Source organism: Thauera sp. JM12B12, assembly GCF_039614725.1.
Lineage (GTDB): Bacteria > Pseudomonadota > Gammaproteobacteria > Burkholderiales > Rhodocyclaceae > Thauera.
Genome location: NZ_CP154859.1, coordinates 171,367 through 225,765, shown reverse-complemented (window position 1 = coordinate 225,765; position 54,399 = coordinate 171,367). Strand labels below are relative to the sequence as shown.

Sequence of the window (54,399 nt, the reverse complement as noted above, 5' to 3'; positions counted from 1 at the left end):
GGCAGGAACTCATTAGCCGTGAGGCTTCCACTGGAAACCAGCTTGTCGAGTTCCTGCGTTGTGAGGCCCATCGAATTCGCGGCGATCTGGAACGCGCCCGGCAGGCGTTCGCCAAGTTGCCCGCGCAGTTCTTCCAAGCTCACGGTGCCTTTGCTCACCATCTGCGACACGGCAAGCAATGCGCCTTCGGTTTCCGCGCTCGAACGTCCGAGCGTGCTCATTGCCTTGGCGACCGACTCGAAGATGTCGCGGGTCGCTTGGCCCTCCAGGGCGGTGCCCTTCGTTGCAGCGGTCAGGCTCACATAGGCGTCCGCGGCTTCGAAGAGGTTCAAGCCGAGCACGTTCGCCACGTTGCTGATGTACTGGAACTCCTTGGCGGCCTCGGCTGAAGTGCCCTTCAGTTGCGTCATGGCAAGCTCGAACTTCTGCGCTTGCGTGTTCGCTTCGATGAACTCAGCCACGACGATGGACGCGGCCAGGGCCTGCATTGCGCTCGCCACCGACGCGAGGCCGGCGCCACGCCCGCCGATGCTGTCGAGCTCGTTGTCGAGTTGATCCACGCCCGCGGCGGCGCCCTTGGCGTTCGATTCAACTCCGTCCAGGCCGGACTCGATGCCGCGCAGGGCTGCGCCGGTCTGGTTGTCACCAGTGAAGATGATCGAGACCGTTTTCTGCAGATCGGCCATCGGGGTTACTCCTTGTTTTCGAGCGCGTCGATACGGCGCTCGATTTCGTCAGTGCGGACCGCCTCCAGCAGCGTGCGCAGCAGGAAGCCGGACGCCTTCGCGGTCTCCAGATCGATCGCCCCGCGGCGCAGTTCGAGATAGACCGCGGCCAGCTCGCGCCGGATGCCGCGCGCAGTGCCCAGGGCGGGGCGGCGCTTGAAGCCCCCCGGCCCTGCGACTACCGGCGCAGCGTCAATCACTTCCGGGAGGTTTTCCGGCGCTTTGCGGGCCATGCGAAAGCCCCGATCAGCTCGCCGTCACGCGCTCGGCGACCGGCATGCGATCGCCCTCATACGCCTTGATCAGCAGGGCGTCATGCGCGACCAGCTCCAGAAGCTCACCGATGCGAGCACGCGCCGGGAAGTCGATTTCCGCGCGCAGTTCACGGTGTGCGGGCGAGTTCAGCGCGCCGGCCAGCTCGGCGGCGCGTTCGGTGCCGCGATCGAGCATGTAATGCACTGCGTCCGCCATGTCGGCGGCGGCCCAGATCGAGCGCAGGGCCTCGGGGTAGTTGAGCACGGCATGACCCACGCGCAGTCGCTTGTGATGCTCCGCACTGATGCCCGATGCGATGCCATCAGCGCGCAGGACGGCATTCACGGCGGGATGCTCGGGGTTCTCGAACTGCAGGAACTGAAGGTGCCGCGCGCGTTGCGTGGTGTCGGCAAGCTCGCCCGCGAACAGACCGCGCACGACGGCACGATATTCGCCATCAAGCACCGCGCCCGCAAGATTGTCTTTCGCCATCGGGCCGGGCGTGGTGTAAATCGTCAATTCCTTCTCGATCGCCCGCAGATTCTCCCGTAGCGGCTTCATCGCCCAGCGCGCGGACCGCTCCCAGTCTGCGAAGAAACCCGCGCGGCGTTCGGCGCGGCCGGTGTCGCTGAATCGAGAATCCACGCCGACCGCGCGCACCGCCTGGTCAACCCCGCGCAGCGTCTTCGCCAGGCTCTCGAACGAGGTCATCAAGCCGGTTTTTGCCTCCTTGGCGGCGGCGAGGTCGTAGCCCTGCGGCGTGTGGGCGTTCAGGCGAACAGGCAGCGCCAGGCGGGCGCCCTGCAGATCGAGCGCGTCCACATCGATGTCGCGCCCACGAAGCGGCAGGCGGGCGAGTTCATCGCCAGTGAATCCAAGCGAGCGCGCCACGCTGGTGGCGGTCATGATGGTCGGGAATCCGGTGAATGCGGCCATGGTGCGGGGTCTCCAATGAGGTTATGCCCTCACCCTACGCCCCCGAGTTTTCATAGCGTGAAAACTTCCGGCCAAAAGTTTGCATCTTGTGAAAACTTTCGGGCCTTTTGGCTGCAATATGCGGTCCGAAGTCTGCGCGATGCGATTAATACGCGTATCGGGTCACGCATGCGCAGCGCGTAATGCTCACTCGTCACCGCGCCAGGCGTAGATGATCATGTCCTGCAGCGGTGCCGCCCTGGTCGCGGCGCGCGCCTCGAACGCTTCCAGCTCGGGCGCAAGGCGCCACACGCCCCCGCTGTCGTCCTCGAATGCCCGAATGGTGGCCTTGGTATGTCTGCGCCCCGTCGCGCGGCGTGTGGGGCGTTCTGCTGCGTCTGGCATGGCTTCAGCTCTCCATCATCGGCACGGCGGCCAGGGCGGCGCGGTGCTCACTCAGCACGCGAACGAGGTCGACGGGCACCTGGTAGCGGCGCACCACGTCGCCATTGATGAAGCTCACCAGCCAGGTGCGGGCGAGGATGCGCGCGAGACCGTCGCCACCGTCGCCGACCGTCGCCGGGGTCGTGTGGCGGCTCATGCGTCCGCCTCCACAGGTGCGCCAACTTCACCCGCCTCCACCCCCTCGGGCGGCGTGTCGGCGGGCGTGCGCGTACCCCTCGTGCGCCGAGTTGCGCGCGCGCGCTCTCCCCCCATACCCCCCTGCGCAGTTGGCGCACTTGGCGCGCCACTTGCGCCGGGTGCGCTTTCTTCAGGTTGGCGCGCAGTTGGCGCACTTGGCGCAATGCCAGCGGCAGACCGGCCGGCCGGGGTCACGCTCCACCGCTCGCGCTCCTTGCGGTCGCCGGTCCGGTAGAGTTCGCGGACAAGGTGCCCCGCGCGCTCGGCATCGCGCAGCAGTCGCCAGAACTCGGCGCGCTGCGTACGGGGCGGAAAGCTCCGCTCCCCCTGCAGGGTCTTGAATGCGTTCCCCGGGGCGTTCACGGACGTGGGGATGTACTCGCCTCGGTCGTAGAACTCCGCAAGCAGCCTCAGGACCGAATCGCGGTGTGCGGTGGCAATTAGCCCGGAGCAGTCCGGCATGGAACCGGCCGGCACGATTACGCCATGCGCGCCCCAGGTCAGCCGGATCGGCTCGGCGCGCGGACCTACGTTGCATTTCTCGTGCTTCAGTTCGAGGTCCTTCGTCTGCGCATCGGTCACCAGGAAAAGGCGACTGCGCGCGCTGTTGTGCCATGCCGTGCTTCCCGAGTACCCCCCATCGTTCCCGACGTTCCCGCGGGCCGATGCACGGTCGATATGCACAAGCAGCAGCACGCCCCCGCCCTGCGGACGGGTCAGGCGAGCGAGCGCACGAACGAACTTGCGCACCTCGGCGCGCCTGATCTCGTCACCATCGAAAGTGTCTGAAGCGTTATCGATGATGAACACATCGGCGGCGCGGTTCTCCGCCAGGCGCAGCAGCTCGGTATAGGCGCGCGTCACGTCGCCATCGCGGGTGTATAGCGCCGGGTCGCCTTCGGTCGCGTCCAGCACCATCAGGTTGCCCGATAGGTCCGCGGGGTCGACGTCGAGGTGCCGGCAGATATTCGCCAAGCGCCAGCGCAGCAGGGGCGCGGGGTCCTCGCCACTGTAGAACGCCACGCGCGCCGGCTTCGTCGCCTTGCCCATGAACGGCAGGCCCTGCGCCATGCACACCGCAGCAATCAGCGCGAGCATGGATTTGCCGGTGCCACCGTGCGCCCCCAGAAGCGTTACCACGCCGGCCGGCATCAGTTGCTCGATCCAGTATTCAGGCGCCGGGGGCGGCGATGCGAACACATCCGCGACTTCCACGAGTTGCAGAGTCGGCGGCGGCGCTTCGAGGATCTTCGCGGCCTCTTGGTCGAGAAACGATGTCCCGCGATCGAACTCAGCCATTGAGCACCCCCGCATACTTTGCGGCCGCGCGGATGCGCCCGACCGCCAGCGCGAGCCGTTCGCGGTCCGCTTCGCTGAATGGTTTGCTATCGAGAAGCGCGGCGCCGGCCGTCATCACGACAAGCACCTCGAAGCCGATCGCCCGGAGCACATCGGCAGCGGGGAACGGGCGGCGCTCGCGCGGGTAGTGGTGCGAGGTCTCGCGCGGCGGGAACAGGTCGGTAATCTGCAGCCCGACCGCGCCGACGATCTGGTGGACGTCACAGCCAGCGAAGCAATGCACGAGCACGCGGCCGTCATCGAGTTCACGAACGGACAGGGATGGCCCCTTGTCGTCGTGCGCGGGGCAGCGTGCCGCCCATCCGTTCGGCGTCTTCTTCACACGCTCCAGGCGGTCTAGCAAGGCGTCGGCGCTCATTTCCGTACCTCCAGCGCCTGCAGCTCGCGCACAAGCCACTCCAGCGGCTCGCGGGCTTCGGCGTAGCGGTGCGCGGTCATCGCCCCAAAGGCGCCCCAAAGCGCCTGCACAAGCCGGTCGTGCTGCGTTGCACGCACAGCCTCAGGCGCGCGAGCCTTCCAGCCGGGGCAGACCTTGCCCGCGGTCGTGGCGTGCGGCCAGTCCGGGCGATGGCACCGGCCGAAGTACGTCGACTTCGAGGTCGGCGCGGCAGGCGGCGATAGCTCGAAGTGCCGGCAGTTCCGGCACTTCTTCCGGGTCGAGGTCTGAATCATCCCGCCACCCCCACGCGCAGGTGATAACGCCCCATCCGATGCAGGCGCCCGCACTCGGTCGGCTCAAGGCTCCACACGGTATCGATGCGCAGGCCGATCGCCCGCAGCTCCAGCACGCGCATTGCCGGGTGCATCACATCCAACCAGCGGCGGGCCTCCACGGTCGATAGCGGGCCTTCCTGCAGGGCGGCCAGGACGCGATCGCGCTGGCGCTCCACATCGTTGCCGGGATGGTCGGCGGCGATGGTTTTCAAGCGGGCGATGCGGGTAGAATCGGCGGCAGACGTATTGCTTTGCGCCCTGGTCATCGCCGGGGCGTTTTCTTTTGCGAGGGTCATGATCGGCGCCCCCTCACTGCATGGCTGCAGCGCGGCCGGCGCTCAGACGGGCGGAAAAGTCCGGTGCCTCGGCAGCGCGCGCACCAGACGCCACGGCTTCCACCTCGTCGGCGGGCCACAGCAGGCGCCCATTGGGCAGGCGGGCGGGCTTGATGCCGAGATAGTGCCCGTGTCGCCACAGGCCGGAATTCAGGGTCGCAGGCTTGACGCCGAGCACGACGGCAGCGGCGGCGGTGCTCAGGTTTCGCGGGTTGGAGCTAGGTTTCATGGCTTCACCTCGTTTGGAAGTGAAGCGAATTTCTTAGAAACCGCTCTACGGGGTCAGGGACAAACCAGAGGGCGATTTGTCCCTTGCCTAGCCCGGATTTTGCGGCAGAAGGGCGGGAACATCGGCGCCCGCATCGCGGCGGCGCCTGATCTCGCGCGCAATGGCCTTGTGCATCGCCGTGGGCGTCTTCCCGAAGCGTGCGGCGGTCTGCTGCAATGCCTGGTCGCGCTCCACAGGCGGGAAGTGTGCGCCGGCCTCAGGGTCGAAATACCCACTCAGGCGGCGCTCGTAATCGCCCAGGAATGCCGCGCGATCATCCCGCCTTCGCCCGGTGATCCCGATCGCACGCACGGCCGCGCGGGCTTGTGCGTCGGCGCCCTTGGTGCGCGGATCGTTGAAGGCTTCGAGCGCAGCAGAGACCAGCCCGACAAACTCGCCGGCCTCGCGCTCTGCGCCCTCCAGGCGGCGCAGCACATCAGGCAGTGCCACGGCATCGGCCAGCATGCGCAGGACCACGCCAGGCGGCAGCAGCACGCCGTCGACGCGGTCCTCCAGCAGCGCACACCACTTGGCGCGGCCCCCGTCGGTCTGCAGCTCGCGCAGGATCGCGCGGGCGTAGTCCTCGGGGCGGGCCTCAGCCGGATAGGCGCCCTGCCCAGGCTTGCCGGCCAGATAGGCGCGGGCGAGCTCGAGCAAGGCGCGGGAGACCGCCTCGGCGTGATCCATGCCGGGCGGCCTGGTCACTTCTGCGCCACCGCGGCGGCCTTGCGCGGCCGGCGCTTCGCTGCGGCGACGAATTGCCGGAACTGCTGATCCTGCCCCGCGAACGCTGCCCGGTTGATCAGCATCGGCGCCGTGCGCGTGAGTGTCATCAGGCGCAGCAAGGCGCCCTCCACCTCCTTGACGGTCTCGGGGCTGTAGCGGTACTGGTCGGACTCGTCGCACAGGTTGAACGTGCGGCAGATCGCCGAGAATGCCGCCTGAAACTGCTGCTCTGCGCGCTCGCGTGCGCGGCGCTCCAGCTCGCGGTCGTAGTCGCTGCGGATCGGGTCGAAGGTTGTCATGGCGCGCACCTCAGGGGTTCAGGGTGCCGATCACACCGCGGACGATCTGCGCCGCGGTGCCGCTCATGTGCCGGATGTTGGTGAAGACGCCTTCAGGGTCTTCCTCGCGCTCGGCGCGGGCGTCCAGTCCGTCGAGGATGGCAAGCGCCCGGAAAAGCTCGCTCACGCGGTCGCCGTCGGTCGCGGCGGTGGTAAGGTTCTCGATAGCCATGATGTGAAGCTCCTTTCACGTTGTGGTCAGAGCCGGTGGCGGTGGTCCAGACCGTCGCCGGCTCGCCTGAATCCCTCAGGCAAGGGTGATGCTACTCGCGCCCCGCATAGGTATGTCCATGTCAGGCGCTTTTTTCACTCGCCACCGCGCGCAGCGGCGCGGCCTCTTCCTGCTGCGGCTGTTCGATGCCGGCCTCGGCCAGAATCCAGGCTTCGAGTTCGGCATGCCACTTGCGCAGCAGGTCCAGCGGGCGAACGCGGTAATGCTTCTCTGCCGTCGCGCTCGGCTTGTGGCCCATGATCTGCGCGACCACGCCCACCGGCATATCGGCCCACTCCGCCAGGCTGCCGAAGGATCGCCGAAGGTCGTGCAGGGTCAGGTGAGGCAGCCCCGCGGCCGATAGCGCGGCGTCGTGCGCGTGATTCGGTCGCGTGATGCGGCCAGAGCCACCGCGGCCGGAGAAAACCCACTCGGACGGCTTCCAGTGCTTCAGGTCGTTTGCGATGCGCTTCCCGCGGACGATGCGATACACGCCGGGCGGGGTCTGGTTGCGGCGCTGCAGATCGCGCAGCAGGGCGGCGACGTAGGGCGTAAGCGGAATGGTGCGCTCGCCTTCAACCTTGTCCCGGATGCGCAGGCTACACCAGCGAAAGTCCACATCCGCCCACCGCAGGCCGGCAAGCTCTCCCCGACGTGCGCCGGTCAATAGCAGGGCCTGCAGATAGGCGGCCTGCGTCGGGGCCTCCTTGCGCACGGCCTCGAACCACGCGGCCAACTGTTCGCGCTGCAGGCTGCCGTCCTTCGCCTTCGACTTCGGCACCGCCTTCGTGACCTTCTTCGCTGCGAAGATGCCAGGATCGAAGAGGCCGGCGTAGTCCTCCGACTCGGCGCACCAGTTACCGAAGGCGCGCAACTTGCGGAACGCACCAGCGGCGGCGGTCGGTCGCTTCGCTTTCTCCTTGGCGAGCCATGCGGCGACCTTCTCGGCGGTGAATTCCCCCAGGCGCATGCCGACGAAGCCCGCCAGCGGTTGCGGGGTCGGCTTGGCTTGGATCGCATAGACGTGGTGTTCGCGGTACTTCTCGCCCCACTCGCCCCCGCGGGCCTCGATGTAGGCTCGCCACGCCTCGCCAAAGGTCACGGCCGCGCGCTTGCTCTCGGCTCGCTTGGCCTCGCTGGCGGCGATGCGCTCGCGCTTCTCTTCGCGCGGGTCAATGCCCTGGTCAATCAGGGTTTGCAGGCGGCGAGCCTCGGCGCGGGCGTCGTCAATCGTCCATGCGTCAGTGCTGCCGATCGTTACCCGGACGGTGCGCCGGTCTAGCTTGCTCTCGAAGATGAAGGACTTCGCGCCCGCGGTCGCACGCACCGCCAGGCGCGGCGCTTCGGTGTCCCAAAGAAACGCCTGTTTCGCGCCCTCGGGGCAGGCAAAGCGGGTGATGCGGGAAAGGGTCAGGCGGTCGCGTTGCATGGCATCGGCTCGGGGTCTGGTTGGCTACACAGCGGGTCCGTGTAGCCACAGTGTAGCCAATTTCAGCCGATACACCTAGATTTTTGTCTATGCGTTTTGTCAGGCTCATACGCCTAGAAGCCAGTAACGGCGGGCTTTTTGTGCAAACAAGGCGATTCTTGTCTATGCCCCGAAAAGCCCACACTTTACAGCTTCCCAAGCTGATGACGAGGGTTCGATTCCCTTCACCCGCTCCAACTCAATTTCGCAGAAAGGCCAGCCTCCACCGGGTTGGCCTTTCTGCTTTTGGGCGCCTGCGCGAATGCGGGACGCCCGCGCGCCCCAAACGTTCCGCAGAGCGGAACGAATCGATGTCAGGCAGAATTTCTCGAGATTTCGATTAAATTACTAAAATCCACAACAAGCAGGGTTAATCGAAGGAGACAGAAATGAAGGTACGCCTCGCGTCGCTGCTGGTGTCGCTGGCCGCGCTCGGCCCCGGCATCCACGCCGCCCATGCCGCCCCGCCCGCCCAGCAGGAGCGCCCCAACATCCTGCTCATCATGGCCGACGACCTCGGCTACACCGATCTCGGCAGCTACGGCAGCGAGATCGCCACCCCCAACCTCGACACCCTGGCAGACACCGGGGTCAAGATGACCCAGTTCTACGCCTCGCCGTTCTGCTCGCCGACGTGGGCGATGCTGATGTCGGGCACGGACAACCACCTCAGCGGCTTTGGCGACATGGCCGAGCTGATACTGCCCGAGCAGCGCGGCAAGCCAGGCTACGAGGGCAATCTCAACCAGCGCGTGGTGCCCATGGCGCAGGTGCTCAAGGATGCCGGCTACCGCACGCTGATCACCGGCAAGTGGCACCTTGGCGTGCCGGAGGAGCACAGCCCCGCCAGCCGCGGCTTCGACCAGTCCTACGTGCTGGTGCAGGGCGGCTCCAGCCACTGGAGCGACTAGGCCGGCATCGTCGCGGTCGATCCGGCCAAGCCCCCCAAGGCCATCTATCGCGAGAACGGCAAGGCGGTCGACGTGCCGAAGGACTTCTTCTCGTCCGATTTCTTCACCAACCGGCTGATCGACTACATCGAGTCCGGCAAGGACTCGGGCAAGCCCTTCTTCGCCTACCTCGCCTTCACCGCGCCGCACTGGCCGCTGCATGCGCACGACGCCGACATCGCCAAGTACGAGCAGCGCTACAAGGACGGCTACGACGCGCTGCGTCGCGAGCGCCTCGAGCGCATGAAGAAGCTCGGCCTCGTCGCCCCGGACACGAAGGTCTTCGAGGGCCATCCGTTCTGGCCCAAATGGGACAGCCTGAGCGCCGCCGAGAAGGCCTCCGAGGCCAAGCGCATGGCGGTGTACGCGGCGATGGTCGACAACATGGACCAGAACATCGGCCGCATGCTCGACTACCTCAAGAAGACCGGCCAGCTCGACAACACCTTCATCTTCTTCCTGTCCGACAACGGCGCCGACGGCAACTCGGTCTATGACGTTGCCCGCACCCGCGAGTGGATCCACAAGGAGATGGACAACAGCATCGCCCACATCGGCAAGTCGGGGTCGTATGCCGAGTACGGGCCGGGCTGGGCGCAGGTGGGGTCGACGCCGTTCCGCATGTACAAGTCCTTCATGTACGAGGGCGGCATCACGGTGCCGGCGATCGCCTGGGGGCCGGGCGTCAAGCGCGGCGAGGTCAAGGGCGCCATGGCCCATGTGACCGACATTGCCCCGACGCTCTTTGATCTGGCCCGCACCCGCCACCCGGGCACCGAGTACCAGGGCAAGCCGGTGCTGCCGCTGCGCGGCAAGTCGATGCTGCCCTACCTCCAGGGCCAGGCCAAAGCGGTACGTGGCGAGACCGACACCGTGGGCTGGGAACTCGGCGGCCGCAAGGCGCTGCGCAAGGGCGACTGGAAGATCGTGTTCTCCAACGCACCCTGGGGCACCAACGACTGGGAGCTGTACAACGTCGCCGACGACCGCAGCGAGAGCCGCAACCTCGCCGCTTCGAACCCGCAGAAGCTGGGCGAGATGCTGGTGGCCTGGCGCGACTACGTGCGCGAGACCGGCACGCTGGAGATCCCCGATCTCGCCAACCGCCCCGGCTACAGCAACGGCGCCAAGTACTACGAGGACCTGAAGTACGAGGCCACGCTCGAGCCGCGCGCCGCGCGCTGAAGCGGACGATGCGCCTGCCCGCCTGCCTGGCTGCCCTGTGCCTGACGGCGTCGGTGGCCTTCGCCACCCCGCCGCAGGCGGAGGCACGACCTGGCGCCGACCCGAGCGCCCGTAAGCTTGCCGACCACGTCCCCGATGGCGAATGCCTGGCCTGCCACGCCGACCAGGCGCGGCTGTGGACGGGCTCCAAGCACCAGCGGGCGATGCAGCCGGCCACGCCGGACAGCGTCCTCGGCGATTTCGCCGACGCGCGCTTCACCGGCAAGGGCGAGGCGGCGCAGTTCCTGCGCCGCGGCGACGCCTTCCACGTCGCCACCGCGGGCGCCGACGGACAAGGCGCGGAGTTCCCCGTCACCCACACCTTCGGCATCCGGCCGCTGCAGCAGGTGCTGCTGCCGCAGCCGGGTGGCCGCCTGCAGGCGTTCACGATCGCCTGGGATACCGAGCGCAAGACCTGGTTCTCGCTCTACCCCGAGGGCGCCAACCCTCCTGGCAGCACCCTGCATTGGAGCGGCCGCTACCAGACCTGGAACCTGATGTGCGGCGAGTGTCACACCACCGCCTACCGCAAGGGCTACGACGACGCCACCGACAGCTATCGCACCACCTGGGCCGAGGCGAACGTCGGCTGCCAGGCCTGCCATGGCGGCGGCCGTGCCCATACCGAGAGTGCGCGGGCGGTCGCCGCCGCCGGCCAGGGCACGCCCACGCTGACCGCGAACCGCGCGCTCGCCGGTGCCCACGCCCAGGTCGACCAGTGCGCGGCCTGCCACGCGCGCCGCACCCGCCTGGTCGAGGACGCCGTCGCCGGCGCCCCGCTGCTCGACCAGTTCATGCCCGACAATCTGCGCGCCGACCTCTACCACGCCGACGGCCAGCAGCGCGAGGAGGTGTTCGAGTACGGCTCCTACCGCCAGAGCCGCATGTACCAGGCTGGCGTCGCGTGCACCGACTGCCACGACCCGCACAGCGGCGAGCGCCGCGCCGAAGGCAACGCCCTGTGCACCGCCTGCCACAACGACGCACCCGACCGCGCGCGCTTCCCCGGCCTGCGGGCGAAGAACTACGACGGCGCTGAGCACCACTTCCACAGCGCAGGCCAGGCCGGCAGCCATTGCGTGGACTGCCACATGCCCAGCCGCAACTACATGGTCGTCCACGGCCGCCGCGACCACGCGATCCGCATCCCGCGCCCCGACCTGAGCGCGAAGCTGGGCACCCCGAACGCCTGCCAGGACTGTCACGCCGACCGTTCCGCCGAGTGGGCGGCCCAGGCGATCAGCCGCCACTTCGGCACCCGCTCGCATCGGCCGCACTACGGCGAGATCCTCGCCACCGCGCGCCGCGGCGAAGCGCGCGCCGCGCAGCCCCTGCACGGCCTCACCACCGACCTGGGGCAAGCGGCCATCGTGCGCGCGACCGCGGTCGAGGCGCTGGCCGCGCTCGGCAGCGTGGCGCCCGCGGCGCTGCGGGACCCCGACCCGGTGTTACGCGCCACCGCCGCCGCCACCTTCGCCGCGCGACCGGCGGAAGAACGCCTCGCCCATCTGCCCGCCCTGCTGTCCGACCCGCTGCGCGCGGTGCGCATCGCGGCCGCGCGCGGGCTGGCCAACATCGACGAGGGACGCCTCACCGCCGAGCAGCGCACCAGATTGCACGCCGGCCTTGCCGCCTTCGTCGCCGCCCAGCAGACCATGGCCGACATGCCGAGCGCCCAGCTCAATCTCGCCAGCCTCGCCAGCACCCGTCACGATCCGGCCGGCGCAGAACGCCACTACCGCCGCGCGCTCGCCCAGGCCCCGCAGGTGCAGGCGGCGCGCCTCGGTCTCGCCACCCTGCTCGCCGGCAGCGCGCGCGAGGACGAGGCCGAACGCGTGCTGCGCGAAGGCCTCGCGCACTCGGCACAGCCGGGCGAGCTGCACTTCGCCCTCGGCCTGCTGGCCGGCCAGCGCCAAGACTGGGCAAAGGCCGCCCACGAGCTGCGCGCCGCCGCCGCGCTGATGCCGGATCACCCGCGCGTGCGCCGCAACCTCGACGCCGTCGAGCGCTACCTGCAGCAGCGGCGCTGACCGCCCTCGCGCCGGCGCTCAGCCCGCCTGCGCGGCGTCGAAGGCCTGTCCGATCGCCTCGGCCGTGGCGATCAACTCGTGAAGGTTGGCCTCGACCACCTTGGCGCGCAGGTCATAGCGTCGCGGCCACACCAGGTTGATCGCCGCATGCACGCCGGTGGCGGTCGGCACCGGCACCGCGATCGCGTCGAGACCGTCGTCGAACTCGCTCATCGCCGCCTCGGAGCCGCCGAAGATCGCGTCGCGCACCGCGTAGCCCTGACGCCGGGTCTGTTCCAGGATGGCGTCCAACTCGTTCACGAAAACCGCCGCGCTGCGCGGGTTCGCCGGCGGCTGGGCACGGAAATGCGCCATCACCTGTGCGCGCTCGGCCTCGCTGCAGAAGGCCAGCCAGGCTCGCCCCGGCGCGGACAGGAACAGGTCGACCCGGTAACCGACGTGGTAGCGCGGGTTCATCGCCAGGCCGGACAGGCGGCGCGAGCTCTCCGCCAGCACCATCGCGAAGTCCCGATACACGAGCAGGTCGGACGGCCACAGCACGCGGCGCTGCAAGGCCACCAGCTTCGGTGCGGCAATCTCGGCAAGCTGCTCGTCGGCGACGGTCGTGGTGTGTGGCGGCGCCCATACCGCCGCACGCCGCCAATGGCCATCGAACATCGAGCGCCGCGCCAGGCCGCCGCGCTCGAGGGTGTGCAGGATGCGCAGCAGCGTGGGCTTGGGCAGCCCGGTGGCGGCGTGCAGCGCGCGCAATTCCGTGCCCTCGTGGGTGCGCAGCAGCCGCAGCACCTCGATGCCGCGCTCGAGCGCCCGGATCGACGGGCTGCCATCGCTGCTCATGTTCTCGCTCGCTCCATCTCAAGTGTCACCGCCAATTGGCACGCCACCGATGGTGGTCGCCCGCTCCGTTAGAATGCCGGCCTTGCGCGCTCGTCCCGAGCCCCTCACTGACGCTGTTCCGAATGCCCGCCTCCACTTCGCCCCGTCGCCCCGAACTGCTCGCCCCCGCCGGTACCCTCGACATGATGCGCACCGCCTTCGCCTTTGGCGCGGACGCAGTGTACGCCGGCCAGCCGCGCTATTCGCTGCGCGTGCGCAACAACAGCTTCGGCCAGCTCGACACCCTCGCCGCCGGCATCACCGAGGCGCACGCCGCCGGCAAGCTGTTCTACCTGGTCGCCAACATCTATCCGCACAACGCCAAGCTGCGCACCTTCGAGGACGACATGGCGCCGGTCATCGCCATGAAGCCGGACGCGCTGATCATGGCCGACCCCGGGCTGATCATGATGGTGCGCGAGCGCTGGCCCGAGGTGGACATCCACCTGTCGGTGCAGGCCAACACCACCAACCATGCGTCGGTGCGCTTCTGGCAGTCGGTGGGGGTCAAGCGCATCATCCTGTCGCGCGAGCTGTCGCTCGACGAGGTGGCCGAGATCCGCGACGCCTGCCCGGACATGGAGCTCGAGGTCTTCGTCCATGGCGCGCTGTGCATCGCGTATTCCGGGCGCTGCCTGCTGTCGGGCTACTTCAACCACCGCGACCCCAACCAGGGCAGCTGCACCAACTCCTGCCGCTGGGACTACAAGCTGCACGAGGCCGGTGAAGACGCCGCCGGCGACGTGCAGGCCTGCGGCGCCACGCCGATCGGCAACCCGAAGGGCGCCGGCGCAGTCGGCACCGCCACCCGCAGCACGCTCGACACCGTGCAGGGCCTGGCGCTCGGCGGCGGCCCGCGCCACATCGGCGGCAGCAAGGTGTGGCTGCTGGAAGAAGGCACCCGCCCCGGCGAGCTGATGCCGATCGAGGAGGACGAGCACGGCACCTACATCCTCAACTCCAGGGACCTGCGCGCCATCGAGCACGTGCAGCGGCTGGTGGACATCGGCGTCGATTCGCTGAAGATCGAAGGCCGCACCAAGAGCCCCTACTACGTCGCCCGCGCCGCTCAGGGCTACCGGCGCGCGATCGAGGACGCGGTCGCCGGCCGGCCCTTCGATGCGCGCCTGCTCGGCGAGCTCGAGGGCCTCGCGAGCCGCGGCTACACCGACGGCTTCTACCAGCGCCATTCCACCCCGGACCACCAGAACTACCTGCGCGGCCACTCCGAATCCGGCCGCAGCCTGCTGGTGGGCGAGATGGTGGGCTTCGACGCCGCGCGCGGCCTGGCCGAGGTCGAGGTCAAGAACGGCTTCGGCGTCGGCGACCGGCTGGAGTTCGTGCAGCCCGGCGCTAACCACGAATGCCGGCTCGACCGCCTCTTCGCCGCCGACGGCAGCGCCATCGAGCGCGTCCCCGGCAGCGGCCGCCGCGTCTGGCTGCCGCTGCCACCCGCCGCCGACCCCGTCCAGCCCTGCTTCATCGCCCGTTTCCTTTCAATGGGGTCAGACCCCATTGATCCTCATTGCGCCTTGCCCAAGTGATGCCACCCATGACCCTCGACATCGACCTCGTTTCCGACTTCGTCTGCCCCTGGTGCTTCCTCGGCAAGGTGCGCCTGGACCGCGCGCTGGCCGAGCTGAAGGCGTCGCGCCCCGACCTCGCGGTACGCGTCAACTGGCTGCCCTTCTTCCTCAACCCGGACACGCCGGCCGCGGGCGAGCCCTACCGCGCATTCCTCGAGGCCAAGTTCGGCGGCCCGATCAAGGCCGAGGCGGTGCTCGACAAGGTGCGTGCCGTGGCCGCGGACGACGGCCTGGTCTACGCTTTCGAGCGCATCCAGACCCGGCCCAACACCCTCGCCGCCCACCGCCTGATGTACCGCGCCCAGGCCCACGGCCAGAAGCCGGAGCGCATCCAGGCCCTGGCGCAGGCCCTGTTCGCCGCGCATTTCCAGGAAGGCCGCGACATCGGCGACCTCGACACGCTGGCCGACATCGCCGCCGCCAACGGTGAGCGCCGCGAGGCGGTGCGCGAATGGCTCGCGGGCCGCGGCGAGGAAGACAAGGTGAAGCGGATGGCCGAGGGCGTGCGCCGGCAGGGCATCGAGGGCGTGCCCTTCTTCATCCTCAACCGCAAGATGGCGCTGTCGGGCGCGCAGTCGGCTGCGGTGCTGGGCGCGGCGATCCTGCAGTCGCTCGAGACCGGCAAGCCGTCCTGAGCGCACGAGGCCCTGCGGGAGGCGAGCGCACGCACAACGCCCTGTGGGAGCAACTGCCTGTGGGAGCGGGCTTGCCCGCGAACGTCGCAAGACCAGGCGCCTCATTCGCGGCCAAGGCCGCTCCCACGAAACCCTCGGGAACGCGCGGCGCCGCGGCAACGTCTCAGCGAACGTGACGCACGCTACCGACTGGAGCCCCACCACCATGACCCAGCCGATCTTCCTCGCCGACGCCGACCTGCGCGCGCTGGCCGAAGCGCGCACGCTCCTCGAACGCCCCAGCCTGGCCGCGCGGCTGTCGAGCTTCATCGGCAGCCCACTCGAGAAGGGCATGGCCCGGCTGCCACAAAGCTGGCGCGGCAAGGTCGGCGCGCTGGCGCACGATGCGCTGCTGAAGGCGATGGACACCGCGGCGCGGACGCTGCAGCCCGCCCCGCGCGAAGCCTCGCCGCGCCTGCACAAGCTGCTCGGGTCGGTAAGCGGCGCAGGCGGCGGCGCCTTCGGCCTGGCCGGGCTGACGGTCGAAATCCCGTTGTCGACGGTGTTGATCATGCGCGCGATCCTCGACATCGCGCGCGGCGAAGGCGAGGACATCTCCGACGCGCAGGCGCGGCTGGCGGCGCTCGAGGTGTTCGCGCTCGGCGGCAACGCGAAGAGTGACGACGCCACCGAATCGGGCTACTACGCGGTGCGCGCCGCGCTCGCCAGCACGGTGTCGGAGGCCGCGCGCCATTTCGCGCAGCGCGGCCTGAGCAGCGAGGGCGCGCCGGCGCTGGCGCGGCTGATCACGATGGTCGCCGCGCGCTACAAGGTGCAGCTCACGCAGAAGGCCGCCGGCATGCTGGTGCCCGGCATCGGCGCCGCGGCCGGCGCGACCATCAACCTGATGTTCATGACCCACTTCCAGGACGTGAGCCGCGGCCACTTCACCGTGCGCCGGCTCGAGCGCCACTACGGCCCGCAGGCCGTGCGCGACGCCTGGCGGGCGCTGGACGCCGGCGACGCGCGCGTACGCGAGGCCACGCGCGCCTTCCACAACGACGCCGCACGCTGAGCGAGCACGGATCAATGGGGTCGGATCAATGGGGTCTGACCCCATTGATCGCCGTGGGAGCGGGCTTGCTCGCGAATGTCGCTAGAGCAGGCGCCGCTTTCGCGGGCAAGCCCGCTCCCACAGGCAGGTGCTCCCACGGACAGTTGCTCCCACGAAAGCGCTCGCGCTCAGGCGCGCGGGCCGTAGTCCGCGACGAAGTCCTCCCACGGCAGCGGCCGGCTGAAGTGGAAGCCCTGGGCGATGTCGCAGCCTTCGCTCTGCAGCACCTTCAGATGCCCCGGCGTCTCGACGCCCTCGGCCACGACGCGCAGCCCGAGGCTGTGGCCGAGCGAGATGATCGCCGACACCAGGGCCGCGTCGCGCACGTTGCGGTCGATGCCACGCACGAACAGGCGGTCGATCTTGAGTTCGTCGATCGGGAAGCGCTTGAGGTAGGCGAGCGATGAGTGGCCGGTGCCGAAGTCGTCGATCGCCAGGCCGACGCCGAGCGCGCGCAGCTGCGCGAGGCGGGCGATCGCGCGCTCGGTGCCGTCCATCAGCATGCTCTCGGTCAGCTCCAGGGTCAGGCACTCGGGTGGCATCGCGGTTGCCGCGAGCACGCCGCCGACCATCGCCGCGAAGCCCTCGTCGCGGAACTGGCGTGCGGAGATGTTCACCATCATGCGCAGCGGCCCGCCCCCAGCCTCGCGCCACTCGCGGTGGCGTTCGCACGCGCTGCGCAGCACCCATTCGCCGATCGGCACGATCAGCCCGGTGTCCTCGGCGAGCGGGATGAAGTCCGCCGGCGACACCAGGTCGAGATCGGGGTGCTGCCAGCGCAGCAAGGCCTCGACCGCGACCAGCGAAGCGTCTTCGGCATTCACCAGCGGCTGGAAGTGCAGCAGCAGCTCGTTGCGCGGCAGCGCGCGGTGCAGTGCGGTCTCCAGCGCCAGGTGCTCCAGGCTGCGCGCGTTCATCGCCGGCTCGAAGAGCTGGAAGCTGTTGCGGCCCTCGTCCTTGGCGCGGTACATCGCCACGTCGGCGTGCTTGACGAGGGTGTTGGCGTCCTGCGAGTCGTCCGGATAGATGCTGATGCCCAGGCTGGTCGTGACCACCAGCTCGCGGCCTTCGATGTGCACCGGGCGCCGCAGCGCGCCCACCAGCCGGCGCGCCATCATGGCTGCCTCGTCGGGCCCGGCGAGGTTGTTGAGGATGACCAGGAATTCGTCGCCGCCCATGCGCGCGACGGTGTCGTCCTCGCGCAGGTTTGCGCGCAGGCGATGGGCGATCTCGACCAGCAGCTTGTCGCCGACCTCGTGGCCCAGGCTGTCGTTGATGCGTTTGAAACGGTCGAGGTCCACGAACATCACCGCCAGCCGGCAGCGCAGGCGTGCGGCATGGGCGAGCTCGACCTGCAGACGGTCCTCGAGCAGGCGGCGATTGGGCAGGCCGGTGAGCGGGTCGTAGTAGGCGAGGTCGCGGATGCGTGCCTCGGTCTCCTTGAGCCGGCTGATGTCGGTAAACAGCGCCGCGTAGTGGGTCAGCGCGCCGTCGCGGTCGCGGATCGCGGTGATGTGCAGCAGCTGCGGGTACAGCTCGCCGGTCTTGCGCCGGTTCCACACCTCGCCCTGCCATTGGCCGTCCTGCAGCAGGCTCTCCCACATGCGGGCGTAGAAGGCCGGGCTCTGGCGCCCGGAGTTGAGCAGCGAGGGATTGAGCCCGATCACCTCCTCGGCGCTGTAGCCGGTCATGCGCGTGAAGGCCGGATTCACCGACAGGATGCGGGCATGGGCGTCGGTGACCATGATGCCCTCGAGCGAGCTCTCGATGACCTTCTCGGCGAGGTAGAGGCTGCGCTGCGAGGAGCTCAGCGCCTGGTCGCGCGCGCGCAGGGCGTGCTGGAGCTCGTGCACGTACGCCAGCTCCATGCCGCTGAGGATGTCCTTGAAGCTGATCAGGTCGACCAGCTCGCCGTCGGCATCGAGTACGCCGATGTGGCGGATGCGTCGTTCGGTGAGTCGGGTGCGCACGCGGTACAGGCTGTCGTCCGCAGCGCACACCACCAGCGGCCGGGTGGCGAGCTCGCCCAGCGGACGGTCGCCGGCGCGGTTTGCCACCAGGCGGGTGACGTCGCGCTCGGTGACGATGCCGAAACGGCCCTCGGCCGTGGCGGCGGCTTCGCGACCGAAGTCCACCACCACCGAATCCAGCCCGCCCTCGCGCATGCAGCGCGCCGCCTCGCCGATGCGGGCCGTGGCCGGCAGCGCATGCAGGCCGTCCTTGACCAGCGAATCCACCTTGCGCAGCTTGAGGTAATGCTCGATGCCCTGGTTCAGCACCACATCCGATTGCGACACGATGCCGAGCCGCCGTCCGTCCTCATCCACCACCAGCAGGTGGCGCAGATGCTCCTCGCGAAAACGCACGGTGAGCTCGTTCAGCGGCGTGGAGGCCGGCACCGTGCGCACCGGCGCACTCATCGCCTCGCGCACGGCGAGCGCGAAATTGGCGGGGTTGTCGAAGTCGACCGCGAGGGCGTCGCGCTCGGTCCAGATGCCGAGCACGGTGTCGTCCTCGACGACGAGGATGGAGCTCACGCGGCGCTCGCTCATGCGGCGCGCAGCCTCGTGCAGCGGCACCCCGGGCCCACACTCGAGCAGGTCGCGGCCGATGATTGTGCCGACGCAGACCTCGTCGGCAGGCGAGCGGGGCAGCGCGAGGTCGTCGAGCAGCGGGGGAGGGTCGCGATAGTTCATGGGCACGGGCAGGGAACTCGATATCGGGCGTTAACGGCCGCGATCGCGATCGCCTGAGTGAAAAAGATACGCATTGTCGCACCCAAGCCTGCCGGCCTGGGTCGGTCGCCCCGGCAACCTTGCCTTCACCGTGCAGTAACACACACCCCGCATGCTCGATCCATGATCCGCGTGCTGATGGTGTCCGACGTCTACTTTCCACGTGTGAACGGGGTCTCGACCTCGATCGCCACCTTCCGCCGTGCGCTCGCTGCCCAGGATGTCGCGGTGCGCCTGGTGGCGCCGCGCTATGGCGACGAGGCGGACGCCGCCGACGTCGTCCGCGTGCCCGGCCGCCGCCTGCCCTTCGACCCCGAGGACCGCCTGGTGCACGCGCAGGCGATGCGCGCAGCGGTCCTGCGCGAGGCCGAAAGGTGCGACCTGGTTCACATCCAGACCCCCTTCCTCGCCCACCGCTACGGGCTGCGGGCCGGGCGCGCCCAGCGGCGGCCGGTGCTGCTGACCTACCACACCTTCTTCGAGGAATACCTCCACCACTACGCACCCTTCCTGCCCGCCACCGCATTGCGCGCGCTCGCCCGGCAGGTGTCGCGTGCGCAGTGCAACGCGGTCGATGCGGTGGTCGTACCCTCGACCGCAATGCGCGACCGCCTCGCCGGCTACGGGGTGCATACGCCGATGGAGATCCTGCCCACCGGCATCCCGGTGCGCGACTTCGCCGCCGGCGACGGCGCGCACTTCCGGCGCCTGTACGACATCCCCGAGCACGCGCCGATGGCGCTCTACATCGGTCGCGTGGCGCACGAGAAGAACATCGGCTTCCTGCTCGAGGTGGCCGCGCGGCTGCGCGCACAGCGCCCCGACTTCGTGCTCGTGGTCGCCGGCGAGGGCCCGGCCACGCCCGCGCTGCAGCGCCAGGCGCTGCAGGCGGGGCTGGCCGGCACGGTGCGCTTCGTCGGCTACCTCGAGCGTCGCAAGCGCCTGCCCGACTGCTACGCCGCAGCCGACGTGTTCGTGTTCGCCTCGCGCACCGAGACCCAGGGCCTGGTCCTGCTCGAGGCCATGGCCGCCGGCCTGCCGGTCGTCGCGCTCGCCGCCATGGGCACCACCGACATCCTCGCGCCCGAGCGCGGGGCGCGCATCGCCCCCGACGCGCCCGCCGGCTTCGCCGCAGTGGTCGAGAACGTGCTCGCCGATGACCGCCTGCGCAAGCAGCTCGCCACCGAGGCGCGCTGCTACGCGCACGAATGGGCCGACACCCTGATGGCCGATCGCCTCGCCGCGCTCTACCGGCGCCAGCTCGAAGTGCGCGCCTGAGCACCCGCGGACGCTGCAGGAGCCGGCTGTGGGAGGGCTGTGGGAGGGCTGTGGGAGGGCTGTGGGAGGGCTGTGGGAGGGCTGTGGGAGGGCTGTGGGAGGGCTGTGGGAGGGCTGTGGGAGGGCTGTGGGAGCGGACTTGCCCGCGAATGCAGCGCCCGATCTTCGCGGGCAAGCCCGCTCCCACGAAAACCGCTCCCACGACAGGCTCCGCCGGCGGTCTGACGGCTGCCTTGCAGCCACGCCGCGCTGCCGCCAAGATGCGTGCATCCCCTTCCGGAGCACGCGATGAACACCACCACCCTCACCATCACCGGCATGCGCGACGAGCACTGCCTGCGCCTCGTCACCAACGCCATTCAGGACCTGCCCGGCATCGGCCACCTCGAGATCTCGCTCGAGACCGGGGCCGCGACCATCGAGCACGGCGCCTTCGTCTCCGCTGCCGACATCTACCAGGCGATCGAGGACGCCGGCTTCGGCGCGCGCTGAACGAGCGCTTCCGCCCCCGAGCCTTGAACGCCTTCCCCCGCTACCTCCCCGGCGGTCTCGCCTTCGTCGACATCGAGACCACCGGCGGTCCCGCTCAACGCGAATCGATCACCGAGATCGGCATCGTCCAGGTCGACGAGGACGGCGTGCGCGAGTGGTCGACGCTGGTGCGCCCGGAATCGCGCATCCCCGAATACATCCAGCGCCTCACCGGCATCGACGACGACATGGTCGCCGACGCGCCGCGCTTCAGGGACATCGCCGACGCGGTCTTCGACCGTCTCGATGGCCGCCTCTTCATCGCCCACAACGCGCGCTTCGACCACGGCCACCTGCGCGCCGCCTTCCGCCGCGCCGGGCTCGACATCCGGCCGCAGGTGCTGTGCACCGTCAAGCTGTCGCGCCGGCTGTTCCCCGACCACCGCCGCCACAGCCTCGACCACCTCATCGAGCGCCACGGCCTGGTGGTGGCCGACCGCCACCGTGCGCTCGGCGACGCCCATCTGCTGTGGCAGTTCTGGCAGAAGCTCCACGAGCGCTTTCCGCCCGGCCACCTCGCGGCGGTGGTGCGCGAGCTCATCGGCCACCCCAGCCTGCCCCCCCACCTCGACCCCGAACAGATCGCCGACCTCCCCGACACACCCGGCGTGTATCTGTTCTACGGCGAGCGCGGCAACGCCGACGGCGGCGGCGAACTGCCGCTCTACATCGGCAAGAGCACCCGCCTGCGCAGCCGCGTGCTGTCGCACTTCGCCGCCGACCACCAGAGCGACCGCGAACTGAGCCTCTCCCAGCAGGTGCGCCACATCGATTGGATCGAGACCACCGGAGAGATCGGCGCGCTGCTGAAGGAGGCCGAGCTCGTCAAGCGCCTGCAGCCCACTCACAACCGCCAGCTGCGCCGCAACCGCGAGCTGTGCACCTGGCGGCTCGCAACCGACATCGTCGGCGACTGGCGGCTCGAGCTGGTGCACGCCGCCGACCTCGACTTCGGCCGCCGCGACGACCTCTACGGCTTCTTCCGCACCCGCCGCGAGGCCACCAACCGCCTGCGCGCGCTCGCCCGCGACCACGCGCTGTGCCCGCCGCTGCTCGGCCTGGAGAAGCCCCCCCAGGGCGCGCGCTGCTTCGACTTCCAGCTCAAGCGCTGCCGCGGCGCCTGCCATGGCGGCGAATCCCCCCAGGCCCACGCCCTGCGCCTGATCGAGGCCCTGCACGCGATGAAGGTCGAGCACTGGACCTGGCCCGGCCCGATCGGCCTGCGCGAAGGCGAGGCCATTCACGTCGTCGACGGCTGGCGCTGGCTCGGCACCGCCACCGACGAGGGCACGCTCGCCGACATCCTGGGGGCCGGCCGCCCGGCCTTCGACCTCGACATCTACAAGATCCTGGTCAAGGCGGTGAAGAGGCTACCGATCCTCAGGCTATGACCGTCAAACCGCAGGCAGTCGCCACCTGAGCGCCGCAACGCCCAAGCCCCTGCCGACTCTGCGACAATCCCACCCCACGCGCCCATCCCGAGGCGCACCCTCCGCCCCACGACACCCGATGGAACAGCAAACCACTTACGCCAGGATCGGCGGCGAGCCCACCGTCGCCCGCCTCTGCGACCGCTTCTACGCCCTGATGGCCGAAACCCCGCAGTTCGCCGAGCTGCGCGCCATGCACCCCGCAGACCTGCAGGGCTCGCGCGACAAGCTCTTCATGTTCCTGTCCGGCTGGCTGGGCGGGCCGGATCTCTTCGTGCAGAACTTCGGCCACCCGCGCCTGCGCGCCCGCCACATGCCGTTCGCGATCGGCACCAAGGAGCGCGACCAGTGGGTCGCCTGCATGCTGCTGGCGATGGAAGACGTCGGCATCGAGGAAGGCCTGCGCGAGCGCCTGCTGCAGAACTTCTTCAACACCGCAGACTTCATGCGCAACCAGCCGGGCTGAACCACTTGCACGCGACTCCGCCCTCGAATGCCGACGCCACCCGCGGCCTGCTCGCCGCGCTCGCCGTGGTCGTGTTCTGGTCCGGCTTCAACATCGTCTCGCGCTTCGGCGCCACCGCCAGCTTCACGCCCTTCGACATCGCCGCGCTGCGCTTCGGCGTGTCGGGCGCGATCGCGCTGCCGCTCTACCTGCGCTTCGTGTCGCGCCGCGACTGGCCGCGCCACATGGTGCTCGCCACGGTGGGCGGGCTGGGCTACGGCATCCTGGTGTATTGCGGCTTCGCCTTCGCGCCGAGCGCGCACGCCGGCGTGTTCGTCAATGGCGGCATCCCGTTCTGGACCATCGTGCTGATGGCGGTGATGAGCGGTTTTCGCATCGCCCGCCCGACCGTGCTCGCGCTGCTGCTGTCGACCGCCGGCCTGCTGCTGATCGGTTTCCAGAGCCTGCTCGCGCCGGCACACGGCAGTCAGTGGATCGGCGATCTGCTGTTTCTCGCCGCCGCGCTGTGCTGGGCCGTGTTCGGCCTGCTGATGCGGCGCTGGCAGATGAAGCCGCAGTTCGCGATGCTGGGCATCGCCAGCTTCTCGGCGCTCGCCTACCTGCCGGTGTACCTGCTCTGGCTGCCGGGCAACCTGGCCGCACAGAGCTGGGGGGCGATCGCGCTGCAGGGCGGCTACCAGGGCGTGATCGCCGCGCTGGTCGCCGGCGGCTTCTACAGCTACGCGGTGCAGAAGGTGGGCGCGAGCGAGGCCTCGATGATGCTGGCCCTGGTGCCCGCGGTGACGGCGGTGGGCGCCTTCCTGATCCTGGACGAGGGCCTCGGCCTCACCACCATCGTCGGCATCGTGGTGGTGTCGATCGGCGCCCTGCTCGGCGCGCTGCCGCCCGCGGCGCTTGCCCGCGTACGCGGATTCGGCCGAGGCTGACCGCCGGGACAGGCGGCCGCGCTCGAGCGGCAGGTGCCGAAGGCCGCCGTCGGGCCGGCCCCCGAGAAACTCCAGGCGCGCACGACTGACGGGCTTGCGCCGTCAGTCGCTGCCGCACCGATCCGCCTTGGCCCACCGCGCCCGATAGGCCCCATCGGCATCGTAAGTCGCCGCCTGCCGGTCCGGATCGAAGCGCCGCCCGCCGCGCGGATCGGTGCCGCGGCCGGCGATGTAGAGCCAGTTGCCGTGGTTGCTGTAGGCGTCGTAATCCACCAGCTGCGCCTCGAACCACGCCGCCCCCGCGCGCCAGTCGCAGCCAAGGTCGTGGATCAGGTAGCTGGCCACCACCTGCCGCATGCGGTTCGACAGCCAGCCGGTGGCGGCAAGCTCGCGCATGCCGGCATCGACGAAGGCGTGGCCGGCGCGCCCCGCGCACCAGGCCGCGAACGCCGCCGGGTCGTGCGCGGGCGCGGGCGCGGCGTCGTTCAGCCCGCGCGCCCGGTACAGCCGCCGGCCATGCTGCAGATGCAGGAAGCGGAAATAGTCCCGCCACAGCAGCTCGAACCACAGCCAGTAGCTGCCCTCGCTCGCCCCCTGCTCGGCCTCGTGGCGGCGCAGCGCGGCAAAGGCCACCCGCGGCGACAAGGCCCCCTGCGCCAGCCAGGGCGAGAACTTGCTGGAAAAATCGACCCCGCTCAGGCCATTGCGTGTCGCCTTGTAGTGCTTGGCCAGATCGCCGGCGAAGTAGCACGCCAGATGCGCCAGCGCCGCCCGCTCGCCGCCGGCAAACGCCGGCTGCCACCAGGGGAAGGAGGCGCCGAGCGCACGATCACTCATCCGCGGCGGCTCGAACGAGGAATGCGGCGGCAGGACGACAGGGGCCGGCAGCGGCGGCAGAACCGCTGGCGCGGCAAGCGGCGCGGGTGGCTGCTGGCCAGCCGCCTCGACCGCTCGCCGAAAATCCGTGAACACCTTCGGCAAACGCGCCACCGCGAACGGCAGCGCCGCCGGATCGAGCAGGCTGGACTGCCACACCGTGCGCACCGTCAGGCCGGCGGCACGCAACGCGGCGACGGCGTCCTGCTCTTCGGGCGCGGCGATCTCCTCGCACACCACGGTGTCGGCGCCGATCGCGCGTGCAAGTACCGGCAGCACCTCGGCGGGCGCGCCGCGAAGCTGCAGCAGGCGGCTGCCCCGCGCACGCAGTTGCGCATCCAGATCGTCCAGTGCGGCAGCGAGGAACGCCCGCCGATGCGGCCCGCGGCGCACGAAGCCCCAGCGCGTCGGCGCGTCGTCGGCGGGGTCGTGGCAATACACCAGCAGCACGCGCCCAGCCGACGCACAGGCCTCGACCAGCGCCGGGTTGTCACCCAAGCGCAGATCATTGCGGAACCAACAGATCAAAGCTCTCAAGGGCATTGGCACTCAAGGACGATCAAGCGTCAAGCCTCTTTGCACGGGCACTCGCCCACGCTCCCAGGATGTGTGCGGGGTATTCGTGAAGGGGCGAGGACTGTCCGAGCCCGAAGGGCGAGTTCCGCAGCCCCGGAAGGAATACCCCGTGCGCATCCCCCGAGGCACCACAACCGAGCAGAGACGGTTTTCACTCACTGCGCCACCTTGCGCGCACGCCGGCAGCGCTCCGAGCAGTACCGCACCTCGTCCCAGACCCGCGCCCACTTCTTCCGCCAGGCAAACGGCCGTCCGCAGCCCACGCACACTTTGGTCGGCAGGTCGCCCTTGCGCCGCATCCCCATCGCCCGCGCTCCCTCAAGACCGCTCCCTCAGAACCCCAGATCGAGCTGCGCCGCCTCGGCCGCCGCGCTCGCCGCCGCCTTGCGCCGCCGCCCCTCCGGCCGCTTGCGCGAACCGTGCCGCTCGACGATCGCCGCCTTCGCCGCCCGCACCTCGGGCTGCGCGCGCAGCGCATGCACGCGCGCCTTGGCCTCACGCGTCGCCCGCTCCAACTCCACCAGCGGCAGCGCGATGTCCTCGCCCAGGCGCAGCCCGTGGCGCGCCGCCACCTCGGCCGGCATGCGCCAGGGCTCGAACAGCCAGGCATCCGGCACCCGCCGCAGCGCCGGCAGCCAGCGCCGCACGAACACGCCCTGCGGGTCGTGATCGCGCGCCTGCTTGATCGGGTTGTAGACGCGCGTGGTGTTGATGCCGGTCGTCCCCGACTGCATCTGCAGCTGGCTCCAGTGGATGCCCGGCTCGTAGTCGAGGAAGGCGCGCGCCAGCCACAACCCGACCTCGCGCCAGTGCAGCCACAGCGGATAGGCCGCCACCGACACCAGCATCGCGCGCATGCGGAAGTTGATCCACCCGGTCTCGCGCAGCATCGCCACGCAGGCGTCCACCAGCGGCCAGCCGGTGCGCCCGGCCACCAGCGCGTCGAAATGCGCCGGATTCCACGCGTCCTCGCGCAAGCCGTCATAGCCGCGGTGCAGGTTGCGGAACTCCAGCGCCGGCTCGCGCTCGAGCTTCTGGATGAAATGGCAGTGCCAGTACAGGCGGCTGAGGAAGGCCGAGAGGCCGGCGCGGCGGCGGTCGCCTTCGGGCAGCGCGGCAACACGCGCGCGGGTCGCTTGCACCACCTCGCGCAGGCTCAGGCAGCCCCAGGCGAGGTAGGGCGAGAGCCGCGAGCACGCGGTGGGCGCCTTCAGCGGCGAGGAGATGCCGCCGCGGTACTGGCCGCTGCGCACGTCGAGGAAGTCTTGCAGCACCGCGAGCGCCGCGCGCCGGCCGCCGCGCTGGCGGGCCGGCGGCTGGAAGGCATCGAGACCGAGCGCGACCGCCGCCGGCGCGCGCGCGGCGACGATCGCGCCGGGGGCAGGCCAGCTTGTGCCCTCGCCCGGCTGCAAGGCCGCAGGCAGGGCGGCAAAGCACACACCGGCCGGTTCCGGCAGCACGGCCTGCGGCGCTGCGACATGCGCCTCCCATGCCGCCTGCCAGCGGTCGCGATCGTCCAGCCGGCGCACCACGCCGAACTGCGCCACTTCGTGCCAGCGCACACCGCGCGCCCGGCACCACGCCGCCACCGCGCGGTCGCGGGCGTAGCTCGCGCCGTTGCCCGTCTCCTCGTGCGAATACAGCGCGTCTAAGGGCGCCTCGGCGTGCAGGCGGTCGAGCACCGCCACCGCCTCGCCCACCAGCAGGTGCAGCCGGCCGCCGAGCCGCTGCATCTCGGCGTGCAAGGCGCGCGCGCTCTCGAGCATGAACTCGTAGTGCTGGCGCGCGGCATCCGCCTGCGCCCACAGCGCGGGTTCGACGATCGCCACGCACAGCACCGGCCCGCGGCGCGCGGCCGCAGCCAGCGCGCCATGGTCGGCGAGGCGAAAATCGCGCTTGAACCAGACCAGTCCGTATCCCATCCGCTGCTCCCGCGGCCCGCGCCGCCGGGCCGTCCGCTGCTTCGGCCGAGCCCCTCGGCGCGGCCCCGGCTCAGGCCAGTGCCATCTCCGCGAGCACGCTGTGCGCGAGCGCGTGGCCGCTGAGCCAGGCGCCCTCGACGCGGCCGCCGTTGAGCCAGTCGCCGCACAGCCCGACACCCTCCTCGGCCCGCCACAGGTAGCCCTCATCGACCGCAGACGCGGTGAGGGCGTAGCGCCAGCGGTGCGCCGACCACGCCACCGGCGCCTCGCCGCCGAGCGCGCGGAAGGCGGCGATCAGCGCGCTCGCCACGCGCTCGGGGGTGTCCTCGATATGGTCCTCGCTCCACGCCGCGCTCGCATGCAGGGTCCAGGTCTCCATGCCTGCGCGTCCCGGCTTGCTGGTGTCGCGTGCGATCCAGCGCAGCGGGCCGTGATTGACGAAGGCGGCATCGAAATCGAGCCCGAGCGGCGCCTCGAAGCGCGCCATCAGCGCCCAGCAGCCCTGCATGCGTGCCGCGCCGGCGAGCGCGGCCAGGTCGGGCGCCACCGGCTGCAGCAGCGGCAGCGCCTGCGGCGCCGGGACCGCCAGCAGCACGCCATCGAAGGCCTCGGGCAGCAGGCCATGCTCGGCGGTGGACAGCTCCCAGCCGTGGTCGTAGCAGAACAGCGCGTTCACCGTGGCCTGCAGGCGCAGATCCAGGCCCTCGGCGAGATGGCGCGCGGGCGCCGTCATGCGCGGGGTGCCGACGTAGCGCGCCAGCTCGGCCCCCGCCTCGCCCATCGGCTCGCGGCGGCCCTCGGCTTCGAACACCGTCAGCCGCGGCTGCCAGCGCGCCGCCACGCCCGCCGCCAGCCAACGCGCCACCTCGGCCTGGAAGTCCGGATGGCGCGCGGTGAAGTACTGCGCGCCGTGATCGCAGGCCCAGGCCTCGCCGCGGCGGGTGCTCATGCGGCCGGCGGGGCCGCGGCTCTTGTCGAGGACCGTGACGCGCACCCCGGCCGCGGTGAGCGCACGCGCGCAGCTCAGGCCGGCAATGCCGGCACCGACCACGGCGTAGTGAAGAGGTGGATTCATCTTGGCATCCCTCGCAGGCAGGGGTCCGCAGCACGGACGGGAATCGACTCGGGTCAAACGGAATATACCTCTTTTGTCCTGGACAAAAAAGATTCCGCTTACTAGCATTCATCTGCCAATCAGCTCAATTTGCAGTCGCAATACTTCACGGCAAGGCATTGCGTCCTGGACACGAATACGCTTCACCACATCCCGACATCGATGAATTCCAGCCCTCCCGACCCCCTCCGCAACACCGCCCGCTGGCTCGGCTACGGCGGCCTCATCCCCTTCCTGGTGCTCGCTCCCGCCAGCCTGCTCGACGCCCATCACGGCCTGACCTGGAGCGACGCGCTGTTCGCCTACGGCGCGGTGATCCTCAGCTTCGTGTGCGCGCTGCACTGGGGTTTCGCGATGGCGCTCCCGGGACTGGACGACGCGCGCCGCCGGCGCACGATGCTGTGGAGCGTGGTGCCCTCGCTGATCGCCTGGCCGGCGCTGCTGCTGGTGCCCTCGGACGCCGCGGTGCTGCTGGTGCTCGGTTTCGTCCTCCATTACGTGCAGGACCGCCGCCTCGCCCGCCAGGCGGCGCTGCCCGACTGGTACCTGCCGCTGCGCCTGCGCCTGACCACGGTGGCCTGCCTCGCGCTCGTCGCCGGCGCCTTCGTGCAATGGCCGTATTGACGATCAACCAGGAGCACGCCATGAACACCGCCGCCCTCGACCCTAAGCGCCCCAGCGCGGACAACGCCCGCAGCGCCGCCGTGCCGGGCGGACGCCTGTCCCGCCTCGCCCGTCTGGGCAGCCTCGCCACCGGGGTGGCGGGCGGCATGCTCGCCGAGGGTGCGCGCCAGCTCGCCGCCGGCAGGCGGCCCAAGGTGAGCGAGCTGGTGCTGACCCCGGCCAACGCGCGCCGCGTCGCCGATCAGCTCGCCCAACTGCGCGGCGCGGCGATGAAGGTCGGCCAGCTGATGTCGATGGACGCCGGCAACCTGCTGCCGCCCGAGCTCGCCGACATCCTCGCCCGCCTGCGCGAGGACGCGCGCACGATGCCGATGAGCCAGGTGGTCGAGGTGCTCGAGACGCACTGGGGCAAGGGCTGGGAGCAGGGCTTCGAGCGCTTCTCCTTCACCCCGTGCGCGGCGGCCTCGATCGGCCAGGTGCATCGCGCGCGCACCCGCGACGGCCAGGAGCTGGCGATCAAGCTGCAGTACCCCGGCGTGCGCCGCAGCATCGACAGCGACGTGGACAACGTCGCCACCCTGCTGCGCGTCTCCGGCCTGCTGCCGAAGTCGCTCGACCTCGCGCCGCTGCTCGACGAAGCCAAGCGCCAGCTCCACGAGGAGGCCGACTACCGCCGCGAAGCGGAAAACCTGCACCGCTTCGGCGCGCTGCTCGAGGGCGAGGCCGACTTCGCGCTGCCGCGCGCGATCGATGCGCTCACCCGCAGCGACATCCTGGCGATGAGCTGGGTCGAGGGCGTGGCGGTGGAGACGCTCGCCGAACCCCAGGCGGCCGACCAGGCCCTGCGCGACCGCGTGGCGGGCCTGCTGATCGGGCTGCTGTTTCGCGAGCTGTTCGAGTTCCGCCTGATCCAGACCGACCCCAACTTCGCCAACTACCGCTTCGATGCCGACAGCGGCCGCCTGGTGCTGCTCGACTTCGGCGCCACCCGCGCCTACGCTGAGCCGGTGGTCGAGGCCTACCGCCGCCTGATGGCGGGCACGATCCGCGGCGACCGCGCGGCGATGGGCGAGGCCGCGCAGGCGATCGGCTACTTCCAGGACACCATCCACGCCCACCAGCGCGAGGCGGTGATCGACCTGTTCGAGATCGCCTGCGAGCCGCTGCGCCACCGCGGCGCCTACGACTTCGGCGCCAGCGACCTCGCCGTCCGCCTGCGCGACGCCGGCCTCGCGCTCAGCACCGACCGCGATTTCTGGCACACCCCGCCGGCCGACGCGCTGTTCCTGCACCGCAAGCTGGGCGGGCTGTACCTGCTCGCGGCGCGGCTGCGCGCGCGGGTCGACGTCGGCGCACGCGTGGCGCGCTGGCTGGACTGAACCGGCACCGGGAGGCCGCGAAAGGCCCTCCACCCGGAGGCGACGGAGCCCTGTGGCGACCGGCCGTGACCCGGCCCGCGTGATGACGCCTGCAAGGGATGTGCAGCGCGCTGCGATCGTGGCAGCATGCATGACCATCCCGAACAGCACAGAGTCCTACGCATGCCCCTCACCCAGAGTGCGCGCCTGCAGAAGCGGATCCAGTCGTTCGCAGTCATCGGCATCCTGCTCACCGGCCTCCTCGTCGCGCTGGCGACCGCCGTGCCGATGTATCGCCACGCCCACGCGCTCGCCGAGCGCGCCCTCGCCGACACCGCGCGCGGCGAGGCACGCACCGCAGGGCAGTTCCTCGCCAAGAGCGCCGACATCGCCCGTCAGATCGCCAGCCGCAGTGCGGTGCGCGACCGGCTCGAGGCCTATAACCGCCGGGAGATCAGCCTCGCCGAGCTGGCGGATTTCTCGACGCCGCGCATCCGCGACGCGCTCGACCAGGCCGGCCAGATCGCCGGCATGGTGCGCTTCGATCGCGACGGCAATCCGGTGCTCGCGCTCGGCCTGCCCCTGCCGCGCGCGGCCGCGGCCTTGCCTGCCAGCGCCAGCGGCGACGTGCGCTTCGCCGGTCCGTTCGCCACCGAGCACGGCCATCACCTGCTGGTCGGCGCGCCGATCCTGGCGCGCGAAGGCGAATGGATCGGCAGCGACGTGCTCGCCTTCGACCTCACGCCGCTGGAGGACATGCTGTCGAGCGACCTGGTGAGGACAGCCTATCCGGCGGCGAGCCAGGTGCTGTACCACCGCCACACCGGGGTTGCGATGGCGTGGGGGCCGCCCGCGGGCATGGTCGCGATCCTGCCCTCCCTTGCCGCCCTGCCGGCGTCGACACGCGAGGCGCTGGAGGGCGAACTGGGCCGGGTGCGCCCTGATGGCGCGACGGGCGAGGACGTCGTCTTCGCGCTCGAGCTGGAAGAGGCGCCGGGCTGGATCTATGCGCTGGTCACGCCGGGCCGGGCATTCGCCCAGCCCATCCTCACCCAGCTGCTGTTTCCGCTCGCCGCCATCGGCGCGCTGGTGCTGCTCGGCGCGCTGCTCACCGCACGCGCCATGCGACCGCTCATGCAACGCACGCTGGACCAGTCGCGCCGCCTGCTCGAGCTCAGCGAAAAGCAGCGCCTCGCCGCCAGCGTGTTCGAGGGCAGCCCGCAGGGCATCGTGATCATGGACACCACGCATCGCATCGTCGATGCCAACCGCGCGTGCACCGCGATGACCGGCTTTTCGCTCGCCAGCCTGCGCGGTCGCAGCTATTGCGAGGCCTTGCTCGACCCCGCGCAGCGCGACCGGACCGGCGCCGACATCTGCGCCAGCATCGAGCGCCATGGCGAGTGGCGAGGCGAGGGCGAGCTGCTGCGCGCCGACGGCGGGCGCTTTCCGGCCTGGCAGAACATCACCGCCGTACGCGCCGCCGACGGCACCACCCGCCACTACATCGGCATGTTCAGCGACATCAGCGAGCAGCGCATGGCCGAGGAGCGGATCCGCCACCTCGCCCATCACGACGCGCTCACCGACCTGCCCAATCGCACCCTGCTCAACGACCGCCTCGGCGTGGCCATGGATCACGCGCGCCGCAGCGCCCAGCCGCTGGCGCTGTTGTTCATCGACCTCGACCGCTTCAAGTACGTCAATGACAGCCTCGGCCACCCGCTGGGCGACCGCCTGCTGCAGACGGTCGCCCAGCGCCTGCGCGCGGTGCTGCGCGAAGGCGACACCCTCGCCCGCCTCGGCGGGGACGAATTCGTCGTGATGGTCGAAGGCCTCGCCGGCCCCGAGGACGCCGAGCGGATCGCGTGCAAGCTGCTGCAGGCGCTGCAGCAGCCCGCAGTCCTGGACGGCCACGAGCTCTTCGTCGGTGGCAGCATCGGCATCAGCCTCTTCCCGCAGGACGGCGACACCATCGAGGCCCTGGTGCGCCGCGCCGACGCGGCCATGTACCGCGCCAAGGAGGCCGGCCGCAACACCTTCCGCTTCCACACCGACGAGCAGGCCAGCCGCAGCCGCGAGCGCTTCGAGCTCGAACACGGCCTGCGCCATGCCGTCCAGCGCGGCGAATTGCGCCTGCTCTACCAGCCTCAGGCCCACTGCAGGAGCGGCGCGCTCGTCGGCGTGGAAGCACTGGTGCGCTGGCAGCACCCCGAGCGCGGCACGATCACGCCCGACCGCTTCATCCCGCTCGCCGAGGAAATCGGCCTCATCTGCGAGATCGGCGAATGGGTGCTGGACACCGCCTGCGCGCAGGCGCGCACCTGGGAGCGCGCGGGCCGGCCGCTGCGCATGGCGGTGAACCTGTCGGGCCAGCAGATCTCCACCGACGGCCTGGTGGACGCGGTGCGCGGCGCGCTCGATCGCTCCGGCCTGTCGCCGTGCCTGCTCGAGCTCGAGATCACCGAGGGCCACATCCTCAGGCGCGTCGAGCATTGCATCGACACCCTGCGTGCGCTCAAGGCGCTGGGAATCACCCTCGCGATCGACGACTTCGGCACCGGCTATTCGTCGCTGAGCTATCTCAAGCGGCTGCCGGTGGACCGCCTCAAGATCGACCGCAGCTTCGTCGAGGGCGTGCCCGCCGACCATGACGACACCGCGATCGTCGCCACCATCCTCGCCATGGCACGCAACCTCGGCCTGGAGGTGATCGCCGAGGGGGTCGAAACCGAGGACCAGCTCCGCCACCTCACCGCCGCGCATTGCGACGAATACCAGGGCTACCTGCTCGGCCGTCCGGAGCCGGCCGACGCGATCGACGCCCGCTTCAGCGTGGCGGCGGGCCCGGCGGAGACGGCGCGGCAAACACGGTGAGCACGCCCGTGTAGCCGTAGAGCCGGCTGTGCGCGATCTCGCCGCCGGCGAAGAAGCCCGCCAGCGGCACGTCGCCGAGCACGTCGCGCACCACCTCGAGCTCGGCCGCCGGCCGACCGAAATGGGGCCCGCCCCGCCCCGAGCAGCTCACGTAGATCGCACCGAGCGCGCGGCGCGCGGTGTCGGACAGCTCGTCGCGGATCTCGCGCGCCGCACGCCGCAGGTCGGCGAGCGCCGCCTCCGGATCGCGCCGGCAGAAGATCAGCCAGGCGCCGCGGGCGACCTCGTCGGCGATCGCCACCACGCGCGCGCGCGGATCGAGGCCGATGATGTTGCGCACCAGCATGTCGGCGCCGAAGGCGGCCGGCGCGATGATCTCGGCGTCCTCGCTCGGGTGCAGCCCGACCAGGGTGGTCGACAGCGCCTCGGCCACCGGCTCGAGCGCCGTGTCGGCGGGCAGGCCGAGGTCGTCGAGCACGCAGTCGAGCGCGGGGCGGCCGTCGAGCTCGATCACGATGTTGTCCTGGGCGCGGCTCACCAGCCGGCGCGGCCCGATCGGCTGGCAGCCCTGGGTGACGCGCGAGACGATGCCGACCTCTTCGGCGAAGGCGACGCCCGACAGTCCGCCGCCGTCGAAGACCGCGTCGGCAATCTGGACGCTGCGCCCGCGCGCGGCGGACAGGCCGCCGAACAGATAAGCGCTCGCGGTGCGCGCGGCCAGCTCGGGCAGCAGCTCCTGCAGGTCGGGCGTGCGCCCGTCGGCATGCACGAGCGCGGTGTGGGGGCGGAACTCGCCGCCATCGGCGCGCAGCGGCTGGCGGCCCGAGAACACGCGAAAATGGCGGCGCGGCAACGGCGCGAGCATCAGCGCGAGGGCCGGCGTGTCGAAATGCTCGGCGCCGGCGGCGGCCACGCCCACGCCGACGGTGCCTACCCAGTGCACGCCGGGCAGGCGGTGCTGGAGCTCGCCGAGGATGGCCTCCGCATCGGCGGCGAAATGGTCGCTGAGGTAGCAAAAGCCGAGGCTGAATTCGATCCCGGCGTCGTGGCCGCCCTGCGCATGCAGGGTCGCCACGCGCGCGTCGCGCAACGCGTCGTCGAGCGCATGGCGCAGCGCCACCCGCCAGTCGGAATCGGCTGCATGGCCGGAGGCGAAACGGACCGGACCCAGGGACAGCGACATCGAACTCCTCCGTTCGGCTTGGCAGCGCAGCAGGCGCCCCGCAACCGGAAGACAGCGCCCGCGGGCCTCACGTTCCCGGTCGCGGCGGCCCTCACGCCCGCGCCAGGAAATCCTCCAGGGCAGCCGCCACCCGCTCGGGCTGGTCGTGCTGCAGGTTGTGGCCGGCGTCGGCGATCGTCACCACGCGCCGGTCGGCGAAGCAGCCGAGCCGGCGCTGCAGTTCGTCGGCGTCGTCACCGAAGCGCTCGATCACGTAGCCATGGTCGGCGAACAGCATCAGCGTCGGGGCGCATACCCGGCGCCAGCACGCCATCACGTCCTCGATCCGATACACGAAGGGCGAAGGCACCTTGTGCCAGGGATCGCAGGCCATCTCCACCCGGCCGTCCGCCGCCGCGCGACCGACATGGCGGGCGAGGAAGTCGGCGCGCGCCGGCGTCAGCCGCGGGTTCACCGTGCGCAGGCGGCGCACGAAGGCGGCGTGGTCGGCGTGCGTGGGCAACCGCGGCGCGGCGGCCTGGGCGTCGAGCCACTTCCCCAGCAACATGGGCGAGTCGGCATCGGGCGGCGGCTTGAGTCCGAGGAAGTCCATCATCACCAGTTGCGACACGCGTCCGGGCCGCAGCCCGGCATACACTCCGGCGACTGCCGCGCCCATGCTGTGGCCGACCAGGCGCACCGTCCCCTCGGGCGCGTAGTGCGCGAGCAGGGCCTCGAGGTCGGCGTAGTAGTCGGGAAACCAGTAGCTGTGGCCGAGCCAGGTGCTGCCGCCGAAGCCGCGCCAGTCGGGGGCGATGATCTGCCAGTCGCGGTGCAGCGCGTCGACGACGAACTGGAAGGTGGGCGAGGAATCCATCCAGCCGTGGAGCAGGAAGAGCTGCGGCGCGTCGGCCGGCCCCCAGCGGCGAACGGCGTAATCGAGGCCGCGCACGCTCACCCTGTCGAGGGTGGACGGCTTGTGCGGGCAGGCTTCCCGGCCGCTGCCGGGCATGCGGGCCGGATCGTTTTCCGGGACAATCGGGTTCGTGTTCATGAACCGATTCTAGCCGCCCGCAGCGGACAGGCGCAGCGCCGCGTCCGCTGCGGGCGGCCCGACCGCGCCCGCCCGCCTGCCCGATGACCGACTCCGCCACCCTGCGCCAGCGCTTCCTCGCCGAGCGCCTCACCCTGCGCAACGAGTGCCGCGACTTTCCGGAGTGGCACCGCGGACGACCGCACTACGTGCTGTGGGCGCTCGACGTGGACACGCCGGCGGTGCGCGCGCGCGTCGCGGCCGCGCAGCGGGTGCTCGACGGCCTGCTCCTCGACGGCTATCGGCGCCAGCCGCACGTCACCCTCGCGCTGTGCGGCTTTCCGGCGCAGGGCCCGCTGCCGGCGGACGACGAGTTCGACGCGCAGCGGATCGCCGCTCAGGTGGCGGCGCTGCAGGCGGACGGGTCGGGCGCCTTCGACATTGCGATCGGCGGGCTGGAGAGCTTCTCGTCGGCGCCCTTCCTGACCGTGCATGACGCCCGCGGCGCGCTCGCCACGCTGCGGCGCTGCCTGCACGCCGAGGGTGCGCATCCGCACGGGCCGTACGTTCCGCACGTCACCGTCGGCCTGTACGCGGGCGCCTGGCCGAGCGTGGAGGTGGCGGATCGATTCGGGCAACTCCCCGCCGCAGCGCCGCTGCACCACCGCGTCACCCGGATGAGCCTGCTCGGCTATGTCGCCGCGCACATCGGCGGGGCCCTGTTCACGCTGGCCGAATACGAACTGGAGAGCGGCCGGGTGCAGTGGCACGCCCCGCTCGCGGCCGACGCCGCGCTGCACGCAGGCGGACACGCCACCGCTGCGTCCGCGCGCACCGGGCGGCATCCGGAAACAGCCACGGCGACGGCGGGGGATGCGGCCCGATGAGCGCACCGACACCGCCGACCGCCGCGGCAACGGCCGCGCGCCCGGCCTCGCCGCTGGCGCTCTTCATCGCCTTCAGCCTGCTCGCGCTGCAGGGCTTCGGGGGCGTGCTCGCGGTGGCGCAGCGCGAGCTGGTGGACCGCCGCGGCTGGCTCAGCCGGCACGAGTTCGTCGAACTCTACGCGGTGGCGCAGCTGCTGCCCGGCCCCAACGTGGTGAACCTGTCGCTGATGGTGGGCGACCGCTACTTCGGCTGGCGCGGCGCGTTCGCGGCGATCTCCGGCATGCTGCTCGCCCCCATCGTGGTGGTGCTGGTGCTGGCGGCCAGCTACCAGCAGCTGTCGACATACCCCGCGGTGGCGGGCGCGCTGCGCGGCATGGGTGCGGTAGCGGCCGGGCTGATCCTGGCGATGGCGCTGAAGATGCTCGTCACCCTTCGCGGCAACGTGCTCGGACCGGCGCTGTGCACAGCGCTCGGGCTAACCACGCTGACCGCGATCGCGCTGCTGCGCCTGCCGCTGGCCTGGGTGGTGATCGGGCTCGGGCTCACCGGCTGGGGGCTGGCGCGCTGGCGGATCGCGCTCACCGATGCGCGCCAAGCGGATGCGAGCGCGCGGGACGGAAACGGCCCATGCTGAGCGCCCTGCCCGCCGCCGACCTGCTCGAGCTATTCCTGCGCTTTCTGGTGCTGTCGCTGCTGTCGATCGGCGGTGCGATGTCCACCGCGCCCGAGATGCACCGCTACCTGGTGGTCGAGCGCGGCTGGCTGGGCGAGGCCGACTTCACCACCGCGATCGCGCTCGCCCAGGCCGCGCCCGGACCCAACGTGCTGTTCGTGCCGGTGCTCGGCTTCCAGGTCGCCGGCGTGGCGGGTGCGGCGGCGGCGCTGCTCGGCATCCTGCTGCCGTCGACCTTGCTGTCGCTCGGGGTGAGCCGCTGGGGGGCGACCCGGCGCGATACGCCCCTGGTACGCGCATTCACCGCCGGCCTGGCACCGGTCGTCGTCGGCCTGGTGTTCGCCACCGGCTGGCTGCTCGCCCTGCCCTTCATCGGCGAACCCGCGCACCGCGCGGGCGCGCTGGCACTGATCGGGTTCACCGCGCTGCTCACCTTGCGTACGAAACTGGCGCCGATCTGGATGATCCTAGTCGGCGCGGTTGCGGGCGCGCTGGGCTGGGTCTGAGGCGCGCAGGACATCCAGCGGGAGGAGTGAACAGGCGATGGAGCGCGTCGATGCGGTGGTGATCGGGGCCGGCGTGGTCGGCCTGGCGTGCGCGAGGCAACTCGCCGAGGCCGGCCGCGACGTGCTCGTGCTCGAGCGCGAGACCACCTTCGGGACCGGCATCAGCGCGCGCAACAGCGAGGTCATCCACGCCGGGCTGTACTACCCGCAGGGCTCGCTCAAGGCGCAGCTGTGCGTGCAGGGTCGCCAGGCGCTGTACGCCTACTGCGCCGAGCGCGGCGTCGCCCACCGCCGCATCGGCAAGCTGGTGGTGGCGAGCCGCGCGCCTCAGCTGCCCGCGCTCGAGGCGATCGCCGCGCGGGCGCGCGCCAATGGCGTCGACGACCTGCGCCTGCTCGATGCCGCCGGCGTGCGCACGCTCGAACCCGAGCTCGACGCTGCCGGCGCGCTGTTCTCACCGTCCACCGGCATCGTCGATAGCCATGGCCTCATGCTCGCGCTGCTCGCCGACGCCGAACGCCACGGTGCGGTGCTCGCGGTGGCGAGCCCGGTGCGCGGCGGGCGGGCGGACAGCACCGGTATCGTGCTCGACATCGGCGGCAGCGCACCGACGAGCCTGCGGGCGCGCTGCGTGATCAACGCCGCCGGCCTGGACGCGCCGAGGCTCGGCCGCGCCCTCCGCGGCCCTGCAGCCGGCCTCGCCCCGCGCGCCTTCTACGCACGCGGGGCGTACTTCAGCCTCAGCGGACGGGCGCCCTTCTCGCACCTGATCTATCCCATCCCCGAACCCGGCGGCCTGGGCGTGCACCTGACCCTGGATCTCGGCGGCCAGGCCCGCTTCGGGCCCGACGTGGAATGGGTCGAGCATCCCGACTACCAGGTCGATCCGGCGCGCGCCGCGCGCTTCTACACCGCCATCCGGAGCTGGTGGCCAAGCCTGGAGGACGGCCGCCTGCAGCCGGCCTACGCCGGCGTGCGGCCGAAGATCGCCGGCCCGGGCGAGGCAGATGCCGACTTCCGCATCGACGGTCCGGCCGCGCACGGCGTGCCCGGGCTGGTGCATCTGTACGGGATCGAGTCGCCGGGGCTGACCGCGGCGCTCGCGATCGGGGCGCGGGTGGCGGCGATGTGCTGAGCGGCGGACGTGCCGGCCGCCTTACCCACGCCACGCCGGGGAAAGCCCCGCCAACGAGAGCCCGCGCTTGAAGCGCCTCACACCGCCAGACCGTCGAAGGCCGCATACACGGTCTTCAGCCAGCTTTTCACGCGCTGGCGCTCGAGCATGCCCAACGCATCATCACCGCCGCGCTGGTTGATCGCCGCCCAGAAGCTGGCATCCTGGCGATCGATCTTGCGCATGCTGGCTTCGTGCAGCTCAGGCAGGCTGATGACCCGGGCACCCAGAGCCTGTGCCGTCGCCAACTCGGTCGAAGCCTCAAGCTGGGAGAAGTCCGTGCCGCGGCCATGGTTCTTCACCACCACGTAGTTCGGCCCCTCGCCGTAGGTCTCGAGCAGGTCGCCGAGCAACGCGACCGAGTCCTTGCCGGCATCGGCCAGGTGCCAGAAATTGACCTGCACGCCGAGTTCGCCAAGCAAACCCAGCAGATCGGAGTCCCTGATCCAGCGCGCCAGCGGCGCTGCCGTCTGTGCTGCAAGATCGACAATGACGCTATGCCCGGCGCCCTCTTCTGGTGCATCCTCGAACGGCAAGGCGATCTGGTCCAGCCCCTCGTAACGATCCACCACCACTGGCGCCGCATAGTCGGCATAGAAACGGGCGAAGGTCGTGTGCGAGCGGTCGGTGTCGAAGCCGGTGAAGGGCCGACCCTTGTCGATGTAGTACTGGGCGAGGGCCCGGGCGACGACAGACTTGCCCACGCCGCCTTTTTCGCCGCCGATGAAGTTGAGGGAACGCATAGTGTGTCCTGAAGGAATTGAGCGGTGCACCGCTTGCCGGCAAGGTGCCATGCCGACGGCACAAAGCAATAATCAGGCCAACCAAGCGGCGCTGAGCGTTGATCCGGGGTGGCCGCGCTGGCTGGAACGGCTCGACCCCTTCAATGCTGCCCGGGTCGCTGGTGGGCGCTCTGGTCACGCATCTGACCCTGCGCCGGCTTGGTAGGCGAGAAACACTCGCCACCCCGCATGGTCACACGCTTGACGACTTCACCGAGACCGCCATGTCCCCGATCCTGCTCGTGCTGGTGCCGATCCTGATGCTCGCCGTGTGGCTGCCGGGGTGGTGGGTGCGGCGCACGCTTCAGCGCTACAGCGAGCCCGCCGACCGCTATTACGGCAGCGGCGCCATGCTCGCGCGCATGCTGCTCGACAAGCACAGCCTCACCCACGTCACGGTCGAAGAGTCGGAAACCGGCGACCACTACGACCCCGAGGCGCGTGCCGTCCGCCTGTCGGCGCACACCTATCATCAGCGCTCGCTGACCGCCGTCACCGTGGCCGCGCACGAGGTCGGCCACGCGCTGCAGCATGCCGAGGGCTATGCGCCGCTTGCCCTGCGCGAGCGCCTGGTGCGCGTCGCCATCACCGGCCAGCGCCTGGGCGCGATGATGATGGTGGCGGTGCCCTTCATCACCCTGCTGACCCGGCATCCGGCGCCAGGGCTGTTCTTCGTGCTTGCCGGGCTGTTGTCGATGGGCCTGGCGGCGGTCGTGCATCTGGTGACGCTGCCCACCGAGTTCGACGCCAGCTTCCGCCGCGCGCTGCCGATGCTCGAGCGCGGCGGCTACCTGCACCCCGCGGACCAGCCTCACGCGCGCAAGATCCTCGAGGCCGCCGCGCTGACCTACGTCGGCCAGTCGCTGATGGCCTTGCTCAACATCGCGGCCTGGCTGCGCTTCCTGCGTCGGTGAATCTTCACGCGTCCGGCGTGCGCACCGCCCAGCGCGCGATGATCGCCGCCAGCGCCGGCAGCGCCTCGCGGATCACCACCGGGCCGGGGGCGAGGATCACTGCCGACTTCAGCTCGTGCAGCTCGCCGTCGCGCACGGCCGGCACGTCCTCCCAGCCCGCGCGCGCCGCCACCCGCTCCGGACGGAAACGCTTCCCGCACCACGAGCCGATGATGATGTCCGGTCCCCGGCGCGCCGCCTCCAGCGGATCGGCGAGGATCCGCTGCGCCGCGCCCGGATGGCGGGCGCGCTCCGCGAAGACGTCTTCGCCGCCGGCGATGCCGATGAGCTCCGAGACCCAGCCCACGCCGCTGATCTGCGGTTCGTCCCACTCCTCGAAGTAGACACGCGGCCGACGCGGCAGCGCCGCCGCCCGTGCCCGCACGGCCTCGATCGTGGCCTCGAGCTCGTCGACCAGCGCGCGCGCCCTGTCCTCCGCGCCCACCAGCCGGCCGACGGTCTCGATCATCGCCAGGATGCCCTCGACGCTGCGCTGGTTGAACACATGCACCGCCACCCCGGCCTTGATGAGATCGCGCGCGACGTCGGCCTGCATGTCGGAAAAGCCCAGCACGAGATCCGGCTGGACGGCGAGGATCCTCTCGAGGTCGCCGCTGGAGAAGGCGAACACCTTGGGTTTCTCCTTGCGCGCGCGCGGCGGGATCACGGTGTAGCCGCTGATGCCCACGATGCGCGCCTCCTCGCCGAGGGCATACAGGACCTCGACGGTCTCGGTGGTGAGGCAGACGATGCGGGAAGGGAGTCGACGTGTGCTCATGGCGGGATGGGGCGGATCGCGCCTGTGCATGTTGCGGCGCACAGGCCGTGCAAAAACGAAATGGGCCAGACCCGTGAGGACCTGACCCATCTTCTTGTCTGGCGCGCCCGGCGCGATTCGAACGCACGACCCCTGCCTTCGGAGGGCAGTACTCTATCCAGCTGAGCTACGGGCGCGGGATGTCGGGAGAGTGTCCCGAACAAGGCCGGCAAGCATAGCTGCGTTCGCGGCCAAAGTCCATGGCGCACTGCCACAATGGTTTCCAGCCCGCTATAATCGCGGCTTTAGACCCTGTCTCGCGCCAATCTCCGTCAAAGGACCAAGCATGTCGAACCATCGCCCCCTGCGCTCCGCCCGTTTTGCCACGCCTGCCGTCGCCCTGGTCGCAGCTGCGCTGCTGGCCGGCTGCGGCGAACAGTCCAAGGTCGATCCGGAACTCACCGCCACGCTGATCCAGCCGGTCGCGCGGGTGGAGATCCAGGCGGTCAAGATCGCGCCGGGCAGCCGCACGGGCGAGCAGATCGTCAAGGCGATCTGTGCGGGCTGTCATGACTCGGGCGCCGTCGGCGCGCCGAAGACGGGCGATGCCGCACAGTGGGCGCCGCGGATTGCGCTCGGCCAGGACGCGCTCACCGCATCGGCGATCGCCGGCAAGGGTGCGATGCCCCCGCGCGGTGGCGGTGCCGACCTCACGGACACCGAGGTCAAGCGCGCGGTGGCCTACCTGGTCAACCTCGCCGGCGCCAAGTTCACCGAGCCGCCTGTCGAGCAGTAAGCCCGGCCGCGGCGCACACGCGGTTGCGACCGCCGCGCTTGGCATCGTAGAGGGCCGCGTCGGCCGCCGACAGCAGTTCCGCATCGCTGGCCGCGGCGCCTGCCTCGTCGTCATCCCCCGGCCCGGCCGGGCGAGAGCTCGCATGCCCTGCAGAAATGCTGCAGGAGAAATTCTGCCCTTCGTGACTGAAGCGCAGGCTGGCGAAGCGCCGACGTATGTCGTCTAGCAAGCGCTGCGCGTCGGCGCCGCTGCATTCCGGCAGCACCACGAGGAATTCCTCGCCGCCATAGCGTCCGAGATGATCGGACTGGCGCAGGCGCTGGCGCAGCAGGGTGGCCAGGGCCGCGATCACCAGATCGCCCGTGGCATGGCCGTAGGTGTCGTTCACCGACTTGAAGTGGTCGATGTCGAACATCGCCAGCGTCACTGGCTTGCCGGTACGGCGCGCGCGCCTGATCTCCTTGCAGGCGACCTCCTTGATGCTGGCGTGCTTGAGCAGGCCGGTCAGGCTGTCCTTGTTGATCTGGTCGGCGAGCTGACGCGCACGCTCGACGCGCACGCGCACCGCTGCCACGAGCTGGGCGTCGGACACCGGCTTGATGATGAAGTCGTCGCCGCCGCGGCGCATGGCGGCGATCTGGCGCGCGAGGTCGGTCTCGGCCGACAGATACACGATCGGCAGGCCGGTCCATTTGTCGTGCTGGCGGATCACGCCCGCCAGCTCCGGCCCGGTGTAGCGCGGCATGTGCATGTCCATCAGCACCAGATCCGGCTGAAAGCCGGCGAGCGCCTCCATGATGGTCTCGGGTTGGCGCAGGACCTCGGCCACCATGCCGGCCGCGCGCAGCACCAGGCACAGGTGGTCGGCGAGGTCGGCGTCGTCGTCGACGACCAGCACGCGCTGAGGCGGGGCGCTCAGCTGTTCGAGCAGCTGCCCCATACGGTTGACCAGGCGCGGGATGTCGATCGGCTTGAGGAAGTAGCCGACCGCCCCCAGGCGGGCGGCACGCACGCGCGAGTCGAAATCGTCGGTCGAGGTGATGAACAGCAGCGGGCAGCCCAGGGCGCGCAGCGCCGGCGAATCGGCGAGTGCCTCGGTGGCGTTGCGGCCCTCGGCCTCGAACATCACGTCCATGATCAGCATGTCGGCGCGTTCCGACTGCGCGGCACGCTCGGCCTCGTCGATCCGCGTGAACAGCCGCACCCGATAGTTGAAGGACTCAAGCTGGCGGACCAGCTGCTGGCCGAGCGCGGCGTCGTCTTCCATGACCCAGACGCTGATCGCCGTGCCGGGCGCGCGGAGAGGATGCGCCACGGGGCCGACTGCCGCCGGCGCCGTGCGCTCGCCCGTCTCCTTTTCGCCCTCGGCGTGCGCGCCCGGCACCGCCAGCTGTACGAGCGCGCCCAGCTCGGTCGCGAACGCCCGGCATGCCGCGGCGTCCACCGCGTCCAGCGCCCCCGCCAGCCAGGCCATGACGCGCTGCTCGAGGGCACGCGCCGCCGCGCTCAGCGCCGCCAGGCCGAAGGTGCCGCCGGAACCGGCGAGCTTGTGCAGGCGCTGGTGCAGCGCTTCGAGGCTGGCACGATCGCCCTCGCCGCCCTGCAGCGCACCGGCCAGCGCCTGCAGCGCGGCGAGCTCGACCGGCAGCCGCACCAGGTAGGCCGCGCGCAGCTTCGCCAGTTGCTCGGCCAGGGCCTGCTGTTGCGTGGTGTCCATGTCGCTCAGGCCTCCCAGATGGCCCGCACCTGGCTGGCCAGCGTCATGGGATCGAAGGGCTTGGGGATCACGTCGCGTGCGCCCAGGGTCTTGTAGTGCGCGACCTCGGCCGGCTGCACCTTGGCGGTCATGAACGCGACCGGCACCGTGGCCAGCGCGGGCAGCGCGCGCAGCGCCTGCAGGGTGGTCGGCCCGTCCATGCCCGGCATCATCACGTCGAGCAGGATCATCTCGGGCGCGAAGGCCTCGGCCTCGCGCAGCGCCTCCTCGCCCGAGGAACAGACCTTCACCGTGAAGCCGCCCACCAGTTCGAGGGCGAGCCGGGCCACCGCCTGGATGTCGGGCTCGTCTTCCACATACATGATGCGTTGCAGGGTGTTCACGCTTGGCTCCTTCGGGGTCTGAATGATCGAATGCGGCTGCCGAGGGCGTCAATCAGCTCCTTCGGCGAAACCTGCGACTTGAGCAGCACCGCCTCGACCCGTCGCGCTTCGTCCGCCGTGGTATCGGCGCCGGACAGGATGACGATGCGCGCCTCCGGCTGGCGCGCGCGGATGTCCGGCAGCAGGTCCCAGCCCGAGGCGTCGGGCAGGCCGATGTCCAGGATCACGACGTCGAAGCGCTCGCGCGACACGCGCTCGAGCGCCTCGCGCCGCGTCGTCGCGCGTTCGAAGTCGAAGCGCGCGCCGACCATGGAGCGCACCACCTCATACAGGTCGTCGTCGTCCTCCACGTGCAGCACGCGCGGATTGGCGGCGCCGGCCTGCGTCAGCAGACCCTGCACCACGGCCAGCAGGCGGTTCTCGTCGAAGGGCTTGGCGAGCCAGTCGATCGCGGAGAAATCGCCGTTGATCGCGAGCCGCCCTTCTTCCATCTTGGCCGACACCACCATGATGGGCAGGTCCGCGGTGTCGGGGCACTGGCGCACCTGGCGGATGATCTCCAGGCCGCTGATGTCCGGCAGCATCAGATCCAGGCTCAGCGCCGCGTAGGCGGTGTCCTGCAGCGCCGCGAGCGCCTCCCGCCCGGTGAGGGCGATGTCGACCCGGTAGCCGGCGCGCTTGAGCATCAGGCTCAGCAACTGGGCGATGTCGGCCTCGTCCTCCACCACCAGGATGCGCGGCGCATCGGCCGCCGCGCTGGCGTCGACCGCACCCTCGGGCACGGCCGGCTGGCCCGCCAGCTGGCGGGGGAACTCGACCCAGAAGGTGGCGCCCTCGCCCTCGACCGAATCGAAGCCGATCGTCCCGCCCATGCGCTCGACCAGCTCGCGGGTGATCGCCAGGCCGAGGCCGGTGCCGCCCTTCTGGCGCGTGTCGGACGCATCCGCCTGCGAGAACTTCTCGAAGATGCGGCCGCGGAAGGAGGCGGGGATGCCGGGGCCGTGATCGACCACCGCCACCCGGACCTTGCCGGGCAGCGCGCGCACGACGACTTCCACCGTGCCGCCCTCGGGCGAGAACTTGATCGCGTTCGACAGCAGGTTGGCCAGCACCTGCATCAGGCGCTGGCTGTCGACGCGCAGCTCGGCAGCGCTCGCCTCGCCCTTCAATGCCAGTGCCACCCGGCGCTCGGTGCCATAGGTGCGATGGCTCTCCAGCGCCTGGTGGACGATCGGCATCAGCGGCTGCACCTGCATGTCGAAGTGCAGCTTGCCGGCGGCGATCTTCTCCATGTCGAGCAGGTCGTTGATGAGGTGGGTGAGGCGCTGGCTGTTCTTGTGCGCGATGCCGACCATCTGCCGCGCCTGCTCCGGCAACTGACCGAGCGCGCCGCCGGCGACCAGGCCGAGCGCGCCGGAGATCGAGGTCAGCGGCGTGCGCAGCTCGTGGCTGACGGTGGACACGAACTCGCTCTTCATGCGCTCCATGCGCTTGCGCTCGCTGATGTCGCGCACCATGCCGACGTACAGCGGCCGCCCGTCCCGGGTGATCTCGGACACCGCCAGCTCCATCGGGAACAGGCTGCCGTCGCGTCGCTGGCCCTCGACCTCGCGCCCGATGCCGATGATGCGCGCCACGCCGGTGGTCTGGTAGTTGCGCAGGTAGCCGTCGTGCGCCTCGCGATGCGGGCTGGGCATCAGCATGTTCACGTTGCGTCCGATCACCTCATCTGCGGCACGGTCGAAGATGCGCTCGGCAGCCGGGTTGAAGGAGTGCACGATGCCGCGGGCGTCGATGGTGATGAGGCCGTCGACCATGTTGTCGAGGATGGTCTGGGTGTGCTGGGCCTGTTCGGCGAGGGTGGCCTCGGCCCGCATGCGGTCGGTGATGTCGTAGAACCAGCCCAGCACCGCCGGACTGCCCTCGTACCGGATCGGCGAATAGGAGCCGAGCGCCCATTTGGTACCGACCCCCGGGATGGCCAGCTCGACCAGCATGTCATAGATCTGCTCGCCACGGCCCAGGCGCTGCAGGATGGCCTCGTAGTCCGCCCTGCGCACGTAGTAGGCGGCAGGATCGACCCCGCCGACCGCATCCGCCGCGGCATTGATCAGCTCGGCATAGCGCCGGTTGGAGAAGATGACCTCGTGCCCGCCGGCACGCGCGATGCGCGCCGCGATCGGGCTGGTCTCGAGCATGCTGCGGAAGCGCTGCGCGCTCTCGCGCAGCTCGCGTTCGGCCGCCTTGCGCGCGGAGATGTCCTCGGCGATGCCGAGGTAGCCCGTGAGCCGCCCGTCGGCATCGCGCATCGCGCTCACCACCAGGGACACCGGGATGGGGTGGCCGTCGCGGTGGAGATAGGTCCATTCCCGCGTCTCGGAACCCTCTGCCTCGGCCACCTCGACGAACACCCGGAAGCCTTCGACCGGACGACCGAAGGCCGCGCTCAGCTCGGCCGAGCGCGACGCCACCTCCTGCGCGCGGTGAAACGGCGCCGGCGTCTGCCTGCCGACCACGTCCTCCGCCGCGTGGCCGAGCAGCTTCTCGGCCCCCTTGTTGAAGACCTTGATCACGCCGTCGGTGTCGGTGGCGATGATCGAGAAGGTCGACGCCGCCAGCACATTCTCCAGCAGCTCGGTCGCTTGATGCAGCGCTGCGGTGCGCTCGCGGATGCGCGTCTCGAGGCCCGTCTGCGTCTCGCGCAGCTCGCGGAAGCTGCTGGCCAGCAGTTGCGCCATTTCGCGCAGACTGCTGGCCAGGCTGCCGTACTCCCGTATCGGGCTTGTCGGCAGCACCGGCTGCGTCCCGCTGGCAATCTGCTCCGTCAGCAGACGGCTGGCCGCCTCGAGCGCGGCGATCGGGCGGGTGAGCCATTCGCTCAGCACGCGCGCGAGCACGATGCCCAGCAGCAGCAGCACCGCGAGGTAGGAGAACAGCTTCAGCCCGGTACGCTCGAGGGTCCGCACCAGGGGCGCCGCCGACTGCTCGATCACCAGCCGGGCCACACCGCCCCCGTCGGCGACCGGAAGGTCGATCTGGTAGCGCCCCTGCTTCCAGCGCGCCAGGGCCGGCATGTCGCCGCCCGGCAGCCAGATCGCCAGTCCACCCGCCAGCGGCTGAAGCTGCGCGGCGGTGCCCGACAGGCTCGCCACCTCGCCCAACTGGACAAGTGCGCTGCCGTCCTTGCCAAGCAGCGCCAGCCCCATGCCGGGGTTGTCCTGCTCCTCGGCCAGCAGCGCCTGCAGGCGCGCCGTCGCCGCATGCGGCTCGGCTGCGAGCCGCGCACCCAGATGCCGCGCGCGTTCGTCGAGGCGCTCGGCCATGAAGGCCTCCTGCTGCACGCGTTCACCGTATCCCTGCAGGATGACCGGGATCGCGCCGGCGAGCAGGATCGTCGTCAGCAGGACGTGAAACAGCAGGCCCGTCAACCGTGCCGAACCCAGTCCCAGGCGCGCCGCGCCGCGCCACCTCAGCTGCAGGCCGAGGACGATCAAGCCGGCCAGCAAGGCATTGAAGAGCCCATTGAGCGCCTGCTTCAGCGCGATCATCGCCGCCGCCTCCCAGCCCACGCCCATCATGCCGTGGTAGGACAGCAGCACCAGCGGCACGCCCAGCACCAGCCAGTACCCCAGATCTGCCAGCACCAGCGTGCGGACCCCGCGCCGGTGGAGCAGGCCGACGACCAGCGCCTCGACGGTGAAGATGATCAGCGCGTAGGGATGCCCCCACAGCACCACCGTGTAGAGGCCGGCGGCGGCAGCCACCAGCACCGCCGGCAGCGTGCCGAGCAGCGCGGCCGCGAGCATCGCCGCCACCGAACCGAAGATGAAGACCACGCTGAAGAACAGCGGCACGCTGAGGACGTTCCCCGCCACCGCCAGCAGGGCGAGGGCGAGCGTGGCCAGGGCCTTCTGGCCTGCGCTCAGCCCCGTACCGGATGTAGAAGTCATGACGCTGCGCCCCCTGCCGCCCGCGGCGGTTCAAGCCAAGAGATGTGCAATTGCCGGGCGCACGGCAAGGATGGCCGGCCCGCAGCTGGTTCGTGCTGAGCGTTTACGGCAGCACGGGCGAAGACTCAAGGCTTGTCGCGGCTCTCGAACATCGCCATCAGGTTGGCGAGCCGCGCCTTGCCTTCTTCCTTCGTCACCGGCTGCGCGGTCTTGCGGTCGTTCATGCGGATGTCGCCGCCCATCTCGGCGATGAAGCGGCTCGGCTCGCAGGGGCGGAACTCCTTGCCCGACTTGCGCCGCTCGCACCAGGTGAGGTTGAGGCTGCGCTGGGCGCGGGTGATGCCGACGTACATCAGCCGGCGCTCCTCCTCGACCTTGTCCTCGTCGATGCTGCTCTGGTGCGGCAGCAGGCCTTCCTCGACGCCGACCAGGAAGACGTGGGGGAACTCCAGCCCCTTGGAGGCGTGCAGGGTCGCCATCTGCACGCCGTCGAAGTCGGGGTCTTCCTTGTCGAGCATGGACATCAGCGCGATGGTCTGGGTGAGCTCGAGCAGGTTCTTGCCGTCCTCCTCGCCCTTGCGGCCCAGCCAGCCGACGAAGTCGCGCACGTTGCTCCACTTGGATTCCGCCTCACGGGTGTCGCAGTGCTCGAACAGCCAGGCTTCGTAGCGGATCGCGGCGAGCAGGTCTTCGAGCAGCTGCGCCGCGGGCTCGCGCGGGGCGCGGTACTGCAGGCGGTTGATGTAGGCGGCGAACTCCTGCACGCCCTGCAACTGCTTGGCGTTGAGGTGCTGGGTGAGCCCTTCCTCGAACACCGCGGTGAAGAGGCTCGTGTGGCGGTGGCCGGCGTAGGCGCCGAGCGCCTCGATGGTGGCGGCGCCGATGCCGCGGCGCGGGGTGGTGATGGCACGGATGAAGGCGAGGTCGTCGTCCTCGTTCACCAGCAGGCGCAGCCAGGCGATCAGGTCACGGATCTCGGCTTTGTCGAAGAAGCTCTGCCCGCCCGACATGACGTAGGGGATGCGGTTGTTGCGCAGCTGCTGCTCGATGATGCGGGCCTGGTGGTTGCCGCGGTAGAGGATGGCGTAGTCCTTGAAGCGGGTGCGGTGCTCGAACTTGTGCGCGGCGATCTTGGTCGCCACCCATTCCGCCTCGTGCTCGGCGTCGCGGCAGTTGGTGACGACGATCTGCTCGCCCTGGCCGTGTTCGGACCACAGGCGCTTGTCGAAGAGCTTCTCGTTGTGGGCGATGACGGTGTTGGCGGCTTCCAGGATGCGGCGCGAGGAGCGGTAGTTCTGCTCGAGCTTGATCACCTTGAGCTTCGGGTAGTCCTGCTGCAGCAGCTTCAGGTTCTCGACGTCGGCACCGCGCCAGGCGTAGATCGCCTGGTCGTCGTCGCCCACCGCAGTGAAGGCGCCACGCACGCCCGACAGCAGCTTGAGCAGCCGGTACTGGGCGCGGTTGGTGTCCTGGTATTCGTCCACCAGCAGGTAGCGCAGCTTGTTCTGCCAGCGCTCGCGCACCTCGGGGTGCTCGTCGAACAGGCGCACCGGCAGCGCGATCAGGTCGTCGAAATCCACCGCCTGGTAGGCACGCAGCGTGCGCTCGTACTCCTTGTACAGCTTGGCGGCGACCGAGGCGATCTCGTTGTCGGCGAGCTGCGCGGCCTCCTCGGGCGTGATCATCGCGTTCTTCCACGACGAGATCTGCCACTGCATCTGCTTGGCGATGCCTTTGTCGTTGTCGCCGGCGACGTCCGAGACGATCTGCACGGTGTCGGAGGCATCCAGAATCGAGAACTGCGGCTTGAGCCCGCAGTGCTTGGCCTCCTGGCGGATGATGCGCACGCCGAGCGCGTGGAAGGTGCACACCGTGAGCCCGCCCGGCACGCGCCCGCCCATGATGTGGGCGACGCGCTCCTGCATCTCCTTGGCGGCCTTGTTGGTGAAGGTGATGGCGGCGATGTTGGCCGCGCTGATGCCGCACGCGTTGATCAGGTGCGCGATCTTGTGCGTGATCACCCGCGTCTTGCCGCTGCCGGCGCCGGCCAGCACCAGGCAGGGGCCGTCGAGATAGCGGATCGCTTCGCGCTGGGGCGCGTTGAGGAGGGCGGACATCGTGGCAGCACTGAAAAACGAAGCCACCCGGGCGGGTGGCGGGCTGCAATTTTAGCCCATCGCCCGCGCCCGGCCGCCACCGTTACAGAACGCAGGGCACCGTCCGCCGGCACCTTTCGAGATTCGGTCTGTCGCATCCGCATGGTCCCGCATCACAGGTGACAAGCCGCGACGGGGCACGCACAATCGGCCGCGACTTCAGAAGCGCTCACCGGACAGACAAGGACACATGCCCAAGATCCGCACCACGCTGCTCGCCACCCTCTCGGTCACCCTGCTGATCGCCTCGCTCGCTCCCGCCCACGCCCAGCGCGCCGGCAATATCGGCGGCTGCGACATCCGCCGCGGCACGCTATGCACCGACATGAACCTCAACGGAGCGAACCTGGAAGGGGTGAACCTGGCTAACTCGCAGTTCACCCGCTCCGACCTCTCCGGCGCGAACCTGCGCGGCGCCACGCTCGACGAGGCCAACTTCTTCCAGGCCGAGATGGCGGGCGCGGTCATGGACGAGGCCTCGATGCTGCGCACCAACCTGCGCGGCGCGCGCCTGAGCGGCGCCAGCCTGAAGGGGACCCGGCTGCGCAACGCCATCCTGCAGAACGCCGATCTTCACGACGCCGACCTCTCCGCCGCACAGCTCGGCGGCGCCGATCTCACCAACGCACGCGCCGAACGCGCCCGCTTCGACGGAGCCGACCTGCCGCGCACCAATCTGCGCGCGGCCAAGCTCTCGGGCGCATCCTTCGTCGGCGCCAACCTCAAAGGCGCCAACTTCACCCGTGCGCAGCTCACCGACGCCGACCTCACCGGCGCCAACCTGGATCAGGCGATCTTCCTCAACGCACAGACGGACGGCTGCAAGGGCTGCCCGTGAGGGCTCACACCACTCCGGCGCCGTGCGCCTGCTGGTCGGCCCAGTAGCTCGAGCGCACCATCGGGCCGCAGGCGGCGTTCTTGAAGCCCATCTTCAGCGCCTCGGTCTCGAACATCTTGAAGGTGTCGGGATGCACGTAGCGCAGCACCGGCAGGTGGCCGCCGGAGGGCTGCAGGTACTGGCCGATGGTGAGCATCTCGACGTCGTGGGCGCGCATGTCGCGCATGACCTCGAGGATCTCGTCGTCGGTCTCGCCGAGGCCGACCATGAGGCCGGACTTGGTCGGCACCTCGGGGTGGCGGGCCTTGAACTGCCTGAGCAGCTCGAGCGAATAGGCGTAGTCCGACCCCGGGCGCGCCTGCTTGTACAGCCGCGGCACGGTCTCGAGGTTGTGGTTCATGACGTCGGGCGGCGCGGCGTCGAAGATGTCGAGGGCGATCTCCATGCGGCCGCGGAAGTCGGGCACCAGCACCTCGATGCGGGTGCTGGGCGAGGCCGCGCGCGTCTCGCGGATGCAGTCGACGAAGTGCTGGGCGCCGCCGTCGCGCAGGTCGTCGCGGTCCACCGAAGTGATCACCACGTAGTTCAGGCGCATCGCGGCGATGGTCCTGGCGAGGTCGGCGGGCTCGTCGGCGTTGAGCGGCTCGGGACGGCCGTGGCCGACGTCGCAGAACGGGCAGCGGCGGGTGCAGATGTCGCCCATGATCATGAAGGTGGCGGTGCCCTTGCCGAAGCATTCATGGATGTTCGGGCAGGAGGCTTCCTCGCACACGGTGTGCAGCTTGTGCTCGCGCAGCGTTTCCTTGATCTCGTTGAAGCGTTCGGCCTCCTGGCCGGCGCCGAGCTTGATGCGGATCCACTCGGGCTTCTTGAGGCGTTCGGCGGGGACGATCTTGATCGGGATGCGGGCGGTCTTGTCGGCGCCGCGCTGCTTGCGCGCTGGGGTTTCCATGGTCGCTGTTCTCTGTGGGTTTCCGGGTAGGAAGGGACGAGGGGGCGGGCTCGATTATGGCCCGGGAGCGGCCGCCGCGGCAGCCGGCTGCGTCTGATGGGGCGTATCGGCGCCGATGATGGGCGGCAAAAGGCGCTGCAGATGGCCCAGCAGGCGCTCGCCGACCGCCTCCACGCTGGCGTCGACGCCGAAGTCCTTCATGCGGATCGTCTTCAGGCCCTCGTAGCCGCAGGGGTTGATCCAGCCGAAGGGGGCGAGGTCGGCGTCGACGTTGATCGCCAGGCCGTGGTAGCTGCAGCCGTTCTTCACCCGCAGGCCGAGGGCGGCGATCTTGTCGCCGGCGATGTAGACGCCGGGCGCGCCATCCTTGCGCTCGGCCGCGAGGCCATGGTCGGCCAGGGTGTCGATGATCGCCTGCTCCATCAGCCACACCAGCTCGCGCACCTTGAGCCCGCGTCGGCGCAGGTCCAGCAGCAGATAGGCCACGAGCTGGCCGGGGCCGTGGTAGGTGATCTGGCCGCCGCGGTCGATGTGCATCAGCGGGATGCTGGCCGGGTTCTTCAACAGGTGCTCGGGTCTGCCTGCCTGGCCGAGCGTATATACCGGCGGGTGCTGCAGCAGCCAGATCTCGTCGGGCGTGTCGGCGCTGCGCCCGGCGGTGAACACGCGCATCGCCTCGAGCGCCGGCGCGTACTCCACCACGCCGAGGCGCTTGACGATCACAGCACCACCTTGACCATCGGGTGCGAGGTGAGCTCGCGGTAGAGCGCATCGACCTGCACCTGAGACACCGCACGGAAGGTGCAGGTCACCGCCAGGTAGTTGCCCTTGCTCGAGGGTCGCATCTCGGCGCCGGCGGGCTCGAAGTCGGGCGCGTGGCGCAGCACGACCTCGATCACCGCCTGGGCGAAGCCATCCACCCGCGCGCCCATCACCTTGATGGGAAAGTCGCAGGGATACTCGATCAGGGTCTGGCGCGTCTGCGCGCCTTGCTGCTCAGCCATTGCGCATCACCGTGTTCTTGAAGTCCTGGTACCAGGCGTGCATCTGGCGGCCCATCGGACCGGGCTTGCCATCGCCCACCGGGCGGCCGTCGAGCGTGGTGATCGCCAGCACTTCCTTGGTGGAAGAGGTCATCCACAGCTCGTCGGCGCTGCGCACCTCGGCCTCGAGCACCTCGCGCACCGCGTGCTTCATGCCGTGGCTGCGCGCAAGCTCGAGCACCACGTCATAGGTGATGCCGGGCAGCATCAGGTGGCTCTTGGGCGGCACGAGCAGCACGCCATCCTTGCACACGAAGATGCTGGAGGCCGCGCCCTCGGTGAGGAAGCTGTCGCGGAACAGCACCGTCTCCATGCAGCCCTGGTCGATCGCGTGCTGGCGCAGCAGGCAGTTGGCGAGCATCGACACCGTCTTGAGGTCGCAGCGCAGCCAGCGGATGTCGGCGGCGCTCACCGCAGCGATGCCGCTGGCACGCTGCCCGGCGCTCGGCGTGACGAGCGGCTCGCTCATCAGGAACACCGTGGGCTTCACTTCCGGCCCGGGGAAGGCGTGGTTGCGCCTGGTGTCGGCGCCGCGGGTGACCTGCAGGTACACCGACTGGTCGTCCCAGGGATTGCGGGCGACCAGCTCGAGGATGAGCGCCTTCCATTCCTCGGCAGCATGCGGGTTGGGCAGACGCATCGCGCCCAGGGTGTTGGCCAGCCGGGCGACGTGCTCGTCGAGACGGAAGGCGCGGCGCGAATACACCGGGATGACCTCGTAGGCGCCGTCGCCGAACAGAAAGCCGCGGTCCATCGGCGACACCCGCGCCTCGGCGAGCGGCAGGTAACGTCCATCGACGTAGGCGGTGACCACGCTCGAACTCATGTCGCGCCTCAGAGGCTCTTGAAGAACATCACGATCGCGTCCCACAGGCGGCCGAAGAAGCCCGCCACCGGCACGTCCTGGAGCGCGACCACCGGGTACTGGCCGAACGGCTTGCCATCGACGGTCAGCGACAGCGTGCCGACCGGCTGCCCCTTCTCGATCGGCGCCACCAGCGGCTGACGGCTCTCGAGGGTGACCTGGATCTTGTCGGCCGATTCCTTCGGCAACGACATCACGAAATCGCTGGTGAAGCCCACCGGCAGCTCGTTCAGCTTGCCCTTCCAGACGCGGAACTGCGAAAGCGCCTGGTCGGCGGCATAGAGCTTGACGGTCTCGTAGAACTGGAAGCCGAAGTTGAGCAGCTTGAGCGACTCCTGCGCGCGCACGGTATCGGAGGCGGCGCCGAGCACGACCGAGATCAGGCGGCGCTCGCCGCGCTGGGCGGTCGACACCAGGCAGTAGCCGGCGCTGCTGGTGTGGCCGGTCTTCATGCCGTCGACCGTCGGGTCCATGTACAGCAGGCGGTTGCGGTTGGGCTGCTTGATGCCGTTGTAGGTGAATTCCTTCAGCGAATACAGGTTGTAGTACTCGGGGAAGTCGCGAATGATCGCCGCGGCGAGGATCGCCAGGTCGCCGGCGCTGGTGTACAGCTGGGGGTCGGGGAGGCCGGTGGAGTTGGTGAAGTTGGTGTTCTTCATGCCCAGGCGCTGGGCCTCGCGGTTCATCAGCGCGGCGAAGGCCTCCTCG

General features: G+C 70.2%; 52 protein-coding genes, 1 tRNA gene and 1 pseudogene (2 of these 54 cut by a window edge). 20 read left to right on the top strand and 34 right to left on the bottom strand.

Annotated elements, in window-relative coordinates; translation table 11 throughout:
- The 14 genes from AAG895_RS00995 to AAG895_RS00930 form a co-directional block, all read right to left on the bottom strand.
- Positions 1-686: the 5' portion of a tape measure protein gene (locus AAG895_RS00995; protein ID WP_345793705.1), read on the bottom strand. It extends 1,288 nt beyond the left edge of the window; 686 of the gene's 1,974 nt are visible here — the first part of the coding sequence; its start codon is at positions 684-686; its stop codon lies beyond the left edge, outside the window.
- A 5-nt stretch (positions 687-691) separates the two neighbouring features.
- Positions 692-958, bottom strand: a complete 267-nt coding sequence (locus AAG895_RS00990; protein ID WP_345793704.1) for a hypothetical protein — start codon at positions 956-958, stop codon at positions 692-694.
- Between the two features lie 13 nt (positions 959-971).
- Positions 972-1,916 carry a hypothetical protein gene (locus AAG895_RS00985; RefSeq protein ID WP_345793703.1) on the bottom strand — a complete coding sequence of 315 codons (945 nt, stop codon included), beginning with the start codon at positions 1,914-1,916 and terminating at the stop codon, positions 972-974.
- A 186-nt stretch (positions 1,917-2,102) separates the two neighbouring features.
- Entirely contained in the window at positions 2,103-2,300 is a 198-nt protein-coding gene (locus AAG895_RS00980) for a hypothetical protein (protein WP_345793702.1), read from the bottom strand.
- Positions 2,301-2,304: 4 nt separating this feature from the next.
- Positions 2,305-2,496 carry a hypothetical protein gene (locus AAG895_RS00975; RefSeq protein WP_345793701.1) on the bottom strand — a complete coding sequence of 64 codons (192 nt, stop codon included), beginning with the start codon at positions 2,494-2,496 and terminating at the stop codon, positions 2,305-2,307.
- Positions 2,493-3,836, bottom strand: coding sequence for an AAA family ATPase (locus AAG895_RS00970; RefSeq protein ID WP_345793700.1), 1,344 nt, complete (start codon positions 3,834-3,836; stop codon positions 2,493-2,495). Before AAG895_RS00970 ends, AAG895_RS00975 begins: the two co-directional genes overlap by 4 nt.
- A complete protein-coding gene (locus AAG895_RS00965; RefSeq protein ID WP_345793699.1) occupies positions 3,829-4,254 on the bottom strand; it encodes a hypothetical protein in 426 nt (141 codons plus the stop codon). The genes AAG895_RS00970 and AAG895_RS00965 overlap by 8 nt, the downstream gene beginning before the upstream one ends.
- Positions 4,251-4,568 (bottom strand): hypothetical protein, encoded by a 318-nt coding sequence (locus AAG895_RS00960; protein WP_345793698.1) that lies wholly within the window; start codon positions 4,566-4,568, stop codon positions 4,251-4,253. The genes AAG895_RS00965 and AAG895_RS00960 overlap by 4 nt, the downstream gene beginning before the upstream one ends.
- Complete coding sequence (locus tag AAG895_RS00955) at positions 4,565-4,906, bottom strand: helix-turn-helix domain-containing protein (RefSeq protein ID WP_345793697.1); 342 nt, start codon at positions 4,904-4,906, stop codon at positions 4,565-4,567. Before AAG895_RS00955 ends, AAG895_RS00960 begins: the two co-directional genes overlap by 4 nt.
- A 13-nt stretch (positions 4,907-4,919) precedes the next feature.
- A complete protein-coding gene (locus AAG895_RS00950; RefSeq protein WP_345793696.1) occupies positions 4,920-5,174 on the bottom strand; it encodes a hypothetical protein in 255 nt (84 codons plus the stop codon).
- Positions 5,175-5,261: 87 nt separating this feature from the next.
- Positions 5,262-5,900 (bottom strand): hypothetical protein, encoded by a 639-nt coding sequence (locus AAG895_RS00945; RefSeq protein WP_345793695.1) that lies wholly within the window; start codon positions 5,898-5,900, stop codon positions 5,262-5,264.
- 14 nt (positions 5,901-5,914) lie between these two features.
- Positions 5,915-6,238: a hypothetical protein gene (locus tag AAG895_RS00940; RefSeq protein ID WP_345793694.1), complete on the bottom strand. Its 324-nt coding sequence runs from the start codon at positions 6,236-6,238 to the stop codon at positions 5,915-5,917.
- A gap of 10 nt (positions 6,239-6,248) precedes the next feature.
- Complete coding sequence (locus AAG895_RS00935; RefSeq protein WP_345793693.1) at positions 6,249-6,449, bottom strand: hypothetical protein; 201 nt, start codon at positions 6,447-6,449, stop codon at positions 6,249-6,251.
- Positions 6,450-6,570: 121 nt separating this feature from the next.
- Positions 6,571-7,917 (bottom strand): tyrosine-type recombinase/integrase, encoded by a 1,347-nt coding sequence (locus AAG895_RS00930; protein ID WP_345793692.1) that lies wholly within the window; start codon positions 7,915-7,917, stop codon positions 6,571-6,573.
- A 428-nt stretch (positions 7,918-8,345) separates the two neighbouring features.
- Here AAG895_RS00930 and AAG895_RS00925 point away from each other — a divergent pair.
- Positions 8,346-10,091 (top strand): annotated as a pseudogene (locus tag AAG895_RS00925) (arylsulfatase).
- 8 nt (positions 10,092-10,099) lie between these two features.
- Positions 10,100-12,160 carry an ammonia-forming cytochrome c nitrite reductase subunit c552 gene (locus AAG895_RS00920; protein WP_345793691.1) on the top strand — a complete coding sequence of 687 codons (2,061 nt, stop codon included), beginning with the start codon at positions 10,100-10,102 and terminating at the stop codon, positions 12,158-12,160.
- Between the two features lie 18 nt (positions 12,161-12,178).
- Here the strand turns inward: AAG895_RS00920 and AAG895_RS00915 are convergent, their stop codons facing one another.
- The gene (locus AAG895_RS00915; protein ID WP_345793690.1) at positions 12,179-12,997 is read right to left on the bottom strand and encodes a helix-turn-helix domain-containing protein; all 819 of its coding nucleotides are present in this window, start codon (positions 12,995-12,997) and stop codon (positions 12,179-12,181) included.
- Positions 12,998-13,119: 122 nt separating this feature from the next.
- Between AAG895_RS00915 and yegQ the strand changes: the two genes are divergently transcribed.
- The 3 genes from yegQ to AAG895_RS00900 all read left to right on the top strand — a co-directional run bounded on the left by yegQ (position 13,120) and on the right by AAG895_RS00900 (position 16,311).
- Positions 13,120-14,580, top strand: coding sequence for a tRNA 5-hydroxyuridine modification protein YegQ (gene yegQ, locus AAG895_RS00910; protein ID WP_345793689.1), 1,461 nt, complete (start codon positions 13,120-13,122; stop codon positions 14,578-14,580).
- 8 nt (positions 14,581-14,588) lie between these two features.
- Positions 14,589-15,257 carry a DsbA family oxidoreductase gene (locus tag AAG895_RS00905; protein ID WP_345793688.1) on the top strand — a complete coding sequence of 223 codons (669 nt, stop codon included), beginning with the start codon at positions 14,589-14,591 and terminating at the stop codon, positions 15,255-15,257.
- Between the two features lie 205 nt (positions 15,258-15,462).
- Positions 15,463-16,311 carry an EcsC family protein gene (locus tag AAG895_RS00900; RefSeq protein ID WP_345793687.1) on the top strand — a complete coding sequence of 283 codons (849 nt, stop codon included), beginning with the start codon at positions 15,463-15,465 and terminating at the stop codon, positions 16,309-16,311.
- A gap of 167 nt (positions 16,312-16,478) precedes the next feature.
- Here AAG895_RS00900 and AAG895_RS00895 read toward each other — a convergent pair whose 3' ends face one another.
- Positions 16,479-19,046, bottom strand: coding sequence for an EAL domain-containing protein (locus AAG895_RS00895; protein ID WP_345795351.1), 2,568 nt, complete (start codon positions 19,044-19,046; stop codon positions 16,479-16,481).
- A 162-nt stretch (positions 19,047-19,208) separates the two neighbouring features.
- On the opposite strand from AAG895_RS00895, the gene AAG895_RS00890 reads away from it, so the two are divergent.
- From AAG895_RS00890 to AAG895_RS00870, 5 genes are all read left to right on the top strand, one after another.
- A complete protein-coding gene (locus AAG895_RS00890) occupies positions 19,209-20,363 on the top strand; it encodes a glycosyltransferase (protein ID WP_345793686.1) in 1,155 nt (384 codons plus the stop codon).
- Positions 20,364-20,651: 288 nt separating this feature from the next.
- Positions 20,652-20,855 carry a heavy-metal-associated domain-containing protein gene (locus AAG895_RS00885; protein ID WP_345793685.1) on the top strand — a complete coding sequence of 68 codons (204 nt, stop codon included), beginning with the start codon at positions 20,652-20,654 and terminating at the stop codon, positions 20,853-20,855.
- Positions 20,856-20,878: 23 nt separating this feature from the next.
- Positions 20,879-22,285, top strand: a complete 1,407-nt coding sequence (locus AAG895_RS00880) for an exonuclease domain-containing protein (RefSeq protein WP_345793684.1) — start codon at positions 20,879-20,881, stop codon at positions 22,283-22,285.
- A 118-nt stretch (positions 22,286-22,403) separates the two neighbouring features.
- Complete coding sequence (locus AAG895_RS00875; RefSeq protein ID WP_345793683.1) at positions 22,404-22,790, top strand: group II truncated hemoglobin; 387 nt, start codon at positions 22,404-22,406, stop codon at positions 22,788-22,790.
- A gap of 5 nt (positions 22,791-22,795) precedes the next feature.
- A complete protein-coding gene (locus AAG895_RS00870) occupies positions 22,796-23,716 on the top strand; it encodes a DMT family transporter (RefSeq protein WP_345793682.1) in 921 nt (306 codons plus the stop codon).
- A gap of 102 nt (positions 23,717-23,818) precedes the next feature.
- On the opposite strand, the gene AAG895_RS00865 is transcribed toward AAG895_RS00870, so the two are convergent.
- From AAG895_RS00865 to AAG895_RS00850, 4 genes are all read right to left on the bottom strand, one after another.
- Positions 23,819-25,090 carry a DASH family cryptochrome gene (locus AAG895_RS00865; protein WP_345793681.1) on the bottom strand — a complete coding sequence of 424 codons (1,272 nt, stop codon included), beginning with the start codon at positions 25,088-25,090 and terminating at the stop codon, positions 23,819-23,821.
- A gap of 233 nt (positions 25,091-25,323) precedes the next feature.
- Positions 25,324-25,473: a DUF2256 domain-containing protein gene (locus AAG895_RS00860; protein ID WP_345793680.1), complete on the bottom strand. Its 150-nt coding sequence runs from the start codon at positions 25,471-25,473 to the stop codon at positions 25,324-25,326.
- A gap of 27 nt (positions 25,474-25,500) precedes the next feature.
- A complete protein-coding gene (locus tag AAG895_RS00855) occupies positions 25,501-27,090 on the bottom strand; it encodes an FAD-binding domain-containing protein (protein ID WP_345793679.1) in 1,590 nt (529 codons plus the stop codon).
- Positions 27,091-27,160: 70 nt separating this feature from the next.
- Positions 27,161-28,165, bottom strand: coding sequence for an FAD-dependent oxidoreductase (locus AAG895_RS00850; RefSeq protein WP_345793678.1), 1,005 nt, complete (start codon positions 28,163-28,165; stop codon positions 27,161-27,163).
- Between the two features lie 201 nt (positions 28,166-28,366).
- Here AAG895_RS00850 and AAG895_RS00845 point away from each other — a divergent pair, with 201 nt between their 5' ends.
- From AAG895_RS00845 to AAG895_RS00835, 3 genes are all read left to right on the top strand, one after another.
- Positions 28,367-28,828 (top strand): DUF3429 domain-containing protein, encoded by a 462-nt coding sequence (locus AAG895_RS00845; protein ID WP_345793677.1) that lies wholly within the window; start codon positions 28,367-28,369, stop codon positions 28,826-28,828.
- 20 nt (positions 28,829-28,848) lie between these two features.
- Positions 28,849-30,207: an AarF/ABC1/UbiB kinase family protein gene (locus tag AAG895_RS00840; RefSeq protein WP_345793676.1), complete on the top strand. Its 1,359-nt coding sequence runs from the start codon at positions 28,849-28,851 to the stop codon at positions 30,205-30,207.
- Positions 30,208-30,369: 162 nt separating this feature from the next.
- A complete protein-coding gene (locus tag AAG895_RS00835) occupies positions 30,370-33,063 on the top strand; it encodes an EAL domain-containing protein (protein ID WP_345793675.1) in 2,694 nt (897 codons plus the stop codon).
- On the opposite strand, the gene AAG895_RS00830 is transcribed toward AAG895_RS00835, so the two are convergent.
- A complete protein-coding gene (locus tag AAG895_RS00830) occupies positions 33,017-34,246 on the bottom strand; it encodes an FIST N-terminal domain-containing protein (RefSeq protein WP_345793674.1) in 1,230 nt (409 codons plus the stop codon). The genes AAG895_RS00835 and AAG895_RS00830 overlap by 47 nt on opposite strands.
- 91 nt (positions 34,247-34,337) lie before the next feature.
- On the bottom strand, positions 34,338-35,237 hold the full coding sequence (locus AAG895_RS00825) for an alpha/beta hydrolase (protein ID WP_345795350.1): 900 nt from the start codon (positions 35,235-35,237) through the stop codon (positions 34,338-34,340).
- 125 nt (positions 35,238-35,362) lie between these two features.
- Between AAG895_RS00825 and AAG895_RS00820 the strand changes: the two genes are divergently transcribed.
- From AAG895_RS00820 to AAG895_RS00805, 4 genes are read left to right on the top strand one after another with little or no spacing between them, the layout of a single operon-like run.
- Positions 35,363-36,145, top strand: a complete 783-nt coding sequence (locus AAG895_RS00820) for a 2'-5' RNA ligase family protein (RefSeq protein WP_345793673.1) — start codon at positions 35,363-35,365, stop codon at positions 36,143-36,145.
- A complete protein-coding gene (locus tag AAG895_RS00815) occupies positions 36,142-36,780 on the top strand; it encodes a chromate transporter (protein WP_345793672.1) in 639 nt (212 codons plus the stop codon). Before AAG895_RS00820 ends, AAG895_RS00815 begins: the two co-directional genes overlap by 4 nt.
- Positions 36,777-37,325 (top strand): chromate transporter, encoded by a 549-nt coding sequence (locus tag AAG895_RS00810; RefSeq protein ID WP_345795349.1) that lies wholly within the window; start codon positions 36,777-36,779, stop codon positions 37,323-37,325. The genes AAG895_RS00815 and AAG895_RS00810 overlap by 4 nt, the downstream gene beginning before the upstream one ends.
- Before the next feature lie 37 nt (positions 37,326-37,362).
- On the top strand, positions 37,363-38,460 hold the full coding sequence (locus AAG895_RS00805) for an NAD(P)/FAD-dependent oxidoreductase (protein WP_345793671.1): 1,098 nt from the start codon (positions 37,363-37,365) through the stop codon (positions 38,458-38,460).
- Positions 38,461-38,537: 77 nt separating this feature from the next.
- Here AAG895_RS00805 and AAG895_RS00800 read toward each other — a convergent pair whose 3' ends face one another.
- Positions 38,538-39,242 (bottom strand): mobilization protein, encoded by a 705-nt coding sequence (locus AAG895_RS00800; RefSeq protein ID WP_345793670.1) that lies wholly within the window; start codon positions 39,240-39,242, stop codon positions 38,538-38,540.
- A gap of 263 nt (positions 39,243-39,505) precedes the next feature.
- On the opposite strand from AAG895_RS00800, the gene AAG895_RS00795 reads away from it, so the two are divergent.
- Positions 39,506-40,195 carry a zinc metallopeptidase gene (locus AAG895_RS00795; protein WP_345793669.1) on the top strand — a complete coding sequence of 230 codons (690 nt, stop codon included), beginning with the start codon at positions 39,506-39,508 and terminating at the stop codon, positions 40,193-40,195.
- A 4-nt stretch (positions 40,196-40,199) separates the two neighbouring features.
- On the opposite strand, the gene AAG895_RS00790 is transcribed toward AAG895_RS00795, so the two are convergent.
- Together AAG895_RS00790 and AAG895_RS00785 are read right to left on the bottom strand one after the other, a co-directional pair.
- Entirely contained in the window at positions 40,200-41,012 is an 813-nt protein-coding gene (locus AAG895_RS00790; RefSeq protein WP_345793668.1) for an ABC transporter substrate-binding protein, read from the bottom strand.
- A gap of 99 nt (positions 41,013-41,111) precedes the next feature.
- Positions 41,112-41,188 (bottom strand) — tRNA-Arg (locus tag AAG895_RS00785).
- A 149-nt stretch (positions 41,189-41,337) separates the two neighbouring features.
- Between AAG895_RS00785 and AAG895_RS00780 the strand changes: the two genes are divergently transcribed.
- Positions 41,338-41,787, top strand: coding sequence for a c-type cytochrome (locus AAG895_RS00780; RefSeq protein WP_345793667.1), 450 nt, complete (start codon positions 41,338-41,340; stop codon positions 41,785-41,787).
- Here the strand turns inward: AAG895_RS00780 and AAG895_RS00775 are convergent.
- The 4 genes from AAG895_RS00775 to AAG895_RS00760 all read right to left on the bottom strand — a co-directional run bounded on the left by AAG895_RS00775 (position 41,762) and on the right by AAG895_RS00760 (position 49,954).
- Entirely contained in the window at positions 41,762-43,504 is a 1,743-nt protein-coding gene (locus tag AAG895_RS00775) for a diguanylate cyclase (protein WP_345793666.1), read from the bottom strand. The genes AAG895_RS00780 and AAG895_RS00775 overlap by 26 nt on opposite strands.
- A 5-nt stretch (positions 43,505-43,509) precedes the next feature.
- Positions 43,510-43,887, bottom strand: a complete 378-nt coding sequence (locus tag AAG895_RS00770; RefSeq protein WP_345793665.1) for a response regulator — start codon at positions 43,885-43,887, stop codon at positions 43,510-43,512.
- The gene (locus AAG895_RS00765) at positions 43,884-47,837 is read right to left on the bottom strand and encodes a PAS domain S-box protein (RefSeq protein WP_345793664.1); all 3,954 of its coding nucleotides are present in this window, start codon (positions 47,835-47,837) and stop codon (positions 43,884-43,886) included. The genes AAG895_RS00770 and AAG895_RS00765 overlap by 4 nt, the downstream gene beginning before the upstream one ends.
- A 125-nt stretch (positions 47,838-47,962) precedes the next feature.
- Positions 47,963-49,954: a UvrD-helicase domain-containing protein gene (locus tag AAG895_RS00760; protein ID WP_345793663.1), complete on the bottom strand. Its 1,992-nt coding sequence runs from the start codon at positions 49,952-49,954 to the stop codon at positions 47,963-47,965.
- A 229-nt stretch (positions 49,955-50,183) separates the two neighbouring features.
- Here AAG895_RS00760 and AAG895_RS00755 point away from each other — a divergent pair, with 229 nt between their 5' ends.
- Complete coding sequence (locus AAG895_RS00755) at positions 50,184-50,831, top strand: pentapeptide repeat-containing protein (protein WP_345793662.1); 648 nt, start codon at positions 50,184-50,186, stop codon at positions 50,829-50,831.
- A gap of 4 nt (positions 50,832-50,835) precedes the next feature.
- Here the strand turns inward: AAG895_RS00755 and lipA are convergent, their stop codons facing one another.
- The 5 genes in view from lipA to AAG895_RS00730 are tightly spaced (at most 54 nt apart) and all read right to left on the bottom strand, a layout consistent with a single transcriptional unit that may run on beyond the window.
- On the bottom strand, positions 50,836-51,783 hold the full coding sequence (gene lipA, locus AAG895_RS00750) for a lipoyl synthase (protein WP_345793661.1): 948 nt from the start codon (positions 51,781-51,783) through the stop codon (positions 50,836-50,838).
- A gap of 54 nt (positions 51,784-51,837) precedes the next feature.
- Positions 51,838-52,506, bottom strand: coding sequence for a lipoyl(octanoyl) transferase LipB (gene lipB / locus AAG895_RS00745; protein ID WP_345793660.1), 669 nt, complete (start codon positions 52,504-52,506; stop codon positions 51,838-51,840).
- On the bottom strand, positions 52,503-52,787 hold the full coding sequence (locus AAG895_RS00740; RefSeq protein WP_345793659.1) for a DUF493 domain-containing protein: 285 nt from the start codon (positions 52,785-52,787) through the stop codon (positions 52,503-52,505). Before AAG895_RS00740 ends, lipB begins: the two co-directional genes overlap by 4 nt.
- Entirely contained in the window at positions 52,780-53,640 is an 861-nt protein-coding gene (locus tag AAG895_RS00735) for a D-amino acid aminotransferase (RefSeq protein WP_345795348.1), read from the bottom strand. The genes AAG895_RS00740 and AAG895_RS00735 overlap by 8 nt, the downstream gene beginning before the upstream one ends.
- A gap of 20 nt (positions 53,641-53,660) precedes the next feature.
- On the bottom strand, positions 53,661-54,399 hold the 3' portion of the coding sequence (locus tag AAG895_RS00730; RefSeq protein ID WP_345793658.1) for a D-alanyl-D-alanine carboxypeptidase family protein. It continues 389 nt past the right edge of the window; 739 of the gene's 1,128 nt are visible here — the last part of the coding sequence; the start codon falls outside the window, past its right edge — the gene reads right to left on this strand; its stop codon occupies positions 53,661-53,663.

Coding starts and splice junctions, on each gene's coding strand:
- AAG895_RS00990 (WP_345793704.1), bottom strand. CDS start 958: ATGGCCCGCAAAGCGCCGGAAAACCTCCCGGAAGTGATTGACGCTGCG.
- AAG895_RS00985 (WP_345793703.1), bottom strand. CDS start 1,916: ATGGCCGCATTCACCGGATTCCCGACCATCATGACCGCCACCAGCGTG.
- AAG895_RS00980 (WP_345793702.1), bottom strand. CDS start 2,300: ATGCCAGACGCAGCAGAACGCCCCACACGCCGCGCGACGGGGCGCAGA.
- AAG895_RS00975 (WP_345793701.1), bottom strand. CDS start 2,496: ATGAGCCGCCACACGACCCCGGCGACGGTCGGCGACGGTGGCGACGGT.
- AAG895_RS00970 (WP_345793700.1), bottom strand. CDS start 3,836: ATGGCTGAGTTCGATCGCGGGACATCGTTTCTCGACCAAGAGGCCGCG.
- AAG895_RS00965 (WP_345793699.1), bottom strand. CDS start 4,254: ATGAGCGCCGACGCCTTGCTAGACCGCCTGGAGCGTGTGAAGAAGACG.
- AAG895_RS00960 (WP_345793698.1), bottom strand. CDS start 4,568: ATGATTCAGACCTCGACCCGGAAGAAGTGCCGGAACTGCCGGCACTTC.
- AAG895_RS00955 (WP_345793697.1), bottom strand. CDS start 4,906: ATGACCCTCGCAAAAGAAAACGCCCCGGCGATGACCAGGGCGCAAAGC.
- AAG895_RS00950 (WP_345793696.1), bottom strand. CDS start 5,174: ATGAAACCTAGCTCCAACCCGCGAAACCTGAGCACCGCCGCCGCTGCC.
- AAG895_RS00945 (WP_345793695.1), bottom strand. CDS start 5,900: ATGGATCACGCCGAGGCGGTCTCCCGCGCCTTGCTCGAGCTCGCCCGC.
- AAG895_RS00940 (WP_345793694.1), bottom strand. CDS start 6,238: ATGACAACCTTCGACCCGATCCGCAGCGACTACGACCGCGAGCTGGAG.
- AAG895_RS00935 (WP_345793693.1), bottom strand. CDS start 6,449: ATGGCTATCGAGAACCTTACCACCGCCGCGACCGACGGCGACCGCGTG.
- AAG895_RS00930 (WP_345793692.1), bottom strand. CDS start 7,917: ATGCAACGCGACCGCCTGACCCTTTCCCGCATCACCCGCTTTGCCTGC.
- AAG895_RS00920 (WP_345793691.1), top strand. CDS start 10,100: ATGCGCCTGCCCGCCTGCCTGGCTGCCCTGTGCCTGACGGCGTCGGTG.
- AAG895_RS00915 (WP_345793690.1), bottom strand. CDS start 12,997: ATGAGCAGCGATGGCAGCCCGTCGATCCGGGCGCTCGAGCGCGGCATC.
- yegQ (WP_345793689.1), top strand. CDS start 13,120: ATGCCCGCCTCCACTTCGCCCCGTCGCCCCGAACTGCTCGCCCCCGCC.
- AAG895_RS00905 (WP_345793688.1), top strand. CDS start 14,589: ATGACCCTCGACATCGACCTCGTTTCCGACTTCGTCTGCCCCTGGTGC.
- AAG895_RS00900 (WP_345793687.1), top strand. CDS start 15,463: ATGACCCAGCCGATCTTCCTCGCCGACGCCGACCTGCGCGCGCTGGCC.
- AAG895_RS00895 (WP_345795351.1), bottom strand. CDS start 19,046: ATGAACTATCGCGACCCTCCCCCGCTGCTCGACGACCTCGCGCTGCCC.
- AAG895_RS00890 (WP_345793686.1), top strand. CDS start 19,209: ATGATCCGCGTGCTGATGGTGTCCGACGTCTACTTTCCACGTGTGAAC.
- AAG895_RS00885 (WP_345793685.1), top strand. CDS start 20,652: ATGAACACCACCACCCTCACCATCACCGGCATGCGCGACGAGCACTGC.
- AAG895_RS00875 (WP_345793683.1), top strand. CDS start 22,404: ATGGAACAGCAAACCACTTACGCCAGGATCGGCGGCGAGCCCACCGTC.
- AAG895_RS00860 (WP_345793680.1), bottom strand. CDS start 25,473: ATGGGGATGCGGCGCAAGGGCGACCTGCCGACCAAAGTGTGCGTGGGC.
- AAG895_RS00855 (WP_345793679.1), bottom strand. CDS start 27,090: ATGGGATACGGACTGGTCTGGTTCAAGCGCGATTTTCGCCTCGCCGAC.
- AAG895_RS00850 (WP_345793678.1), bottom strand. CDS start 28,165: ATGAATCCACCTCTTCACTACGCCGTGGTCGGTGCCGGCATTGCCGGC.
- AAG895_RS00845 (WP_345793677.1), top strand. CDS start 28,367: ATGAATTCCAGCCCTCCCGACCCCCTCCGCAACACCGCCCGCTGGCTC.
- AAG895_RS00840 (WP_345793676.1), top strand. CDS start 28,849: ATGAACACCGCCGCCCTCGACCCTAAGCGCCCCAGCGCGGACAACGCC.
- AAG895_RS00835 (WP_345793675.1), top strand. CDS start 30,370: ATGCCCCTCACCCAGAGTGCGCGCCTGCAGAAGCGGATCCAGTCGTTC.
- AAG895_RS00830 (WP_345793674.1), bottom strand. CDS start 34,246: ATGTCGCTGTCCCTGGGTCCGGTCCGTTTCGCCTCCGGCCATGCAGCC.
- AAG895_RS00825 (WP_345795350.1), bottom strand. CDS start 35,237: ATGCCCGGCAGCGGCCGGGAAGCCTGCCCGCACAAGCCGTCCACCCTC.
- AAG895_RS00820 (WP_345793673.1), top strand. CDS start 35,363: ATGACCGACTCCGCCACCCTGCGCCAGCGCTTCCTCGCCGAGCGCCTC.
- AAG895_RS00815 (WP_345793672.1), top strand. CDS start 36,142: ATGAGCGCACCGACACCGCCGACCGCCGCGGCAACGGCCGCGCGCCCG.
- AAG895_RS00805 (WP_345793671.1), top strand. CDS start 37,363: ATGGAGCGCGTCGATGCGGTGGTGATCGGGGCCGGCGTGGTCGGCCTG.
- AAG895_RS00800 (WP_345793670.1), bottom strand. CDS start 39,242: ATGCGTTCCCTCAACTTCATCGGCGGCGAAAAAGGCGGCGTGGGCAAG.
- AAG895_RS00795 (WP_345793669.1), top strand. CDS start 39,506: ATGTCCCCGATCCTGCTCGTGCTGGTGCCGATCCTGATGCTCGCCGTG.
- AAG895_RS00790 (WP_345793668.1), bottom strand. CDS start 41,012: ATGAGCACACGTCGACTCCCTTCCCGCATCGTCTGCCTCACCACCGAG.
- AAG895_RS00780 (WP_345793667.1), top strand. CDS start 41,338: ATGTCGAACCATCGCCCCCTGCGCTCCGCCCGTTTTGCCACGCCTGCC.
- AAG895_RS00775 (WP_345793666.1), bottom strand. CDS start 43,504: ATGGACACCACGCAACAGCAGGCCCTGGCCGAGCAACTGGCGAAGCTG.
- AAG895_RS00765 (WP_345793664.1), bottom strand. CDS start 47,837: ATGACTTCTACATCCGGTACGGGGCTGAGCGCAGGCCAGAAGGCCCTG.
- AAG895_RS00760 (WP_345793663.1), bottom strand. CDS start 49,954: ATGTCCGCCCTCCTCAACGCGCCCCAGCGCGAAGCGATCCGCTATCTC.
- AAG895_RS00755 (WP_345793662.1), top strand. CDS start 50,184: ATGCCCAAGATCCGCACCACGCTGCTCGCCACCCTCTCGGTCACCCTG.
- lipA (WP_345793661.1), bottom strand. CDS start 51,783: ATGGAAACCCCAGCGCGCAAGCAGCGCGGCGCCGACAAGACCGCCCGC.
- AAG895_RS00740 (WP_345793659.1), bottom strand. CDS start 52,787: ATGGCTGAGCAGCAAGGCGCGCAGACGCGCCAGACCCTGATCGAGTAT.